Origin of the sequence: Paenibacillus dendritiformis, from assembly GCF_015845845.1 — a bacterium.
Lineage (GTDB): Bacteria > Bacillota > Bacilli > Paenibacillales > Paenibacillaceae > Paenibacillus_B > Paenibacillus_B dendritiformis_C.
Genome location: NZ_LDIG01000030.1, coordinates 1 through 45,638 on the forward strand (window position 1 = coordinate 1; position 45,638 = coordinate 45,638).

Sequence of the window (45,638 nt, forward strand, 5' to 3'; positions counted from 1 at the left end):
CGACGCGAGCAGCGCGGCGCGCTCTTCCGCGATCGCTTGCTCCTGTCCGGCCAGCCGCATATCTTCCGCCAGCTCGGCGTTCAGCTCGCCGGCCTGCGCCCGCAGCGCCTCCGCTTCCCGCTCCAGCCGGGCCCGCTGCGCAGCGAGGTACGGCTCCGCCTGAGCCAGGACGGCGCGGCGTATCAGCGATCGCGCATCGTCGGCGAGCGCGCGGCAATAATTGAGCGTATACTCCGACGGGGCCCCTGCCCCGGGCTGAACCGCTTGCGCCAGCCACGGGCCATCCAGCGCCGGCAGCGCCGCTTCCATCTCCGCGGCCGCCTTCGCCTCGTCCATTCCGGCGGCCCGGGCCGCATCGCGGATCATGCGCAGGACATGGACCTCCACATTGGCGCGGACTCCTTCCCGCCAAGCGTCCGCGAAGGCGGCAAGGCGCCGCTCGCGCTCCTGCTCCGTCTTCGCGGCGGTGAAGAACAGCCCGACACGGAAGCCGGGCATTCGCGCCTCCAAATACGACTGAGCCAGGTCGCGTGTCGCCGCCGGCGTAATATTCGCATCGCGCAGCAGCTTCTGCAGCGCCTCCTGGAAGGCCGAGGACACGGATTGCGCTTCGGCCTCCGCGGCGCGCACGGCCGCCTGCTGCGTCTCCCAGCGGTGCCGCAGCGCCTGTGCCGCTTCCGTCCCGCCCAACGCTTCCATCCACGCCTGCCGCGCCTGCTCGATCGGCCTGGTGCGCATCGCGATATGGGAGACGGCCAGTTCCCTCGCGGCACGCTCCACGCCGAACCGGACCAACGCCTCCTTGTCTTCGACGATGCGGCGCATGTAACGCTCCAATGCGGTCCATTCATTAAGCGGATGGTCCGGCTCCTTCAAGCTGACATAGAAAATGGCAGCCGGCTTGAGCTGCCAGGCATCCAACGCCCGCTTCACGTCATCCCGGTAAGTGTCGAACGCGATCTCGCGCTCGCGGTGCTTGTCTATCTGGTTCACGATCCAGATAAGCGGCTTGCCGGCATCGGCCACTTCCTTCGCGAACGCAAAATTATATTCGGATTGAACATGATTGTAATCGGTCACATAGAACACGACATCAGCCAAGTGCATGGCCGCTTCCGTCGCTTCCCGATGGGCCGGATCGGCTGAATCGACTCCGGGCGTATCGAGCAGAGCGATCCCGTCCTTCAGCCAGTCGGCTTCATTGTACAGATAGACCCGTTCCACGGTCTCCCCGTCACGGCACACCTCCGCCAGCTGTTCAATCGGCACGGAGACGACGCTCGATTGCTCGCCGTCCCTGCGCACAATATCGGCGCGCCGCTTGCCGTAGCGAACGGTCACGACGTTCGCGCTCGTCGGGATGGGACTGGACGGCAGCAGCTCCGCTCCGCACAGCCGATTGATAACCGTCGATTTGCCGGCGGAAAAATGTCCGCAGAACGCCAATATGATCGTGCCGTCCCGCCATTTGCCGAGCAAGTCAAGCATTTGCCGGCTCCGGGCAAGATCGCCTGTCTCGTGGAATCGTTCCGCCGTATGTTCGAGCCACGCTTCCATGGAGCTAATTCCTGCTGTCGTTTCTGCGGCCGTTTGCTTTGCATTCAAGTCCAGCATCTGCATGTCCTCCGGTCTAGGAAAATAAGGCCTGACATAATGAAAACCGAGCCTCGGCTCAATCGCCTTAGACTCGGTTTCTAGTTTACCATATTTTATTGTTCCGGGAGGATAATTTCAAATTGCTCGCCGTGCTGCAAAATCGTGATGCCCAAATCCTTCACCTTCATCACGACGACCCCCCGCTTCTGGCGCATGCGATCCACATATTGCGCAGGCACCTCGCCGGCTCCGTATATCGTTACGCCCTCTACTTCTTTCTCTTCATCCTCCTGCAGCGGAGTCTGAATGATGGCCTCGTAGATATCGGAAAACTGCTCAAAATCATTCGTATAGACAGAAATGCATTTCATCGCGACCGCTCCTATTCACGTTCTTTTATTTTCCAGTCTTTCTTGGTTTGGTCGCTTTCATACGTGCTTTTCCCACGCGGCAGCAATCGATGAGAGGACAGATCTCGCATCGGGGCGACTGCGCTTTGCAATGATAACGTCCAAAAAATATAAGCCGATGATGCGTAAGCGTCCATTCGTCCCGCGGAACTTTGCGCATCAGCTTCTTCTCCACTTCCAGCACGCTGTCCTGTTCATCGGCCAGCTTCAAGCGCTTGGCTACCCGCTGCACATGCGTATCCACCGCGATCGCTGGCACGCCGAACGCATTGGAGACGACGACGTTCGCCGTCTTGCGCCCGACACCGGGAAGCTCGGTCAATTGGGCATGCTCCCGAGGCACCTCGCCGTCATACTTGTCGAGCAGCATGCGGCACAGCTTCTGGATGTTGCTTGCCTTGTTGCGGTACAGCCCGATGCGCCGGATATCCTGCTGCAGCTCCTCCAGAGGCACCGCCAAATAATCCTCGGGGCGCTTATACTTCCGGAACAAGTCCGCGGTTACCTTATTGACGGTCTCGTCCGTGCATTGGGCCGACAACAGAACGGCAATCGTCAATTCGAACGGATTGGAGTGGATCAACTCGCAATGCGCATCCGGATACATGCTGGCGATCGTGTCCAATATTCGGCGTACACGTGCACTGGTTGCCAATTCGCTCCCTCCATTCCTCAGGTAAAAACCGTCTCATCCCTGTGCGGGAATGAGACGGTCTATTACAACCCTACTGTATTCTAAGACAATCTTTCGATTTCAACAACCTTGTTTTTCACGATATAGACCATAATTTCAGTGTCTTCCTTAATCGTGGACAATGAAATTTTGTCGCCTTTGGAATGAACATACACATTTGGCTCCATGTTGAAGATATAGTTGCTCTCCGCAAGCGAACGCTTGACATACAGTTGATCTCCGCTTACTCTCCAGAAGCTCCGCTTCGTGCCGGTGATCAGATTGACGGTGGTCAGACCGTCAGCGTTCTTGCGCACAAAGACCCGATCGCCGGTTTTGAGCGCATTGATACTGCTTGTGGAAGAAGAATCGTCCACTTGAATCACCGGATTTTTGCCGAGCTGATGTACTGATGCGCTGCCCTTATTATCACGAACCTGCATCACCCCGGTAGAGGCGTCAATCGATTCGATGCGTCCATAGGTCACTTGCACCTTGCTGGCTTCGACGAAGTTGCGGCCGTCCATCACCACATTGAGATACTCGTTCGGCTTGATATCGGCCAGCTTGATTCTCTTGCGGTCCAGATCATAGAAGGACGTGCTGCCGACGCTGAACTCCTCTACTTTCGAGCCGGACGTGCGCAGACGGATGCGGTTCCGCGACGTATCGACGGATTCAACCTCGAATTGTTCGATGGTGCGCAGCGCGAGGGAGTTGACGGTTGTCTGATCGTCCGTCAAGTAGGCCACGATATAATCGCCGCTGCGGAGATCGGCCACCGTCGCGCTCGACTTATCGAATCTCTCCACGTACAATGTGCTGCTTTTATAAGGGAGCGTCACGGGTACGCCGTTATCCAGCTTCACGGTAACTGTCTTGGCGGTGCTGCTTGCTGAAATGAACGTGCCTTCGAACTTGTTGACGAATTGGACCAGCAGGGCTTGATTTGCGGTATGCTGGATATTCGCTTTCTTCTTCCCCTCCCGCAGCTCGCTTACGATATCATCGATGTACACACTATCGCCATTGCGCTCGAAGCGCGTCTCGTTAGTCAATTTTAAGGCGTAAGGCACTTTGTTCGCGTCCATCACGGTTAACAGATTATTGGTTCTGTCATAGTTGATAATCGTTACCCCGATTAGCGTCTCCAGCTTCCGATCAAGCACCTTGATCTTCGTAACCAGATCATCGCTGTTCAATGTCAGCTCCACCCGATCGCCGAATTCTCCGGCAACCAGATCATCGAACGTCGGAATCTTGATGCCTTCCATAATGATTTCCACGTTCGGCGCAAGCATCTTCGCTTCCAGCTTGTCATTCTCCTTGCGGATCGTCAAGCTCGTCTTGGCGGCACCCTTCTCGTACAGACGGCCCGTCACCGTCATCTCCGTCAATTGAGTCAGTTCAATCGACTGCACGATACTGTTCTTGACGACATAGGAGATGGTCGAATCCGGCTTCAAATCTTTGATGCCGTTCATCAGTTGATCCTTGTAGCGCACAACCGCGTCCTCGGCAACGGTAAAGGTCTCCTCGCTTCCGCTCTCCGGCTTAATCGTAATGGAGCGGTTGGTCGCGTCGACGGCGACCACGGTGCCTTTATCCGTTTTGTTGACCGGGCCGGACTTCACTTGAATCTCGATTACTTTGCGATCGGAGGTGAAGGTTTCCCGCTTAATCTCCAGCACGCTGTCCTCCGTCAGCTGCGAAGCCTGGATTGTATTGCCGCTTGCGTCTTTCAATACGGTCGACGAATCATAGAAAATTTCAGTCAAATCCGCGGTGCCGTCACGCTTGACGTACAGCTTGTTCTCCGAGCTGACCGCGTATTTCAGCGTCGCTTGAGAGGTTTCCACCTGCGGCGTGTTGTCCAGCAGCTCGACGAAGACGCCGTTTCCGGCGCTGCCAAGGACGCGCACCTTCGTGTATAGCGCGAGATCGGATGCCTTGATCGCTTTCTCCGAATCGGCCTGGTAATACAGCGTTTTGTCGTCGAGACGGAACGTCGAAGCCTGGCCATTTTCCCCGTACAGGCGGATTTCCTTATCCGTCAGCCCCATAATATACCCAACCGACTCATTGTCGCGCTTGACGTCCGCTATCTTCTCCCCGCGGCTGAAAAAGGTCGCAAGCTGCGCGCGCGTTACCTTGCCCTGCGGGTCGAATTTGTTGCCGTTCAGACCCGCTGCCAGCTTCAAATCGACGGCCGTATTGACATAGCCGAGAGCGGACGGGGAGATCTTGCTGTTATCGGCGAAAGAGGTCTGCTTGTTCTTCGCCTGCTTGGCCTCCTCTTCCTTGCCGACGGCACGCACGAGGATTTTCGTAATCCATTCGCGCGTCGCCTTCTTCTCGCCCCAGTTGCTCTTTGGATCCGGATTTGCCATTTCCTCGTTCTTATCGATAAGCCCTTTCTGGAAGGCAAGCACGACATAAGGCTTGAAAATGTTGCCCACCTTGAAATCGGCTGGAAGCGCGACCGAATCGGACGAGTTCAGTTCTCCTTGCAGACCCATAAAGCGGATGGCCATCGTGATCGCTTCTTGCTGGGTTACGTCGTCATTCGGGCGGAATTTGCCGTTGTTGCCCTTCAAAATATCCAAAGCTGCAAGCTTATGTATATGCTTCTCAGCCCAGAACCCCAAATTGACATCGCTGAACATCGGACTTACTCCCGCGGACGCAGACTGATTCTGCGCCGTCTGTCCGGACTCTGCCGCCAAGACGGCCATTGGCGCGGAAGTGAGCGTCAGCGAGACGGCAAGCAGCGCGCTGCCAAGCGTTCGGAACTTGCGCTTTGGTTGTGTATGATTCGATTGCATATGTAATCCCCTTCCCATAATAGTCCATGAAAAATTGCTATAAGTAGTTCTATTTCGACAAGAACAGGGGCAATTCCTGCCCCTGTTCCCAAAAAGTTCGGTATTATTCTCGGTGGATCGGATGCTCCAGCGTGACATGCCCCATCATGCTCTCGGCCGCTTGCCCGTCTACGAGCACATCAATCGCTTTGATCTCGTCGAACTGGAACAGTGTCTTCGTCAACGCTTCGATGGCGAACGATTCGCCGCCGGCGCCGAGTCGGGCATCGTCCGGAATATGAATATCAACGGTTAATGTGCCGTCGCTCAGCTTCGCCGACTTGAATTCTATTTTTTTCCATAACGGTGTGTCTTCCGGGTTGTCAGACGTCTGGAGCGCCTTCAGCGCTTCTCTATATTTTTCTTCATCATCCGTGAATTGAATCTTGGCGGTGTACGGTTTCAACTCCATCAGATCGCTATCGGACACATAAGCCGTAATCGACTGCTCCTGCTTCTCCGGCTCTTGGTTCGCAGGCTCCTCCTTATTCGGTTCCTGCTGCTGATTCGAATCTGATGGGTCCGGCTCTTGAACCGCCCCGTTATCCGGCTGCGTCTCGGCCGGAGGCACTTCCGGCTGCCCGGCATTCGTCGTCGGCTTGGCGCCGCACGCAGTAACCAAAGAGATTGACAGGACGATCGCAGCCAATCCCCACCATTTTTGATTTTTCATCAGTAATGACCTCCTTTACACCGTTCCTAACGCAACACGAAGCAAAAAGTTGCGTTTTCATCCTCAGGACAAGCCCAAATAGTCAAGAATCCCCTTGACGATGTGGTCTGCGACGCGCTGTTGGAACTGTTCGTCAAAAAGCTGGGCTTCTTCGGCGTCATTGGTCAAAAACCCGACTTCAAGCAAAATGGCCGGCATTTTCGTCTCTCTCGTGACATGATGATTCGCCTTGCGGACACCGCGGTCTTTGAATTGGGTCCCTTCCATCAGATGCTTGTGCATCGTCTCGGCGAACGCCTTGCTCTCCGCGCGCCAGTAGTATGTCTCCGTCCCTGACACAGATGGTTTATTGTCAACGCTGTTCGCATGAATCGACACGAACAGATCGGCATTCAGACTGTTCGCCAGCTGCGCCCGTTCACTTAACTCCAGGAACGTGTCATCCTCGCGCGACAGCACCGTGTTGAACCGGTCGTCTTGACGCAAAATCTCGCCAACCTTCAGAGCGAGCGACAGATTGAAATCCTTCTCGTACCGCTTTTTCACGCTGACGGCCCCGGAATCGTGATCGCCGTGTCCGGCGTCGATAACGACGGTATACTTGCCGTCCGTCTTAATCGGAGGCTTCGGTTGAGAGGTGTCTTTGCCAGGAACAAGTTCGACCGTCGTCAGCCCCGATTCATTATAGGTGATCTTCCCGTGATACGGGCTGTCCAAGTCAATGACGAACCGGACCGTATTCGGATTGTCGCTGAACATCGCAAAGCGGATTCGCTGCACGTCAGGGTAGTCCGTAATTTCCATTTCCCCTTGACTGCCGGCGTCGAAACCGAATTTCTCAAAAAATTCATCGGAAAATAAGGCCTTCGGGAAGTCGATAACGACCCGATCCGGGGAGTCCATTGTCATGATGCTCGGGACGACGCTGCGGGAAGCAGAGATATGTAACTTGTTATCGATGAATGAAAAATCAGTGACTAGGGCATCCCCTTCTTGAGGGTTCACTACACCGTCAACGCTGCCATCGGAATTCCCGTCTTCCGAATTCGAGCCGCTTCCATTGGCGTCCTCGCCGCTCGGGGTACCCGGCGTTGGCGGGACGACTTCGGAGGACTCGTCAGCCGTGAACAGATAGACTGACTTGGTCTCCTTGTCCCAATCTACCGTCAATCCCATATTCTCGCCGATGAACCGCAGCGGCACAAGTGTGGTGCCCTTTTGAAGCATCGGCGCTACGTCCAGCTTGACTTCCTTGTCATCTACCGTTGCCGTCTTCTGATCGACGGCCATAGTCAATCGTTTGCTGTCATTATATATGGCTACCGTCTTCGCCTTCGGGTCCCAATCGACCTTATACCCTAACTGTTCCGACACGACGCGAACCGGAATCATAGTGACCGAATGAACTAACGTAATCTTTTCCGGCAATGAAATGGAATTGCCATCCAGGTACAAGGCTCCTGTCGGAGCGGCTTGTCCCAATTGAGGAAACAGCATGAACAACCACATGAGCATCAGAGCTACACCAATTTTTTTTCCTTTTTTCATCTTCACCTCTACATCCTTTCATATTGTTCCGGCCTATTTGTCTATGTGTTCAGACCGGACGATATATTAGACGGAAAACATGAACAAAAGTTGCGTGTTTTCAACATTTTTCGGTTATATTTTGCCTTTACTTATTAAGGTAATGGAACTGGAAGTCCGTGGCAAGAAAAACTTTTAAAAAAAGGTTGACGCCATCTAATCAGAGGAATATACTATGAATTGCTTTTTATTATTTTAGTTAGTAAACTAATTAACTTGTATACATTATATTTTGTATACAATATAGCAACTAAAGGAGGCTGGATAATGGCTGGAGATGAGGATCTCATTCAGTTCGAGCGGTTGTTCTGGCGAGTGTCCCGCAAGATTCAGTGCTTGCGCAAAAAGAAGTTCAACGATCGCTTGTCCGATTCACAGACTTATATCCTCGTGAAGCTGGCGACTGAAGGGCCGCAGAAGGTGTCCGGCCTGGCGGAATCGATTGGCATTACGCCCGGCGGCGTCACGAGCATTTCCGACAAGCTGATCGCGGGCGGGTATGCGCAGCGCAAGCGCGACGAGGAGGATCGCAGGGTTGTCTACCTGGAGATTACCGACAAAGGCATGGATATGATGAGGGAGCTTCATCAGGAGCGGCTGGAGATCATCCGCTATCTGTTCAATAACTTGCCGGCAGATGACCTGCAGCATCTCAATCGCACCTATGAGAAGCTGCTGGAGAACCTGGACAAATATGAAGAAGAAATGCTGGACGAGTAAGGGAGTAAGACAAGGAGTGGATTTATGGAACATTTATCGGAAAAACGAAAATTAACAATCATGATCGCGATTATGGCGGCGATGTTCTTCTCGGCCATCAATCAGACGATCATCGGGGTCGCCATGCCGCGCATTATCGCGAAGCTTGGCGGGATGGACTATTATACATGGGCCATTACGATCTATTTGCTGACCTCGACGGTCGCTACCGTGCTGGTCGGCAAATTATCCGACATATATGGCCGCAAGCCTTTTATTTTGGCGGGTATCGCTCTGTTCATGCTGGGCGCCTTCCTGAGCGGTTTTTCCGCCGATATTTTTCAATTGATCGCCTTCCGCGGCATCCAGGGGATGGGCGCCGGCATCATTATGTCTACCGCATTTACGGCGGTCGGCGACCTTTATGCGCCTCGGGAGCGGGCGAAATGGATGGGCGTCATGAGCGGCGTGTTCGGACTGTCCAGCGTGCTGGGGCCGCCGCTTGGAGGATATCTGGTCGACCATCTGGATTGGAGATGGGTATTCTGGATGTTCCTGCCGCTTGGCATTATCGCCTTCTTCATGATCATCGCCCTGTTCCCGAAAGTGGAACGTAAAGAAGGAGAATCGATCGACTATTGGGGCTCTATCTTCCTGACGACGACCATTGTGCCGCTGCTGCTCGCCTTCTCTTGGGCGGGAGACGGCGCGGGCAAATATCCTTGGGGTTCATGGCAAATCATCGGCTTGTTCTCGGCAACCCTCGTTTCTCTCATCATTTTCATTTTGGTGGAAATGAAGGTGAAATCTCCGGTGCTGCCGCTGTCGCTGTTCCGCAACGGCATCGTCACCGTGTCGAACCTGGCCGGATTCGTGTTGAATGCCGGCATGATGGGCGCCATCATTTATGTTCCGTTCTTTGTGCAAGGGGTCAAGGGCATCTCCCCAACCTATTCTGGTTATGTCACGATGCCGATGTCCGTTGTCATGATTCTGTGCACGGCATTTATCGGCCAGTTCATCTCGAAGACGGGAAAATATAAAAAGATGGCCATCGCCGGCCTGCTCATTATGACCTTCGGCATGGTGCTGCTGCACTTCATGACTCCGGAGACGGCGATTTATATTACCGTTATCTATATGTGCATCGTCGGACTCGGGCTGGGCATCAGCATGCCTGTCTTCTCTTTGACGATTCAGAATGCGGTAGAACCGAAGCAGCTCGGCGTCGCGACCGCATCGTCGCAGTTGTTCCGTTCTTTGGGCGGAACGATCGGCATCGCCGTGATGGGAACGGTCATGAGCTCGCACATGACCAGCAAAATGACCGAGCTTGGCGCGGCATCCGGCGCTTCCGGCGGCCAAATGCAGATCGACCCGAAATATGCGGAATCGATCAAGGAAGTGATGAATCCGCAGACGCTGCTCGATCAGCCGAAGCTGGAAGGCATCATGAGCCAGCTTCCGCCCGAACTTCAGACGATGGTCGACAATCTCGTTCATATGGTGCGCGAAGCGCTTAGCTACGGCGTGACCAGCACGTTCCTGACAGGCGCTATCGTCACGGCGGTTGCCGTCGTCCTGACCTTCTTCCTCAAGGAAATCCCGCTTCGCTCCGCGAAGGATGTCCAGGTGAAGCAAGATGGCCATGCAGGAGAAGTGAGACAGCAGGTCGTGGTCAATTCCAAATCTTAATATGCTCGGTACTTAGAAAGAACCGCCTTATCCCTTTCGGATTAGGCGGTTCTTTGCAATCCAAACGTTCCATTAATCGGCAATTCTATCTTACATACAACTCGGAGGAAGATGCGCGAAGGCAGACAAGCTTCCGGGCGACGCTGATCCTGCTCGGCCTGCCAAGCTTGCTGACTTCGCTCCTCCTCTACCTAATCGTATACCGGTAAACCGGTATCCCCGCTATGTTGCCGTTCAAATGTGCGCGTCTCCCGTGTGGGTCTCCGCATCGCTGACCGGAACCGCCAATCCCTGGGTCATCGTCTCCGCCATTAATGCTACCGCTTGCTGCAGCGTACAGGACGAACGCATCAGAAATTCGGGATCGAACAAGGCGGCCGAAGCTCCGATCATCATCTGCACGACGCTCGGCACATGAACAGGCCGTATTTCCCCGGCGGCAATGCCTTCTTCAATGATATTGGCTACGGTAGACCACCCGCATTCTTCCTGCAAATAATTGTTGATTTTATTCCATTCATTCGGAGCAAGCCGCTTCATCTCCGCCAGCAGCCGCTGATCGCTCAGCTTCAGCCCGCTCGGCACGATGGAGAGCACCCGCCTCAGCTTCTCCAGACTGCTCCAGTGCGGATTTTCGTAAATCCCTTTCTCAAGCTGGATCACTTCATCGATCGATTGGTCAACGATCGAGCCGATTAACTCCTCCTTTGAGGAGAAATGTTCATAAATAGTTCGCTTGCTTATCCCCATCTCCCTGGCCAGATCGCTCATCGTAAATTTGAGTCCCTGTATCGACATCAACTCCAGGGCCGCTTGCATCAGCCGCTCTCTCATGGAACTCCCCCCTCTTGAGCAACAAGGTAAGCGCTTCGATTCATGCCTATCATCATGCCGAGTATATGACCTTCCTCAAGTGCCGTCAAGGCAGACTCTATTGCGCGAGGGCTTCACATGCTTGTTCACGATAGAAAAACCGGGGCGATGCATCAATGATACGACAATGCCTGGGAACCTAGCGCATGCCATGAGTCGATGAATTGCTTCTTATTTACTTTGACTGCCTTGCGGGCCGATAGCGGATCATTGAGATATACATAGTCCGGATCGTAACCTGCCAACACGACCGCATGGAGATCGAGCGGAGTCGTAATTTGTTCATTTCCATGCTTCCACGACTCCCATCGATCAGGTAATTTATAATCGCCTGTAGTCCAGGTCACGACAGGCTTTCCAGTGCTTAGGTGCCGCAGCACATGCTCGAACGGTTGGCCGGTCAAATTGACGGTACGGCCCGGCAAATATTTTTTCATCAGATCTTCAAGCGGTTCGGCATAGATCGCGTAGCCTTTCTGTTTCCCCGTAATATCTCCGACAAAGCCTTCATTCGGGTCGCCCCAGTGCGTAATATCGCCGCCCTTGCCGGTCTGCAGGCGGTCCGGGTCCTTTTTTACTTTATCCGCGAGCTCCATTTTTCCGACCTGAATTCCGGCATATTTCAATATCATCGCTAAGCTTGTCACTTCGCAACCGTATTTTAATTCAGGATTTTGCGCGACCAGGGGAACGTCCAGCAGTATCTTCTCCTTCCGCTGAGGACGAGGCGGCTCTTGCGAGAGCGATTGGTCCCGATTGTTTCGATTGCTTTTCTTGCGTTGCGTATCATCGGGTGCTTCTATTTCTGAACTCGACGCATTGAGTCTCTCGCGGTCGAAATCACGCTGATCAGCCGCATCAGGCGCTGGCTGCTGTTGAGCTTGAGGAGCGCAGCCAGGCGCGATAGCCAACAGGACAACAACAAGGACATGGAGCCCCACACGCGTAATCATTGCCAATTCCCCCACCTTCCAAAATATTTACAGTCCTATTGTTCCGGCATGTCCCATAAATATTCTGTACAGCGCCTTTCCCTGTAGATGGCATATGTCCTCCTGCGGATGAACCGCATAAGCAAAAAATCCCTGCTCCGAAGGCTAAGCTTCGAGGCAGGGAGTCTCGTCTATTATTGGGATGCGGAAACGGCCAGACGCTCCGCATGCTTCGCTTCATAGGCGGCAATCGCATCTTCGTGCTGGAGGGTCAACCCGATATCATCCAGTCCCTGAAGCAAAAATTGGCGGCGGTGCTCATCGAGATCGAACGAGCAGTCCAAGCCGTAATCATCGGTTATCCGCTTGTTCTCCAGGTCGATATGGAGCTTGTAGCCTTCATGGCGCGCCGTCCGCTGGAACAGCTCCTCCACCTGCTCCTCCGACAGCTTGACAGGCAGAATGCCGTTCTTGAAGCAGTTGTTATAGAAAATATCCGCAAAGGAAGGTGCGATCACACAGCGGAATCCATAGTCGAGGATCGCCCACGGCGCGTGCTCGCGCGAGGAGCCGCAGCCGAAGTTGGCCCGCGAGAGCAGTACGGTCGCTCCGCTGTATAGCGGCTGATTGAGCGAGAAGGACGGAATTTCCTTCCCTTCCTCGTCAAACCGCCATTCATAAAACAGAAATTGTCCGAATCCGCTGCGCTCGATCCGCTTTAAAAATTGCTTCGGAATGATGGCGTCCGTATCTACGTTCACGCGATCCACCGGCGCCACCAATCCCGTCATCGTTGTAAATGGTTGCATCGTCCGTTCCCTCCTAGTTCAATACTTCCGACTTGAATTCCCAATTCCGCACATCGACGAAATGCCCCTTAATGGCAGCGGCCGCAGCCATCGCCGGAGAGACGAGGTGGGTGCGGCCTCCGCGGCCCTGGCGTCCTTCGAAATTCCGGTTCGAAGTCGATGCGCAGCGTTGCCCCGGCTGCAGCACGTCCGGATTCATCGCAAGGCACATGCTGCATCCGGCGTCGCGCCATTCGAAGCCCGCTTCCTTGAACACGACGTCCAGCCCTTCGCGCTCGGCCTGCAATTTGACGCGGCCCGATCCAGGCACGACGATCGCGGTGACCTTATCGCTCACTTTATGCCCTTTGGCCACTTCCGCGGCCGCGCGCAAATCTTCAATCCGTCCGTTCGTGCATGATCCGATAAACACATAATCGATGTTAATCTCCGTCATCGGCGTTCCCGGCGTAAGCCCCATATATTCAAGCGCCTTCTCAGCGGCCTTGCGCTCATTCTCGGTCTTGAAATCTGCCGGATTCGGCACCGCGGCCGTAATATCCGTTCCCATGCCCGGGCTCGTGCCCCAGGTTACCTGCGGAATGAGGCTGTCCATATCGACTTCCACGACCATGTCATAGGAGGCCCCTTCATCGGTGGCGAGCTGCCTCCAGCGCTCGATCGCCTTGTCGAAGGCTTCGCCCTGAGGAACATACTGGCGTCCCCGCAAATATTCGAAGGTCGTCTCGTCCGGCGCGATCAGTCCGGCGCGCGCCCCCGCTTCGATCGACATGTTGCATACCGTCATCCGCTCTTCCATCGTCAGTTCGCGAATCGCTTCGCCCGTATATTCGATGACATACCCGGTCGCGAAGTCCGTTCCATATTGGGCGATGAAGCCGAGTATCATGTCCTTGGCCGTTACTCCCGGCTTCCGCTTGCCGACGAACCGCACTTCCATCGTCTTCGATTTGGCTTGCTGCAGGCATTGGGTTGCCAGCACATGCTCGACCTCGCTCGTGCCGATACCGAAGGCAAGCGCTCCGAACGCCCCATGGGTGGACGTATGGCTGTCCCCGCATACAATCGTCTTGCCCGGATGGGTCAAGCCGAGCTCAGGGCCCATGACATGCACGACTCCTTGATCGATGCTGTTCAGATCGAACAGCGTTACGCCGAACTCCGCGCAGTTTTTGGACAGCGTGTCGATCTGCTGCTTCGAGATCGGATCGGTAATGTTGAAGCGATCCTTCGTCGGCACGTTGTGATCCATTGTAGCGAACGTCAATTCCGGTCTGCGCACCTTCCGGCCGCTCATGCGCAATCCTTCGAACGCCTGCGGCGATGTGACTTCATGCACCAGGTGCAGATCAATGTACAAAATCCCCGGCTTTCCTTCCTCTTGAACGATAACGTGATCATCCCAAATTTTTTCATACATCGTTTTCTTTGCAGCCATTCGTTCTTCACCTCTCCGCATAATGCGCTGTACTATTAGAATGAATATAGCATTTGATTCTTCATTGATCCAAGATATAATATCTATAACAATGATAGGTTCAACCTATAACGAAAGTTGATCATCAAGTTATCATTACTCATTCATTTGGAGGACGTACCTATGGAATTCCGGCAACTACAATATGCGGTGCAGATTGCGCAGGAACGCAATTTCTCGCGGGCAGCCGAGAAGCTGCATATCGCCCAGCCCTCGCTCAGCCAGCAGCTGTCCAAGCTGGAGAAGGAAATCGGCGTGCTGCTGTTCCGCCGCACCACGAACTCGGTCGAGCTGACGCATGCCGGCGAGATCTTCGTCGATCGCGCCCAGAAAATATGGGATGCTTTGGAGCAATTAAAAAGCGAAATGGCCGATATCAGCCAGACGAAAAAAGGCAAAGTCGTCATCGGGACGATGCCGATTACGGGCTCTCACCTGCTTCCGCACGTCCTTCCTTCGTTCCATTCCATCTACCCGGATATCGAGCTTGTGCTCGTGGAGGATACATCGACATCCAATCTGGAACGGATGACCGCTCAAGGCAAAAACGATCTGTGCTTGCTCTCGCTGCCGCTGACCGATCCGGCCCTCACCTGGGAGCCGCTTGTCGATGAGGAGATTCTGCTTGCCGTTCCAAACCATCACCCCCTCCTGCCCAAGAGCGGAGCTCCCGCCGAAGCCGTTCCGCTCGCTTCCCTGCAGGACGAGCCGTTCATCCTGCTGAAGCGGGGACAGGGCTTCCGGCAGCTGACGATGGATCTGTGCGAGCAGGCCGGCTTCCAGCCGAATGTCGTCTTCGAGAGCAGCAATATCGAGACCGTGCAATCGCTTGTGGCCGCCGGAATGGGCGTCGCGCTCGTCCCCGCTTTCATCGCCCGGGCGCCGCGCATCGAATTCGTCCCCGCCTACCTGCCGCTGGCCGGACGTCCCGCCCGCACGCTCGTCATCGCCTATCGTGAGGGCCGATATATGTCCCATGCGGCATCAGCCTTCATGGAGACCTTGAAAACGACGGTCGCCGAGCGGTTCGGCAGCCGATCCGAAGCCCCGTAAATGAAGAACAGCCCCGAGACCGCCTGTGACGGTTCGGGGCTGTATGTCTGTTTATGGCAGCGCGACCGGCAGCTTGCCTGCGGGCGGTTCGGCGGAGAACAGCGCCTCGGCGCCGGCGCGGAGATTGCTCGGCGTCGTCCCGTAGACGGCGATCCCGAGCGGGATATCCGGCAGTTCGGCCATATCGTACGGAGTTCCGACGGACAGCACGGCGGCCGCAATGCCCTGCTCCGCCGCGGCCTGGAACCAGCTTCTGGCCGTCTCCGCGCTGCCCCGATCATGATGCAGGTCCTGCGTGACCCAGACCGCGATCGCCCCGTCCGGCCATTTCCGCGGCGATGGAGCCTCCGCTGCCGTCCTTGCGTCAACCTGGATGCTGCCCCCCGCCATGGAGGAAGCGGCGGCTTCGATCTCACGCTGGACGCGCTCCATCACCGTCCCCTGATCTCCGATAAGGATGACGCGGCGACCGTCTCCGCGAAGCAGCGGCAAATTCTTCTTCACTGCGTTCCCCCACACGGTTGCCGCTTCGGAAGCGATGCGATCGGCCGTCTCCTCCGCCGAGCCTGATTGGAAAAACGCCTCGGCTCCCCGGATCGCGTCCTCCAGCGGGATTGGCGGGGAGGCGGTGTCGGGCAGGAGGCCGTATTTCCGCTTCATCCGCAATATTCGGCGGACGCTGTCGTCAATCCGGGCGGCCTCAAGCTCGCCGTCCTCCACCGCCCTGTGTATCGCGCTCACCGCCGCGGCCGGATCCGGCGGCATCAGGAGCATGTCCGCCCCCGCCTTCACGGCCATGACCGCCGCCTCCTCGCTCCCGAAGTGATCGGCGATGGCCTTCATATTGAGCGCATCCGTCACGATGACCCCCTGGAATCCAAGCTGTTCGCGCAGCACGCCGGTCAAGATACGCGGCGATAAGGTCGCCGGCAGCGCAATCGGCTTCCCGTCCAGCTTCGAGACGGCTGTCGCCGGCTCCAGCTGCGGCACTTGAATATGCGCGCTCATAATCGCATCGACGCCTTCCGCGATTGCGGCCCGGAACGGCACCCATTCGACGGATTCGAAGCGCGAGAGATCGTAATCGAGCTTCGGCAGCCCGATATGCGAATCGGTCGCCGTATCCCCATGGCCGGGGAAATGCTTGGCTACCGCAGGCAGCCCGGCGGCATGCATGCCGCCGATGAACGATGTGACGAAGTCCGCAACCTGCTCCGGATCCGATCCGAATGAGCGGAGGCCGATGACCGGATTGTCCGGATTGCTGTTGATGTCGGCGACCGGCGCGAAGTCGAGATTGATCTCCAGCTTGGCGAGCATCTCGCCAAGTGTGGCCGCCGTCTCGGCGGCCGCTTCCGCACGCCCCGTCGCGCCGATGGCCATATTGCCGTTCAGCGGAGAGGCGAAGGGCAGCCGCGTGACGATGCCGCCCTCCTGATCGGCGCTGATCCACAGCGGGATGGCGGCCGTCTGCTGCAAGCCGCGATTCAGCGTCAATACCGTGCGGATATCCGGAATATCGCCCCGGAAGAGTACGACCCCGCCGGGACGGAGCTGCCGCATCGCTTCCTCCAGTTGGACGCCGCCGCTTTCCCGCTCGACCGCCTCCAAATCCACCATAAGCATTTGACTAATCCGCTCATCGAGCGACATGCCAGACAGGGTCTGTTCAATGAACGCCTTCTCCTTCTCCTGCCGGGGGGCTGCTCCTTCGTCTCCAGCCGGCCTCCCGCCGGGAGACGAAGGGCCGCTGGCGCCTGTATCGGGCCCTCCCGCCGGCCCTCCCTGAGGCTGAAGGACGATCCAGGCTCCGATCCCGACGGCGGCGGCAAGCAGCGCCGAGGCCAGGATGATGAGCTTCCGCCGGGCAGCGCCTCTCCGCTTCCGCACGTGCCGGTTCGAGCGCGGGGGCGTGCTCATGCCCGCTCCTCGGCGGAAGCGGGCTGCCCGCTTCCGCGGTACAATGATTCGCTCCGATCGGCGAATACCGGAATGCGCCTGCGGACCTCCAAGACGGATGACAACGGGATATCCGCGTAAATATCCGTCTCTTCTTCTTCCGCCCCCGCAATGGTTTCTCCCCAAGGATCAAGCACGACCGAATGGCCGAAGAAGGCGGATGCCGTTCCGTTCGCTCCGAGGCTTGTGCCCACCCGATTGCAGGCGGCGACGAACATCTGATTCTCGATGGCCCGGGCCGTCAGGAGCGTGCGCCAGTGGTGAAGGCGCGGATGCGGCCACTGGGCCGGCACGAACAGCACCTCCGCGCCGTCGAGAGCCAGCGTGCGCGCAAGCTCCGGGAAGCGCAGATCATAGCAAATGATGGCGCCGCACGCCACGCCGTCCAGTTCAAAGCGGCCCAGTCTATCTCCCGCACTCAAATACGAATGCTCATCCATCAACCGGAACAGATGCGTCTTGTCGTATTGAGCCGCAATCCGTCCCTGGCGATCCGTTACATACAGGCGATTATAAAAGCGGCCTCCTTCACGAACCGACACCGATCCGCCGATAATATTCACTTCATGCCGTGCCGACAGCCCCGACAGCAGCTCCCGCGCCGTTTCTCCTCCCGGATCGGCCAATTGATCGAGCTTTTCCAGCGCATAGCCCGTATTCCACATTTCCGGGAGCACGATGACGTCAGGCCGGGTACCCGGACGGTCCATCACTTGCTCGATGCGGCGCTTGACTCGGTCCGCGTTGCGTTCCGGCTCTCCAATGATGACATCCATTTGAATCAGGCATATTCTCCATGCTTCCGGCTTCATTCGATTGACACGCTCCTTCGCTCTGTCTGTTTTTCCACACTTTCCTTCATGATACCTTTTCATGGAATGGAGTCAAGCCGGACACACTATAGAAGGTCTTTACGTTCGTGTTCAACGGCGGCTTTCTGAGCATCCTCTATTATGGCAACGAAAAGAAAGGAGTTTTCCTTATGATAAGACAAGCAATTCAAGCTGCGGCGGCCGCGCTTCTGATCGGGGGCTTCGCCTGGGCCGGCGCCGCCGGCGCATTTCCTGCGGAATTCCAGACCGGGAACACCGCCCCGTCAACGAAGGTTCCGCCCGTTCAACTGTTCGACATGCAGCAGGAACGCATTATTAAGACGATTCCGAACCAGGAAGAACATCAGGCAGCCGCGAGGGAATGGCTTCAATCCGTTACCGGAGTCGCCCCCCAATTGACAATCGACAGCAGCTGCGGCTATATCGTCCGCATTCCGCTCGAATCTCCCGTGGAGATCAAGCTCCCGTCTGCGGAATTGAAGACGAAGGATGTGTTCTTAATCTACTGTCCGGATAAAGACCCGCTGCTCCTCGTCTTCTCCGAGCAGCGCAAGCCGTTCCTGCTGCGCATTTCGGCGAATGTGAAGCCGTTCATGCAGAACCTGCTTGCTCCGGCATCCCCGCGGCAGGTGACGCCATCAAGCAATTGACCCTCGGGACGGCCGATTCCTTTTCATCGTATGAAAAAGAGGTATACACTTCCGGCAAAACATGCTAAATTATCGTTAATCTTTGCGCTTGGCGATATATGTGTCTGGAGTGAATTACGATGAAGCCTACTTTCCCTACAATCGTGCCGGCCGATCGGATGAACGGTCTGCCGAAGCAGTTCTTCGCCGCTCTGGTAGCGCGGGCCCAGGCGAGAGTCGCTGCCGGCCACGACGTGATTAATCTCGGGCAAGGCAACCCGGATCTGCCGACGGCTCCGCATATCGTCTCCGCCCTGCAGGAAGCGGCCGCGAATCCGTTATACCACCGCTATCCCCCGTTCCAGGGCTACCGCTTCCTCAAGGAGGCGGTCGCTGAGCGGTACTCGGCCGAGTACGGCGTCGAGCTGGATCCGGATACCGAGGTCTCCGTTCTCTTCGGCGGCAAGACCGGGCTCGTGGAAATCAGCCAAATCTTGCTGAACCCGGGCGACGTGTGTCTTGTTCCCGATCCCGGTACCCGGATTACTGGTCCGGCGTCGCATTGGCAGGCGCCGAGATGGTCATGATGCCGCTGCTTGAGGCGAGCGGGTATTTGCCGGATTATGAGCGGATTGACGCCGCATGTCTGGAACGGGCGAAGCTGATGTTCCTCAATTACCCGAACAATCCGACATCCGCCGTCGCGGCTCGCCCGTTCTACGAAGAGACGATTCGCTTCGCCGAACGGAACGGCATTATCGTGGCGAGCGATTTCGCCTACGGCGCGATCGGCTTCGATGGCCGCCGTCCGATCAGCTTCCTGGAACTCCCGGGAGCGAAGGAAGTCGGCGTTGAATTCTATACCATGTCCAAAACCTACAATATGGCCGGCTGGCGCGTCGCCTTCGCCGTGGGCAACGCCGAGATCATCCGGCTCATCAATCTGATGCAGGACCATATGTACGCCAGTCTGTTCGGCGCCGTGCAGGCCGCCGCGGCGGCCGCCCTCACGGGTCCGCAGGACTGCGTCCGGGAGCTGTGCGCAACCTATGAATCGCGGCGCAATGCGCTCTACGCGGAGCTGCACCGCATCGGCTGGAACGCTCAGCCGCCCGCCGGCTCCTTTTTCTGCTGGCTTCCGGTGCCTGCCGGATTCACGTCGGGTTCTTTCGCCGATCTGCTGCTGGAGCAGGCGAATGTAGTGACAGCGCCGGGCATTGGATTCGGGAGTCACGGCGAAGGCTATGTCCGGCTCGGTCTGCTTGCGCCGGAGGAACGGCTGATCGAGGCGGCCGAGCGCATCGGAGCGCTCGGATTGTTCGGCGGATGAGACGGCTTTCGATCTCCCGTGGTGGACATGATTCCGCCCGACGGTGACATTCCGTCGCAATCCGCCGCTTTACACGTCTCGGAATCGCATGTTATTCTTATGGTAACCGCGCCGCCGCATGGTAGGGCAGGCGCTGGATACATGGAACGCGATGACAGGACCAGTACGCAACCAAGTCATGCCCAGAGAGCGGATGCCCCGGCTGCAAGCACCGCCGTTGACCGTTGCGGAACCTATCCTTGAGCGGTCAGCGTAAGCGATGAGTCGCGAAGCTGAACGGCAGCCCCGTTATCGGCAGGAAGCAGGAAGCGGAGGAATCCCGCGGAAGGCCAATGATCATCGGCAGCGTAAGGCTGCGCTGGCCGCCAGCCGCAGGAGCCATATCCGTCTTCAACAAAGGTGGTACCGCGGAAGATCGACTTTCGTCCTTTATAGGACGGAAGTTTTTTTATTCCGCAAGAAGCATAAAAGCACGCAGTAAACGGCAGGAAGTGATTGAATTGCAACGCATCGTAATGAAAATCGGAAGCAGTTCCCTTACGTCGGACAATGGCGGTCTCGATCGCGATCGGGTCTCCTTCTATGTCCGCGAGATTATCGCTCTGCGCCAACGCGGCGCCCAGGTGGTGCTGGTCACCTCCGGAGCGGTCGCGGCCGGCTTCCGGCATATCGGCTACCGGGAGCGGCCCAAGCAGCTTCATGAGAAGCAGGCGGCCGCCGCGGTCGGGCAAGCCCTGCTCATGCAGGCGTACCAGGAGCAGCTGCAGATGCATGGAGTGCCTGCGGCCCAAATTTTGCTCACCCGTTCCGACTTCGCTAACCGGCGCCGGGGACATAATGCGTATATGACGCTCCAGGAATTGCTGGCCCGGGACGTTGTCCCGATTATTAATGAGAATGATACCGTGTCGGTCGAGGAACTGAAATTCGGCGATAACGACACGCTCTCCGCGCTCGTCGCCAATCTGGTTCACGCGGGCCGGCTCATCATCGTCACCGACACGGACGGCTTGTATACCGCCGATCCGCGGACGAATCCCGCAGCGACCCGGTTCGACCGCGTCGAGGAAATTAATGAGGATCTATACGCGTATGCGGGAGGGGCCGGCTCCTCCGTAGGCACGGGCGGCATGCGCTCCAAGCTGGACGCGGCGCGCATCGCCATGCGCGGGGGCGTCCCCGCCTTCGTCGGCAAGGTCAATGAACCGGGCGATCTTCTGCGCGCGGTGGAAGGCGACGGCAAAGGAACCTATTTCGACACCCATTTTCACGCGCTGCCGATGAAGAAGCAGTGGCTCGGCTTCCATTCGACGGCGCATGGCCGCATCGGCGTCGATGCCGGGGCGGAGGAGGCGCTCCTGGCCAAAGGCTCCAGCCTGTTGCCCGCCGGCGTCCGATCGATCGAGGGCGAATTCCATTCCGGCGACGTGGTCGAAGTCATCGGCCCCGATGAGCGGCTTATCGGCAGAGGCATCGTCAATTATGATTCGGATCAGCTTCGCACGGCGGCCGGCTGGTCCAGCGACGAAGTGATGAAGCGGATGGAAGTGCACCGGATCGAAGTCATTCACCGCGACGAATGGGTTACGTTGCGTTCCTGATATTTGGACAAAAACTGATTTTGATAAGGAGGAACTATAATGAGTGAAGTGCGTAACAAAGCCGGTCTGGCGAAGCAAGCGGCCCAGATTATGAACCGGCTGACCACGGAGGAGAAAAATGCCGCGCTGCTGCAAATGGCGGATAAGCTGCGGGAGCAAGAGCGCTCCATTATCGAAGCCAATGCGAAGGACTTGGAGAACGGCCGGCAGCAAGGCACCTCCCCTTCCCTGCTCGATCGGCTGGCGCTGAACAGCGACCGGATCGAAGCGATGGCGGAAGGTCTGCGCCAGATTGCCGCTCTGCCCGATCCTGTGGGCGACGTGCTCGAAACGTTTACCCGTCCGAATGGCCTGCGGGTCGAGAAAATCCGGGTCCCGCTCGGCGTCATCGGCATGATCTATGAAGCGCGGCCGAATGTCACGGTCGATGCGGCCGGTCTCTGTCTGAAGACCGGGAATGCGGTCGTCCTGCGGGGCGGCTCGGCCGCGATGGAATCGAACAAGCGCATCGTCGCCGTGCTGCACGAGGCGCTGGCCGCGACGGCGCTGCCGGCGGATGCGCTCCAATTGATCGAGAGTCCGGACCGCTCCTCGGTCGATGAGATGCTGAAGCTGAACGGACTGCTCGACGTCGTCATCCCGCGCGGGGGCGCTTCGCTGATTCAGAATGTCGTGCAAAATGCCACCGTGCCGGTGATTGAGACGGGTGCCGGCATCTGCCATACGTACATCGATGAATCGGCCCGTCCAGAGATGGCGGAAGCGATTGCCGTCAACGCGAAGGCTCAGCGCCCATCGGTCTGCAACGCCATGGAGACGCTGCTCGTGCATCAGGCGTATGCGGAACGCCACCTGCGCGCGCTCCTGGACCAGATGCGCGCACAGGATGTCGAGCTCCGCGGCTGCGAGCGGACGCAAGCCCTTGATCCGTCGGTGGCGCCGGCCGCCGAAGCGGATTATGCGACCGAATACAACGATTATATCCTCAATGTGCGCATCGTTGATTCGCTCGATGCCGCGCTGGAGCATATTGCCCGTTACGGCACGATGCATTCGGAATGCATTGTCACCGAGAATGGGCAGCATGCCGAGCGCTTCCTGCAGGAGGTTGACGCCGCGGCCGTCTATCACAACGCATCGACCCGCTTCACGGACGGATTCGAATTCGGCTTCGGCGCGGAGATCGGCATCAGCACCCAGAAGCTGCATGCCCGCGGCCCGATGGGATTGCCGGCTCTCACCTCGACCAAGTACCGAATCTACGGGACAGGACAAATTCGTTCTTAAAATAGAGAAACTTTACGAATCGATATGGATAGGAAGAGAGAGGAATGAAACTGATGGAAAATCGACATGCACCTGTAACCGACTCGTTCCGCTCGCTTCGCATCGGCATTTACGGAGCCGGTTCCATGGCGGAAGCGATTATTCGCGGGCTGACGGAGAAACGGCTGATCGCCCCGGACCGGATTGCGGTCGTGAACCGAAGCAATACCGAGCGGCTGGAGGAACTGCAGCGGCGCTACGGCGTCGCTGCCGATAATTCCCCGGAGGGCAAAATGCGGCTGCTGCAGGCGGCCGATATCGTCCTGCTCGCAGTCAAACCGAAAGATGCGGCGGGCGCCCTCGCCGAGCTGAAGAATTGCCTGCAGCCGGGCGCGCTCCTGCTCTCGGTCGTCGCCGGACTCTCGATCGCCGCGATGCAGCGCATCGCAGGCCCGGTTCCCGTCGTGCGCACAATGCCGAATACATCCAGCTCGATCGGCCTCGGCGCCACCGGCGTCTGCTGGTCGGACGAGACGTCCGCAGACCAGCAGGAAGCCGCCCTCCATCTGCTACAGGCCGTAGGCTATGCAGCCGTGGTGGCCGAGCATGAAATGAATATAATTACCGGACTATCCGGAAGCGGGCCTGCATATGTATACTATTTGATGGAAGCGATGATCGCGGCGGGCGTCGACGGCGGGCTCTCCGCGGAACAAGCCCGCGAGTTGACCGTGCAGACCGTACGGGGCGCGGCCGAGATGGTCCGCCTGACCGGAGAAGAGCCGGCCGAGCTTCGGCGCAAGGTGACCTCTCCCGGGGGGACGACCGCAGCCGCGATCGAGACCCTGGATAAGCATCAATTCCAGCAGGCGCTTCGTTCCGCCATACACCGCGCGGAAGCCCGCGCGCAAGAGATGGGAGAACAAATTGGGAGGGAGACATATTGAAAGCACATTGCACCGCCACGTATCGCATTTATGACGATCGCGCCGACTTCGCCAGCAAGGCGGACAGCATCGCCGTCGGCATGACGGTCGGCAGTTGGACCGAGCTGCCGGAAGCGCAAAAAGCGGATATGGCCAAGCATCTGGGACAAGTCCTCTCCGTCGTGCCTGTCGAATCCGACATCCCGGGCGAGCGGTATGCGGATATCACGATCGCCTATCCGGACGTCAACTACAGCCGGGATTTGCCTGCGCTGCTCGTGACGATGTTCGGGAAGCTGTCCATGGATGGACGCATCAAGCTGATGGATATCGAATGGTCCGATGCGTTCAAGCAGGCGTTCCCTGGACCGAAGTTCGGCCTCGACGGGGTGCGGAAGCTGGTCGATGTGCATGATCGGCCGCTGCTGATGAGTATTTTCAAATCCGTCATCGGCTATGATCTGCCGGCTCTTGCCGAGCAATTCCGGCAGCAAGCTTTGGGCGGAGTCAATATCATTAAAGACGACGAAATCTTGTTCGAGAATCCTCTCACGCCAATCGAACGCAGGGTAAAGGCCTGCATCGAGACGGCCGATGCCGTCAGCCAGCAGACCGGCCGGAAGCTGCTGTATGCGGTCAATCTGACAGGCCCGACGTTCAAGCTTCGCGATCAGGCCCTGCGCGCGATCGAAGCCGGAGCCAACGCCTTCCTGTTCAACGTGCTCGCCTATGGCTTCGATGTGCTGCACGCGCTCAGCTCGGATCCGGATATATCCGTGCCGATCGCGGCGCATCCGGCGATGGCTGGCAGCATGTATCCGTCGCCGCATCACGGCATCGCGGCCCAGCTCCTGCTCGGCAAGCTGATGCGGCTCGCCGGAGCGGATTTGGTGCTGTTCCCGTCACCGTACGGCTCCGTTACGATGCCGGCCGAGGATACTTTCGCCATCCGCGATGCGCTCACCCGGCAGGATATGGCGCTGCAGCGCAGCTTCCCGGTGCCGTCGGCAGGCATCCATCCAGGCATCGTCCCGCTTATCATTCGCGACTTCGGCACCGATGTCGTTGTCAATGCGGGCGGAGGCATCCATGGGCATCCGCTTGGGACCGCCGCCGGAGGGCGCGCATTCGTGCAGGCTATTGACGCCGTCATGCAGGGCAAAACCCTGGAAAGCTGCGCGGCAGATCAGGAAGAGCTGCGGGCCGCGATTCAAGCTTGGGGGGTGAAGCAGTGAGCCAGAGACGCCGACGGGTCATCTTCTGCGATTTCGACGGTACGATTACCGTGAACGACAATATTATCGCCATTATCCGCCACTTCAACCCGCCGGGCTGGGAACCGATTGTCCAGGACGTGCTGGAGGAACGCATTTCCATCTCCGAAGGCGTCGGGAAAATGTTCGCCCTGCTGCCATCGTCGATGCGTGATGAAGTCATCCGCTTCGCGCTTGGACAAGCCGTGATCCGGCCGGGATTCGAGGAATTCGTCCGCTTCTGCCGCGACAGCGGTATCGATCTGTACGTGACGAGCGGCGGCATCGACTTCTTCGTCTATCCGCTGCTTGAGCCTTTCGGCATTCCTTCCGATCATATTTATTGCAACGGCAGCGACTTCAGCGGAGAGTCGATTCGGATCACATGGCCTCATCCTTGCCAGGAGCCGTGCCGGAACAAGTGCGGAATGTGCAAGGCGACCATTGTGCGCCGCTTTCCGCAGGAACAATATGAGCGGATCGTTATCGGGGACAGCGTGACGGACTTCGCGGCAGCGAAGCTGGTCGAATTCGTCTATGCGCGGTCCCAGCTTATCAGCAAATGCGAAGAGCTGCACCTTCTTTATGCGCCGTTCGAGACGTTTTATGATATTATCGAGCATCTGGGGGGTTCGGCTTCATGATAGATATCCGGTTAACTATGGAGGAAAAGCAGCACGCTCTTGCCGAGCTGCGCAGCATCAAGGAACAATTCGCAGCGCGTCATTGGTTCCCCGGAACGAGCGGCAATCTGTCTGTCCGCACACGGGGTATCGAGGAGGGGCGTTTTCAATACGCGATTACGGCCAGCGGCAAAGACAAGTCCGTACATACGCCAGAGGACTTCCTGTTCGTGGATGAAGCCGGACAGCCCTGTGAGGCGACCCGTCTCCGAGATCTATGGGGATGAAGGCTATATTCCCGTCCAAGGCGTGGAGCTTATCAAAGCTTTCAACATCTGGGAGGATAATGCGCGGATCGACATCCCGGTCGTTCCGAAACTACGCTCATATTCCGAGCATCGTTCCCTGCATTACGGCCAAGCTCAATCCGGCCGTCCCGGGCATCGTGCTGCGCAACCACGGCATTTACGCCTGGGGAGCCAACTGCTTCGAGGCGAAGCGCCATCTCGAGGCGTTCGAGTTTCTGTTCGAGCATGTCTATCGAATGAAAGCGTTGGAATTATAGCGCTTCACCTGCGATCGCTTTGCAAGACCGCTCTTCAAAGCGATCGTATCTTTAACAGGATGCCCCTGCGGAAGATCTCCGCAAGAGATGCCGATCACGCCGTGGCGACCGGTTACGAGCTCCTTTGCTCCATTCTCCCCTTCAGTCAGGTCCATGAACGGAATCTCGCCATTCATCTTTCCACTCTGCTATCCCCCTCTCATAAAAGCTCACTCTCCTCTGCCCATAGTGCCATAGACCAAAATGATAAATCCGGTAAGCGTATATTACAAGTGTCTATAGCGAGTGCGTATCTAGGACACATGACGCTCTCTTCCAAGCCGTACTCTTGCGTGACGTTCCCTTGCTTGACGTTCTCTCGCATGAAGTACTTGTGTGAATCGACCGTTTTGAGGAAAACCAAACCTTCTCCCTCCATCCCCGCATGCTTCCCGCTTGCAAATCGAGCCCTATGAGCGACTGGACTCTGAACCATGGGGAGAATATGGATAAACGCCATATACACTGCATCACCCGGGGCATAAACACAGGGCGTAACACGGGACATAAGCACAGGGAATAGCACAGGATGCAACACAGGACATAGCACACAGCAGAACACAGGGCGTCACACAGACTTACATGCTTTTGCGAAGAGGAGCATAAATCATGAACCACGAACGCACCCGAAGTTGAGTCGCTATCCATTTCGGACCTCGCTTTTCCTTGCCCTCGTTTACTTTTCTTATCTCATCATGTATCATATTAACATACTCATAAGTATGTTAATGTTATATTTCGTGGAAAGGACGCGATCCCCATGAGCTCTTACGATCATATCGTGCGAACAGCGCGAAAACTGGCTGCGGAGCGATCTGCCGAGCGGCTGACGTATGCGGATATTGCCGCGGCTGCCGGTGTCCATTGGATGACGGTGCGCCGACATTTGGGCGACAAACGGAATATGATGGAGCTGCTGACGGAGGATGCGGGAACGAGAGATGCGGAGCGGACGAAGCCGGAGACGCGGCAGCGGATTCTGGACAGTGCCCGGCACATCTTTGCCGAACACGGCTATGCGGCCGCGAACCTCGACATCATTGCGGCGGAGGCAGGCTTGACGAAGGGAGCTGTCTATTGGCATTTCAACAGCAAGCAGGATCTGTTCTTCGGCCTGCTCCAATCCGAGCTGGAACGGATGCAAGCGCTTCTTCCGCGCGAAGCCCGGCAATTGACGGACACATCCTGCGATCCGGCAGATGCGGCGGCCCGGTTGCTGCGGTACCGCTTTCCCGCCCAGGAAAGCGACACCGGTTCCGCGTACCTGTTCTTTGAATTCCTGGCCGCGTCGCGAGAACCTGAGGTGAAGCGGCGGCTGCAAGCTGCATATACGCGAATCTGGGATCTGGCGCAAGCCCACATTGAGCAGCTTCAGGAGGGAGGAATCATCGCCTCCGATGTCCCGGCAGACAAGCTCGCGATTCTTCTTCAGTCACTCATCCACGGCATGATGATATCCTGGATCATCGATCCGAAGCGAATTGATTTTGACCGAGTCGTACCGGATATGGCTCGGATATTGTGGCACGGCATCGGCGGACCAGGACCGTCGCAAGGAGGAGGAAAGGCATGACGATGGCAGTGTATCGCTCAGCCCCGATTTATGACATCATGAATGTAAATGGCATGCAGGTGCACTACCGGAGAGAAGGCAGCGGCCGCCCTGTCGTCCTGCTTCACGGCGGCATATTGTCGCTCCATGACTATGACGCTGTAGTTCCGCTCCTGCGCGGGCGTTATGATGTCATCGCGCTGGATCGCCCGGGCTACGGTTATAGCCAACGGGAGCCCGGCGTGGCGATGACGCCGGCACGGCAATCGGAATGGCTTCATCAGGTGCTGACGGCGCTGCGGGCGGAGAAGCCAATCATCGTAGGCCATTCCTGGAGCGGTCTGATGACGCTTGCCTATGCCTTGAACCATCCTGGCGAAGCGGCTGGCATCGTGCTTCTCGCCCCGGCAGCCTATGGCGGGAAGGCCTATCCGGCCGGCCGGCTTGACGCGCTTCTGTATAGGGGAATCCACTCCCCCGTCATAGGCCCTATCCTTATGCGCGGGCTGCTGATGCCTCTCTCCCGTCCCCTCGCGGCCATGTCCGTGAAGGGAGCCTTCGCGCCTGACCCTGTTCCCGTCTCCTATATGGAACGAGCGTACGATCTGTGGTGCCGTCCGTCACAGATTCGCGCCAATCGCGAGGATGTCTTTTATTTTTCGCAGACGGCCGAGCAGCTTCGTGCCCGGTATCCGGCCCTGTCCGTTCCGACCGTCATCGCTGTCGGAGACAAAGAGCCGTACCGGCCGGAACTGCAGTCGCTGCGTTTGCACCGCGACATCGAACACTCGTCGCTCCTGACCGTGCGCGGCGCGCATCATATGCTGCCGGCGACACATCCCGAAGCGGTCGCAGAAGCGCTCGCGCTCCTGGAGAAGCGGATCGACTTTCAATATCGTTAAGCCGGAACTGCGGCCCCCCAACATGAAAAGCCCCCGGCACAATGAGTCTTCCTCATTCGCGCCGGGGGTTCGGGTGAAGCTATTCTTGGCTGCGGCTCATGGTCAACTGTCGGAAGGGATGCGCACCTTCCCGCTGGAACGGAACCGCTGCGTGTACGCCTTGGCATCTTCGATGGTGCGGACACGGTTGCGGCTCCATTCGAGCAATATTCGATCGATGTAGCGGAAATACACTTTGCCGGCGAATACCGCTTCCTTCAGCGCCAGTAATATCAACTCTTCCGGATAGCGGTCTTCGTCAATCCACCCGGCGATCGTCTCGCACTCCATCGGCGAGAGCGGCCGTCCGAATTCCTTCTCGAATATATTGAACAGATTCGGCGGCTCCGCGTCCGACAGCGGGGCCGCCGCCCGCAGCCGCTGCCGTTCCGCCCGTATTTCTTCCGCGGCGGCCAAGGCGAGCTTATCCCATAATCCGCTCAAATTGTATTGCTCATACTGGACATCCGTCGCCGGATCGATGTTGTCGTCTATGCTCAAAAAACCTTCTTTCATCAGCTTCTGCAGCGATTTGATAACCGCATCAGGAGCTGCTCCCATTCGTTCCTGCAGTTCGTCGATTGTCGGGAACTCCTTCATCTCCTGCTGCTTGAAGCCGATGAGGTGAATGAGCAGCATCACATCCGAATCGCTCAACTTCCATTGCTTGTAATAACGCAGCAAATGATACGGCACGCTAATGCTGCCCGATTGCAGGCCTAGCGCCAACCCTTTGGCGAAGGTCCGGAATCCGTCTACACTCACCAAGGTACCTCCTCTTCCCAACATACTCTCCTTATTGTCGCACAAACGAACGCATTTGGTAAGGCTTACATTGATAATGTTTCCAAAAAATTCATGAACTTATCTAAGAGTAATCCCGTATCACCGAAGCGATACGGGATCATGTGCTAGCTATCAGGCCGCGCATCCCGGCGCACGGGGAGCTGCGCATGGTTCAGGCCTTTATGGATACAGACGGTACAACAGGCGCGGGAACGGAATCGTCTCCCGAACGTGCTCAAGCCCGCAAATCCACGCCACCGTGCGCTCCAGTCCCAGACCGAAGCCGGAGTGAGGCACGGAACCGTATTTTCTCAAGTCAAGATACCACTGATACGCTTCATCGGACAGCTCATGCTCGCGGAAGCGCTTCTTCATCAGCTCCGGATCGTCGATCCGCTGCGAGCCGCCGATAATCTCGCCATAGCCTTCCGGCGCGATCATGTCGGCGCAGAGCACGACTTCCGGACGGTTCGGATCCGGCTTCATATAGAACGCCTTGATCGATGTCGGGTAATGAGTAATGAATACCGGCGTCTCGTATTTCTCGGCGATCGCCGTCTCATGCGGCGCACCGAAGTCTTCGCCCCACGGAATGTCGTGGCCTTGCTCCTGCAAAAACTGAATCGCTTCGTCGTACGTGATGCGCGGGAACGGAGCTTTCACCTTTTCCAGCTTCGAGACATCCCGTCCGAGCGTATCGAGCTCGGCGCGGCAGTTCTTCAGCACGGACTGCACGATATGAGCTACGAATTGCTCCTGCACCCGCAGGTTCTCTTCATGATCGACGAAGGCCATCTCCGGCTCGATCATCCAGAACTCGATCAGGTGGCGCCGGGTCTTCGATTTCTCGGCGCGGAAGGTCGGGCCGAAGGAGTACACCTTGTTCAGCGCCATCGCGGCAGCTTCCATATAGAGCTGGCCGCTCTGAGTCAGGAACGCGTCTTCTTCGAAATATTTCGTATGGAACAACTCCGTCGTGCCTTCGCAAGAGGAAGGCGTCAAGATCGGAGGATCGACCAGCGTAAAGCCATGCTCGTCGAAAAATTGCTGCACCGCGCGAATAATCTCGGCGCGAATCGTCAGGATGGCGCGCTGTCTTGGCGCCCGCAGCCATAGGTGGCGGTGATCCATCAGGAAGTCGACCCCATGCTCCTTCGGCGTAATCGGATAGTCCTGCGTCAACTGGATGATCTCGACTCCGGTTACCGTCATTTCATAGCCGGATTTGGAGCGCGGCTCTTCCCGAACGATCCCTGTAAAATATAAAGAGCTCTCCTGCGTCAAGCTCTTGGCCGCTTCCCATACCTCTTCCGGCACTTCGCTCTTCACGACGACACCTTGGATGAACCCGGTGCCGTCCCGCAGCTGCAGAAATTGAATCTTGCCGCTGGAACGTTTGTTATGCAGCCAGCCGCCGATGCGGACTTCCTCGCCCACATGGCGGTTGACTTCACGGATGACACATGTGGTCGCCATCATTCGTCTCTCCCTTACGATTGTTTGGATTGTTGAACCAATCGATACGTATCGCGGGCAATCATGAGCTCTTCATTGGTCGGAATGACGAATACATCCACCTTCGAATTCGGCGTCGAGATGCGGCGCGGTTCCTTCGAACGCACCTTGTTCAGTTCCCGATCAATCTCTACGCCGAGGAACGTCAGCTTCTCGCAGACATGCTGGCGGATAACGACCGAGTTCTCGCCTACGCCGGCGGTAAACACAATCGCATTGACGCCGTCCATCGCTGCCGCATAGGCCCCGATATACTTGCGCATGCGGTACGTGTACATCTCGAACGCCAGCGTCGAATTCGGTTCGCCAGCTTCCATTCCGTCCGTAATCTCGCGCATATCGCTGGATACCCCGGAGATCGCGAGCAGCCCGCTATGCTTGTTCAGCATCGAATTGACTTCATTGACCGTCAGGTCTTCCTTCATCATCGTGAACGGAACGACCGCAGGGTCCAGGTCGCCGCTGCGCGTACCCATCATCAGACCTTCAAGCGGCGTCATCCCCATCGACGTGTCGACCGAGATGCCTCCGTCGACCGCCGTCAGGCTGGCCCCGTTCCCGATATGGCACGTGATGATTTTCAGCTCTTCGATCGGGCGCTCCATCAGTTCGGCCGCGCGCTTGCTGACATAATCATGCGATGTGCCGTGGAAGCCGTAGCGGCGGATTTTGTGCTTTTTGTACAGCACTTTTGGAATGGCGTACATATACGCTTTCTCTGGCATCGTCTGGTGGAAAGCCGTATCGAACACAACGGATTGCGGCACGTTCGGCATATTCGCTTCCACGGCCTTGATCCCCATCATGTGGGCCGGATTATGCAGCGGCGCCAGATCGAACAAGCGGCGAATCTCGGCTTTGACCTCGGAATCGACCAATACCGAGTTTTTGAACGATTCGCCCCCGTGCACGACGCGATGGCCGACCGCATCGATCTCGCCGGTCGACTTCAGGACGCCGACTTCGGCGTCGGTCAGCTTGTCCAAGACTTTGCGGATGGCCGTCGTATGGTCCAGAATCTCGCTCACTTCCGTGATCTCTTCCGTATGGTGCGGCTCATGCACGAGGATGGAAGAATCCATCCCGATGCGCTCTACCCGGCCTGCCGCCAACACCGACTCGTCCGTCATATCGTATAGTTGGTATTTAAGCGAGGAGCTTCCCGCGTTGATTACAAGTATTTTCATAGTCGATCCCCATCCTTATCATACTTGAAAAATCCGACGCCCGTCTTCACACCAAGGTGGCCGGCTCGCACCATCTTTTTCAACAATACGGACGGACGATATTTGATATCGCCGAACTCGCGGAACATGCGTTCCAAGGCCGCCAATACCGAATCCAGACCGAAGCGGTCCGCCATTTCCAAAGGCCCATACTGGAAATTGTAGCCGATACGCATCGCGTTGTCGATATCTTCTGCCGAAGCGACCCCTTCCTGCAGCACATGAAGAGCCTCGTTGATGAGAATGCAGCTAATGCGCGTCGTCACGAATCCCGGGGATTCATAGACCATGACGCCTTTCTTCTGCACAACCTCTTCGACGAAGCGCTTCGTTTCGTTAAATGTAGCGTCCGAAGTCTTCAGCCCGCGGATAATCTCCACAAGCTCGACCTTCGCGACGGGATAAATAAAGTGCATGCCAATGACCCGATCCGGATATTTCGTCGAGCTGGCCAGTTCGGTTAAAGACAACGTGGATGTATTGCTTGCCAAAATAATATTGCTTGGGCAAACCCGATCCAGTTCCGCAAATACTTGCTTTTTCGCTTCCAAATCCTCCGAGATCGTCTCGATGACCAATTCGCATGCTCCCAGTTCCGCCAAATGCGTCACCTTATGTATGCGGGAGAGGATCAGTTTTTTCTCCGCCTGGGTGATTGCCCATTTCTCCAATTGTTTGTCCAGACTCGCTTCAATCATCGAGTAGGCATGATCCAGCTTCTCTGTCGACTTTTCCACCAACAGCACGTCCAAGCCTTTGACAGCAAGCATTTCCGCAATGCCTTGGCCCATTGTACCGCCGCCGATGACGCCGATTTTCTTGAAAAACATGGTTACTTCCACCTTTCCTCCATCTATGCTCTGTATAGTGTACCCGATAACAGGCATTCGTTATCAGTGCACAGGGATCTTAATCTATCATAACATGAATCCTGAAAATAAAAAGAAAAACCCAGCGTGTTTTCACGCTGGGAATTCCTGACTGTCACATAATAGACACCGAAATTGTTCACCGCTCAAGTTTTCCTCGCGCAGAAGCTGGTGCAACACGCGATCGAAGGCAGGCTTGCGCTCGGCCAGCAGCGCGTGCGTACGCTTGAAGAGCTGCTCCATGATGACTTGCGTCTGCCGGGTCAGCGCTTCCGGCGGCAGCTGCTTCAAGCGGACGATGCCCAGCTCCGTCAGGCCGGCATTGATCATCGTGTCGACGATGTCCAGCGCCTGATCGAAGTCGCCCTGCGAGCCGGTGCTGCGGTTGCCGTAAAAGATCTCCTCGGCCGCCGCTCCGCCCAGCGCAATCATAATCTGTTCTTCCAGGAACGGCTTCGTGTACAGATAACGCTCCTCCAGCGGCTGATGGCGGACATACCCGAGCGCCTGCCCCCTTGGGCTTAGCGCCACCTGGGATACGCTCCCGGGACGGACCACTTCCGCCATAATCGCATGCCCCAGCTCGTGGATAGCGACGCGCCGGCGTTCTTCCTGATTCGTCTCCCGGTCGATTTTCTCGCCCATCATCACTTTATCGATCGCCTGGGACAGATGATTCGTCGTAATGACATCCGACTCGTTCCGCATCGCGTAGATCGCGCCTTCGTTCAGGACGCTCTCCAGCTGCGCGCCGGAGAAGCCGAACGTCTCGTCGGCAATGCGCTCGAGATCGACGTCATCCGCCAACGGCTTATTGTTGGCGTGCAGCTTCAAAATGTGAAGCCGGCCCTTTTTATCGGGAAGATCGACCTGTATTTGACGATCGAATCGTCCCGGACGCAGGAGAGCGCTATCCAGCATCTCCTTGCGGTTCGTCGCCGCCATGACGAGAATCCGGGGACTCATGTCGGCATACAGCCCGTCCATCTCCGTCAGGAGCTGGTTCAGCGTCTGATCGTATTCCCGCTGCTGTCCGCCTTCCCGCTTGCCGCCGATAACATCGATCTCGTCGATGAAGATGACGGCGTTCTGCTTTTTCTCCTTCGCCGCGCGCTGCCGCGCCTGCTTGAACAGTTCGCGTACGCGGCCGGCGCCGACGCCGACGAACATTTCGACGAACTCGCTGCCCGCGACGCCGATGAAGACGGCATCGGCATAGTGGGCCGCCGCTTTGGCCATCAGCGTTTTCCCTGTCCCCGGAGGCCCGGTGAGCAGGATGCCCTTGAGCGGCCGGATCCCGAACTTCCGAATCGCATCCGGGCGAACGAGGAAATCGAGCGCTTCAATCAATTCATTCTTCGCCCGTTCCTGCCCGCCAATCTGCTCGAAGCTTAACGGAGCGACGGACGCCTTGCGCGAATCGCTGCGCGCGCCTCCGCTCGTCACCCCGGCGCCCCCGCGCCGCTTGACGGCATAGGAGAGCGCGGCCAACACGACGGCAGCCAACACAATCGGAAGGATATTCACGCCGCGAAACGCGAGAAAGACCATAATCGCGATCGCGGCTCCGATAGCCGCCTCAGGCCAGCGGATGGACAGTCTGTTCTTCATGCGGCCACACCCCCATTGCGGTTCCGTCCAGCGGCAAGAGCATCGTCTTGCTGCCTTGCTTGTCCTTCAGTTGAATATAGACATACTGGTTATCCATCTCCGTCACGACTTCCAGACCGGGCTGGTTCGTCCGAAGCTCCTGCAGCTTCTTCGGAATATCGCTGTAATTCCGGTGAACCATCGCTTCGGCTACATCGAACATGGCCTGCGACCACCATTGATCAATCGTTGGCGTACTGTTCTCATTGATATATTCGATCAGCACTTTTTTGCCTTTGGCATACTGTGCAATCTCGGTATTCAGCTTCTGCACCACTTCACGAATATCGGCGCCCGGATCGGCCTGAATTTGAATTTTCAGCGTGTCCGAATGCCAATCGACCTGATACTTCGTAATCTCGGCATGCTGCCGCATAACGCTCTCTACGGGCTGTTCCACATACTTCGTCTGATATACGGCCCACCCCCCGAATAAAATACCGCCGGTCAGCAGCATAATAAGCAGGGTCGGCGCAATGCGAATCTTCTTCGTCATGCCACAAAAACCCCCTTCTATTCCTGTGTATCGCTTAATGCAAATGTGGACATGTTGCTGGCGTGCAGATATGTCATCCGCTTCGCTGACATACGGTGCTAAATTTGCGCAAGTCATACGTTGTTTATCTATCAGAACACGATATACAAAAGTATATCATATTTGATATACGATTACGGAATGTAAAGTGTTCCATGACTGCCAAGACAGCAAAAAGCACCGCTCCCCTCAGCGGCCATATGACGCTGAAGCGAAGCGGTGCGGTAATGACAGGGCAGGCCAAGCTGCCCCAGGCTATTCTATTGGTTGGGAAGACCGTAGATCTCGCCCACCGGAGAACCGTCGTAGAAGGAATAAAACTGATAAAAATAGCGGCGCGTTCCTTTCTCGTCCTTACGCTGGACGAAGGCTTCCCACACATATTGATTATCCTTATATCCAGGCAGCAGGCGGACAATGCGGGCATCGGGGTGCGCCTGCTGAATCGCGGCCTTCACTACGGCCTTATCCACGCTATCGGCTGCCGGGATCGAGGCGACCCGATCGGGGAATACCCATACCCAGACGGCCTTTCCCTCCTGGTTAACCCCATTAATGACATAGACGACTTCATCCCATACGCTCTTCTCGATGCCGTTCACTTCGGTCAACGGCACCTCTTGCTGGGCACGCTGCAAAATGTCTGCTTCCTTCATCCGCTCATCGGAATAAATGTAGTTGACGTACATAACCAAGGCGACAATGAACAGGATAAGCACGACAAACGCCAGCATGGCGATGAACCACCGGTTGCGGCGGCGGCGACTGCGTCTTCTGGCCATGCGCTCCTCCCGTCAGCGCTCAAGCAGGCGCGCGAAGCACCGCCCGGCTTCATAGAGAATGCGCTCTTCGTCCAAGGTGAGGCACTGGCCGTCCTTCACCACTTCGCGGCCGTCGACCCATACATGGGCGACGTCTTTGGCGGAAGCGGAATAGATCATATGCGAGACGAAGTCGGTATGCGGAACGAAATGCGGCTGGTTCACGTTCACCGCCACGATATCCGCCTTCATGCCGGCTTCCAGCAGCCCCAGCTTCTCGGCCCGGATCGTCTGCGCTCCGTACAGCGTGCCCATGCGCATCGCTTCCGCCGCCGGCACTGCCGTCGGATCGCCGGATACGCCCTTATGAATCAGCGCCGCCAGGCGCATCTCTTCGAACATATCCAGATTGTTGTTGCTTGCCGGCCCATCCGTTCCGAGCGATACGGTTACGCCCGCGCGCAGCAGCTCAGGAACCCGCGCCACCCCGGAAGCCAGCTTCAGATTGCTGCCCGGATTATGAGAGACAGCGACGTCATGGCGAGCCAATACTTCGATCTCCTCATCGGTCAGATGAACGCCGTGCGCCACGAAGGATGGACGCGAGAAGAAGCCGAGCTTCTCCAAATGAGCGACAGGACGAAGCCCGTAGTCCGCGACATTCTGGGCGACTTCCGCCGCGGTCTCCGACATATGCGTATGCAGCGGGAGATCGAGATCATGCGCCGCCTCCACGAACTTCTCGATGAAGCCCGGAGGACATGTATACGGTGCGTGCGGAGCCAGCATCGCCGTAATGCGCCCGTCCGCCTTGCCGTGCCAGTCGCGGGCGAATTGAACGGCTTCCCGGAGCTTCGCTTCCTGCACGTCTTCCGGGCATAAGCCGATGGCGCCGCGCATCAGGCAGGCGCGGATGCCGGACTCCTCGACGACCTTGGCCACCTCATCCATATGGTCGTACATATCGACGAACGTCGTCGTCCCGCCTTTCAGCATTTCCAGAACCGAGAGTGCGGTTCCACAACGGACATCCTCCGCGGTGAACTTCGCTTCCATCGGCCACATCTTCTCCTGCAGCCACGTCTGGAGCACCATGTCATCGCCGTACCCGCGCAGCAGCGACATCGCCGCATGGCCGTGCGTGTTGATGAGCCCCGGCATGAAGAACAGCCCTTTGCCGTCGATTCGCGCCGCCTCGGGCGTATCATGCTCCTGCGGAAGCTGTTCCCCCACATATACAATCATGTCATCTTCAATGACCATCGTGCCTGTAACGGCCGTGCGCTCCGCGCCTGGGCGCAGCGACGCAAACGTCCCGTTCTCAATAATAAGTTTCGTCGTCATTCTACCGGAGCTTCCTTTCTATCATCGGATAAATAATAGGCCAGACTGAACATATCCGTCGTAAAATCGGCCGTATGCACCCGCACATGAGCCGGAACGCGGAGGATAACCGGCGCGAAGTTCAAGATCGCCTCGACACCCGCCTCGACGAACTGTTCCGCGACATGCTGCGCCTCCGAAGCGGGCACGGTAATGATGCCGATGCGAATTTTCTGTTCGCGCACGGTGTCCGCCAGTTCGCTCATCGGCTGCACGCGCAAATTGTTGATCTCGGTGCCGACCTTCGACTCCAGCGCGTCGAATACGGCCACAATCCGCATATTGTCCTTCATATATGCCGTATAGTTGCACAAGGCATGGCCCAGCTTCCCCGCGCCGACAAGACCGACATGAATAATCTGATCCAGCTTCAGTATATGGCGGATTTGTTGAATCAGGTAAGAGACGTCATACCCGATTCCTTTTCGTCCAAAATCGCCGAAATATGCCAAGTCTTTGCGAATCTGGGCGGGATTGAGGTCCAGCTTCTGCCCCAAATCCTGTGAAGAAACCGTCAGAACCTCTCGCTGCTTCAGTTCCATCAGATGACGTAAATAAACCGGCAGTCTGCGAACGACAGCTTCTGATATTTTCAACGTTTTCATATTTATTTCGTTGCCCCCTCATCGCTCTTACACGCCTATTTTTCGTGCTCGTTTAACCACGCTTCGATTCTGGGCACCAGCTGCACATTGGCCATGTGCTCCATCTTCGGCCCAGGAAGCGAATATAAGAAATGTTTGCCGTAGCTCGTCTCAATCACCCGCGTATCGTACACGATGACGATGCCTTTGTCCTGAGCGGTCCTCACAAGGCGTCCGAAGCCTTGCTTGAAGCGGATAACCGCCTGCGGAACCGAATATTTGCGGAACGGGTTCTGCTTCTGGCGCTTCAGCCGATCGCATTTGGCTTCGACGAGCGGATGGTTCGGCGGCTGGAATGGCAGCCGGACAATGGCGAGACAGGTGAGCGCGTCGCCGGGAATGTCGACGCCTTCCCAGAAGCTGCTCGTACCGAGAAGCACGGAAGCCGGCTGCTCCCGGAAGCGGCGCGTCAGCTTGCTGCGGTTCCCGCTGTCGATGCCTTGGCCCAGCACCTGAATGCCGCTTGCGCTCAGCGCTTCCTTCAGCGGCTCGTACACGTCCCGGAGCATGCGGTACGAGGTGAACAGGACGAGCATCCTGCCGCGCGTGACGAGCGCCACATCCCCGATCGATTTCGCGAGCGTCTGATTGAAGACCGCGTCGGACGAGCCTTTGACGCTGGGAAAATCACGCGGGATAACGACCAGCGCCTGCTCCCGGTAATTGAACGGGGAAGGCAGAATAACCGTATGCAGCCTGCCGTCATTGGCGGCTTCCGCAAGGCCGATCTGTTCCTGCACGAACTGGAAGGACTTGTCGACGGACAGCGTCGCTGAAGTGAGGATGACGCTCTTTTTCGGTTCGAAGAAATATCGGTTCAGCGCGTCGCTCACATCGACCGGCACGGCATACATTTGCAGCGACTTGAACTTGAACTGCGTATTCCCCTCCATCCAATACACCGTCTCCGGATCCGAGCCTTGCATGAACAGGCGGAAATCGTCGCGCACTTGGCCTACATCCTTCAGCAGCCCGCTAATATCGACGATAACGCCCTCAAGTTCTTCGTCATCGGCCTCTTTCCACTCATTGACCAGCTTTTCGCCCGAGCGCACGATGTCGCTGAGACGGGTGTGGATCGATTTCTCCAGCTCCACCGCTTCGGGCCACTCTTCCGGGCGCTCGCCGGCCGGAAGACGAAGCACCGTCTGTCCGCCCTCGAATTGACCGGCTTCCCCGGAAGGAAGCAGCTGATACAGCATATCATGCAGCCGATCCCATTGCTCCTTGACGTCGACGATCTGCTGCAGCAGCTTATCGATCCCTTCGGCCCAGATAAGCGCTTTCTCGTGGCCTGATAACCGGAGACGCTGTTGAAGCACGACAAGAGCGCCGCTCTTGCTGTCTTTGAACAGCCGGGTCAGCGGGTGAATGAGTGAAAAATATTGCAAATTCGTCCCCAAGTGCTTGCCGGCCGTCTCCTCGAAATGATGCGCCTCGTCAACGACGAGATGCTCATAGCCCGGCAGCAGACGATGGTCGGCCATCACGTCGGTAAACAATAACGAGTGGTTCGTAATGACGATATCGGAGAGATTCGCGTTATTTTTGGCCCGGTGATAGAAGCAGCGGCGGAACCAAGGACAGGAACGGTTCAGGCAGGAATCGCTGTCGCTCGAGACCGAATCCCAGAACTCGGGCCCTTTATGCACGAGATGCAGCTCCTCGTCATCTCCATGCTCCGTCCGGCTGAGCCATACGAGCAGCTGCGCCGCTGTAATGCTGTCATCTCTTGCGTGAACGAACTCTCTGTTACTTATTTTATGTTCAAATTTACGCAAACACAAATAGTGACTGCGTCCTTTTAATATCGATACCTTGAAGGAAAAAGGAACAATCTGCTCCAGAAGCGGCACATCGCGCTGTCTCAGCTGCTCCTGCAGGTTGATCGTATGGGTGCTGACCACGACCTTCTTCTCGTGAAGAACGCTGTGATACAGGGCCGGCAGCAAATAACCGAGCGATTTGCCCGTTCCCGTTCCGGCTTCGATCAGCAGATGCTTGTTCTCATCGAGGCATTCCATCACCTCATTGAACATCTGCTCCTGCGAGGCCCGCGGCTCGTAATGTTCCAGCATCGCTTCCATCCGCTGCTTCACTTCATCGAGAAATTGCCGGAACGACTTGCCGGCCAGCGGATTGTCCGCGGACGCGTCGCGAGGCGGCGGCGTGTCAGTCCAATCGTCCTGCTTGAGCATCAATTGGCGGTAAGGGAAGTAGCCTTCCTCCTCCCAGCTTGCCATATTCCGCTCCCGTTCGCTTAGCTTCTCCGCCAGCAGCCACTTCAAATCGCGTTCTTCATGATCCCCGAATACTTCCACGATGCCTTGCAGCGTAAGCAAAGGCAAGTCATCAATGGCTTCCATGCAGCGGCGGAAGATGTCCGCCGTCGCAAGGGCATCGCTGTCCGCCTGATGAGGTCTGTCATGGGCAATGCCGAAATCATGAGCTACGGAACCTAGCTGATAGGAAGGAAGCGAAGGGAACAAAATGCGAAGCAGCTCGATCGTGTCCAATATCCGGCCGGTGAACGGCAAATAACCGGTCTGCTCCAGCGCCTGGCGCAAATATTGGTAATCGAAGCCGACATTGTGGCCGACCAGGACCACGTCGCTCAGCAGCGGCACCATCCCGGTCATGGCCTCGTCCAGTTCTGGCGCATCCTGAACATCCTCGTCGGAGATGCCCGTAAGATTCGTGATGAATTCGGGTATGCTTGCCGTCGGACGGACCAGGGTGTGGTATTGTTGTTCTACGTTCAGATCATGCCCCAGAACGACAAGGCCAATCTGTATAATTTCATCGCTGGGCTGATTGCCCGTCGTCTCAAAATCCAACACAGCAAATCTCATTATCTGTTAATTCCTCTCACCGATTTCTGTTCTTAGCATAACAGATGATCGGCCATTTGGAAATGCACAGAGGGAAACATCTGTGCGTATTTTTTACGAACAGGTTTCCCTCTCTGGTTACGGCATGTGAATCCACTCACCGCCATATTGCAAATGATCGCCATCCGACAGACACGCTTTCAAGTTCAAAACAGGCTCTGGCAGTGAAGGATCAAGCAGATGCGCTTTGCTGAAGTATTCCTTCGCTTTGGAAAGATCCCGCTGCTCGGCGCTGATGCACCCCAAGGCATTGTAAGCGATCGCTTTGAGGCATTTGCTCTCGGTCAGAGGAATGATGAGTTGAAAATGATGTCCCGCTTCCTGATTCCGGCCCAGATGCAAATAACTCATGGCCAAATAAATGCGGCTGTCGATATGGTCCGGCCTTATCGAGGCCGCCGCTTCCAAATGCTTGACGGCTTCATCATACATCATCAGCATGTAGTATCCCTGACCTCGCTGGAACGGATCCGTAAAATCGGGCAATGTCGGCTGCGGCTGCGCCTCGATCACGTCGTTTTGACTGTGCGGACGCAGCGAGGCAAGCTTCTCCTCGAACCGAAGCCACTCCTCCACGATGTAGTCGCTCATTGTGGACAGCACCTTCAATTGCCGGTCCAGTTCCTGCTTGCGCTCTCCCGCCGCTTGGGGATACTGGCGAATTAATTCATCCAGCACTTCATTCATCGTCGCGAATACTTGTTGCAGCACGATTCCATCCCACCTTTACGAGTGATGCGTATCGTCGATAACGGATCTACGTTCATTGTGTGTTAAGGGGGTGGATTTCATTCCGCGCTCCAACGTTTACCCAACGGAGCCTGGCGCTGTCAAGGGCTTGGCCTGAGCCGGAACGAAGCGTGCCGGTGCTCGCTGTGATGGCGGCCGTTGACGCGGATTATTTGATCGTCGCGTGAGCTTCCGTTCCGGCCATCAATTCCACCGGCTTGTTCTCCCCGTCGACGAACACGATTTTGGGCTGATAAGAACGCGCTTCTTCGTCGGTCATCGCCGCATACGAAATAATAATGACATTGTCTCCGGGCTGGACAAGGCGCGCCGCCGCCCCGTTCAGGCAGATGACCCCGGAATGGCGCGGACCCGGAATGACGTAAGTTTCCAGCCGGGCGCCGTTGTAATTGTTGACAATCTGCACTTTCTCATTGGCCCAAATGTCGGCGCATTCCATCAGATGCTCATCGATCGTAATGCTGCCGACATAATTCAAGTTGGCCTCCGTCACCGTCGCGCGGTGGATTTTCGATTTCATCATTTCACGGAACATAAGCGTCCTCCTTGGCGGCTGAACAGCCGGTTGTCGATTAAGCGCGTTCGCCCGAAACGGACCGCCAGCGCGATAAGCACGTCGCTCCCGGCATTGCCGACCGGTTCTTCGGAAGGCAGCGTCTGCAGCGCCGGGAACGTCAGGATGTCAACGTAATCAATGTCCGCCAGCGGCGCTTCGCCGATAACCTGACGGATACGGGACTTTATTTCTTCCGCCGTAAGCCCGGGCTCCTCCCCCAGCCATTCCTCCGCCATGCGGAGCGAGCGGGATAAGCCGAGCGCCTGCTCCCGTTCCTCCCCGCTCAGGTACACATTGCGCGAGCTGAGCGCGAGCCCGTCCGCTTCCCGCACGATCGGGCAAGGCACGATCGTGACGTCGAAATTCAGGTCCTCCACCATTTGTTGAATGACGGCGACCTGCTGCGCATCCTTCATTCCGAAGTATGCCCGATCGGGCTTGACGATATGGAACAGCTTCGCGACCACGGTCGTGACGCCGTCGAAATGGCCCGGACGGGACGCGCCGCACAGCGGCTCGGTCACTTCGCGCACATGAATCGTCGTCTTCGTCGGCTGCGGATACATCTCTTCCGGCGACGGGAGAAAGACGATATCGATGCCAACCGAAGCCGCGAGCTTCAAATCCCGCTCCTCATCGCGCGGATATTGGGCCAGATCCTCGTTCGGCCCGAATTGAATCGGATTGACGAAGATGCTCAGCACCGAGACCGCGCACTGCTCCTTCGCCTGCCGCATCAGACTGGCATGGCCTTCATGAAGATAGCCCATCGTCGGGACGAATCCGACCTCCGCCCGCCCCGATTGCCGCTCCGCTTCCTGCCGCAGCCTGCGGACCTCGGCCCGCAGCTCGGCGATAGTGCGTACGGTGATCATCGGACATCCCCCTCTTCCTTGGCGGCATGTCCGTACAATTGGCCCTGCACTTCTTCGCCGGCCGCGAATGAATGGCCTTCTTCCGGGAAGGTCCCCGCTTTCACCTCTTGCACATAGGCGCCGATTCCCTCTTGTATCATGGCGCCGATATCGGCATAGGTTTTGACGAACCGCTTCTCGCGGTAATCCGCCGTATAGCGCAGCAGATCGTGGAATACAAGCACCTGCCCGTCGCAGCCCGCGCCCGCCCCGATGCCGATCGTCGGAATCGAGAGCCGTTCCGTAATATAAGCCGCCACCTGCGCCGTCACCAGCTCCAGCACAATCGCGAAGGCGCCGGCCTTCTCCAGCGCCAGGGCATCCTCCAGCAGGCGGTTCGCATCCTCCGCCGTCTTGCCTTGAATGCGGTAGCCGCCGATCTGATGCACGGACTGCGGCGTCAGGCCGATATGGCCCAGGACGGGCACCCCTGCCTGCACGCACGCTTCTACTGTAGCCGCGATTTCCTTGCCGCCCTCCATTTTGACTGCATGGGCATGGCCTTCCTGCATAATGCGGCGGACGCCGGCCAGCGTGTCCGAAATGCTGCCGTGGTATGTCATGAACGGCATATCTGTCACGATGAAGGTGCGGGGCGCTCCCCGCCGTACGGCGCGCGAATGATATACCATGTCGTCGAGCGTAACCGGCAGCGTCGAGTCATAGCCGAGCACGACATTGCCGAGGGAATCGCCGACGAGAATCAAATCGACGCCGGCCGCTTCCGCCAATTGGGCCGACGGGTAATCATACGCCGTAACCATGGCCAGCTTTTCCCCGCGCCCCTTCATCGCCTTCATTTTCACAATGCTTAACGGTTGTGTTGCCATCTCGTACATCCATCTCCTTTTGTAGAGGCCGTTCAAAAAGCCCGCTTTCTTTCGCGGAACATCTTTTTCAAACACAAGACCCTTCGCGGTCGGCCCCTATTAATTGTTCGGCCTCGTTCCTTCGCTTTAGTGTGCGCAAAACAAAAAAACCTTTCAGCATATCCTGCTAAAAAGGTCACCAAAGAGAAAAAGAGGTCGCATGCGGACGTCCTTCTGTCTCGGTCCCTTCGGCTCAGAGCAGATACGTGCATCACGTTCGTCAAGGAATATGTACTTGTCGGCACGATTTTCCTTGCTTACTCGGGTGAGTGCGATTCTCTTCGGAGATACCGCCTCACCGACTACAGTATAGCAGATCCATGGATCGGTTTCACCCGGAAAAATGCACATCTCCGGAAAAAACTTTTTGTACCGCTCCCGTCTTGTCCCTCAGCAGCAGGGCGCCTGATTCATCCAGCCCAACCGCGACGCCCTGCAGCGGCCCCTGCGGGGTCTCGACGGTCATCTGGCGGCCCAGCGTGATGCTCTGCGCCTCCCACAGCGTACGGATGGGCCCGAACCCTTCCTCTTCATACAGGCGGTACAGCTGCTCCAGCTCCTGCAGGCATGCCGCCACCAGCGTGGCCCGGTCCACTACATGGCCCGTCACGATTTTCAAGGACGTCGCCCGGTCTTGCAGCTCTTCCGGGAAGTCGGCGGCATCCAGGTTGACACTGATGCCGATGCCGGCAATGACATAGAGCAGCCGCTCGTCTTCGGCGGCCGACTCGAGCAGGATGCCCGCCACCTTTTTGCCGTCGGCCAGGATATCGTTCGGCCATTTGATGCCAAGCGGGGCCGACGTCAGCTTCTTCATCGCCCGGAACATCGCCACCGCCGAGAGCAAGGTCAGATGCGGCGTATACGGCAGCGGAATGCGGGGGCGCAGGACGATGCTCATCCAGATGCCCTTGCCTGCCGGCGAATGCCAGACATGCCCTTGGCGGCCCCGGCCGCCCGTCTGCTCCTCCGCCAGCACGACCGCGCCCTCGGGCACGCCTTCCTTCGCCCAGGCGGCCGCTTCATTCTGCGTCGACTCCGTCTTTTCGAGGATGCGCAGCCGGTTCCCGAAGGTGCCCGGCGCCAGCTTGGCGAGCAGCGTCGCCTCATCGAGCCGGGTCGGCTGGGTCACGAGCCGGTACCCGAGCTTCGGCACGGCGTCGAAGGCGTAGCCTTTGGCGCGGAGGACGTTGATCTGCTTCCATACGGCCGTCCGCGTAATCTGGAGCCGGCGGCTCAATTCCTCGCCGGAAATATATTGATCCGGGTGTTCCCGGAACCAGTCCAGTAATTTTTGATTCATTCTCGGTTCCACTCTTTCTCCACGTATTTCCTGAGCGCGTCGCGCTCGTTCGGCACGTCGCCGAGCGCGACGGCGAGCCAGGCGGCTTCGAGCGCCTCGCGAAGCCACGGCCCGGCCGGCCGGTCCGC

Annotated in this window: 40 protein-coding genes and 2 pseudogenes; 14 read left to right on the top strand and 28 right to left on the bottom strand. The window is 57.2% G+C overall.

The window, feature by feature from the left end:
* From ABD76_RS00235 to ABD76_RS00260, 6 genes are all read right to left on the bottom strand, one after another.
* The coding region (locus ABD76_RS00235) for a dynamin family protein (RefSeq protein WP_242069272.1) at positions 1 to 1,614 on the bottom strand (1,614 nt) is incomplete at its 3' end.
* Between the two features lie 95 nt (positions 1,615 to 1,709).
* Entirely contained in the window at positions 1,710 to 1,967 is a 258-nt protein-coding gene (locus ABD76_RS00240) for a hypothetical protein (protein ID WP_006679882.1), read from the bottom strand.
* 25 nt (positions 1,968 to 1,992) lie between these two features.
* Complete coding sequence (gene nth / locus ABD76_RS00245) at positions 1,993 to 2,661, bottom strand: endonuclease III (protein WP_197253256.1); 669 nt, start codon at positions 2,659 to 2,661, stop codon at positions 1,993 to 1,995.
* An 80-nt stretch (positions 2,662 to 2,741) separates the two neighbouring features.
* Positions 2,742 to 5,504: an S-layer homology domain-containing protein gene (locus ABD76_RS00250; RefSeq protein ID WP_197253258.1), complete on the bottom strand. Its 2,763-nt coding sequence runs from the start codon at positions 5,502 to 5,504 to the stop codon at positions 2,742 to 2,744.
* Positions 5,505 to 5,607: 103 nt separating this feature from the next.
* A complete protein-coding gene (locus tag ABD76_RS00255; RefSeq protein ID WP_197253260.1) occupies positions 5,608 to 6,216 on the bottom strand; it encodes a GerMN domain-containing protein in 609 nt (202 codons plus the stop codon).
* Positions 6,217 to 6,279: 63 nt separating this feature from the next.
* Positions 6,280 to 7,764, bottom strand: coding sequence for an N-acetylmuramoyl-L-alanine amidase (locus ABD76_RS00260; protein WP_197253262.1), 1,485 nt, complete (start codon positions 7,762 to 7,764; stop codon positions 6,280 to 6,282).
* A 306-nt stretch (positions 7,765 to 8,070) separates the two neighbouring features.
* Between ABD76_RS00260 and ABD76_RS00265 the strand changes: the two genes are divergently transcribed.
* From ABD76_RS00265 to ABD76_RS00275, 3 genes are read left to right on the top strand one after another with little or no spacing between them, the layout of a single operon-like run.
* Positions 8,071 to 8,523 carry a MarR family winged helix-turn-helix transcriptional regulator gene (locus ABD76_RS00265; protein ID WP_197253264.1) on the top strand — a complete coding sequence of 151 codons (453 nt, stop codon included), beginning with the start codon at positions 8,071 to 8,073 and terminating at the stop codon, positions 8,521 to 8,523.
* A 24-nt stretch (positions 8,524 to 8,547) separates the two neighbouring features.
* Positions 8,548 to 10,197 carry an MDR family MFS transporter gene (locus ABD76_RS00270; RefSeq protein ID WP_197253266.1) on the top strand — a complete coding sequence of 550 codons (1,650 nt, stop codon included), beginning with the start codon at positions 8,548 to 8,550 and terminating at the stop codon, positions 10,195 to 10,197.
* Between the two features lie 53 nt (positions 10,198 to 10,250).
* Positions 10,251 to 10,406, top strand: coding sequence for a DUF5316 family protein (locus ABD76_RS00275; protein ID WP_206765468.1), 156 nt, complete (start codon positions 10,251 to 10,253; stop codon positions 10,404 to 10,406).
* A gap of 25 nt (positions 10,407 to 10,431) precedes the next feature.
* Here the strand turns inward: ABD76_RS00275 and ABD76_RS00280 are convergent, their stop codons facing one another.
* The 4 genes from ABD76_RS00280 to leuC form a co-directional block, all read right to left on the bottom strand.
* Positions 10,432 to 11,031 (bottom strand): TetR/AcrR family transcriptional regulator, encoded by a 600-nt coding sequence (locus ABD76_RS00280; RefSeq protein WP_197253268.1) that lies wholly within the window; start codon positions 11,029 to 11,031, stop codon positions 10,432 to 10,434.
* 152 nt (positions 11,032 to 11,183) lie between these two features.
* Positions 11,184 to 12,023 (bottom strand): C39 family peptidase, encoded by an 840-nt coding sequence (locus ABD76_RS00285; RefSeq protein ID WP_197253270.1) that lies wholly within the window; start codon positions 12,021 to 12,023, stop codon positions 11,184 to 11,186.
* A 173-nt stretch (positions 12,024 to 12,196) separates the two neighbouring features.
* Complete coding sequence (leuD, locus tag ABD76_RS00290) at positions 12,197 to 12,811, bottom strand: 3-isopropylmalate dehydratase small subunit (RefSeq protein WP_197253272.1); 615 nt, start codon at positions 12,809 to 12,811, stop codon at positions 12,197 to 12,199.
* Between the two features lie 13 nt (positions 12,812 to 12,824).
* Positions 12,825 to 14,249 (bottom strand): 3-isopropylmalate dehydratase large subunit, encoded by a 1,425-nt coding sequence (leuC, locus tag ABD76_RS00295; RefSeq protein WP_197253274.1) that lies wholly within the window; start codon positions 14,247 to 14,249, stop codon positions 12,825 to 12,827.
* A gap of 162 nt (positions 14,250 to 14,411) precedes the next feature.
* Between leuC and ABD76_RS00300 the strand changes: the two genes are divergently transcribed.
* Positions 14,412 to 15,341, top strand: a complete 930-nt coding sequence (locus ABD76_RS00300) for a LysR family transcriptional regulator (RefSeq protein ID WP_197253276.1) — start codon at positions 14,412 to 14,414, stop codon at positions 15,339 to 15,341.
* A gap of 51 nt (positions 15,342 to 15,392) precedes the next feature.
* Here the strand turns inward: ABD76_RS00300 and ABD76_RS00305 are convergent, their stop codons facing one another.
* Both ABD76_RS00305 and ABD76_RS00310 read right to left on the bottom strand, forming a co-directional pair.
* Complete coding sequence (locus tag ABD76_RS00305; RefSeq protein ID WP_197253278.1) at positions 15,393 to 17,261, bottom strand: glycoside hydrolase family 3 protein; 1,869 nt, start codon at positions 17,259 to 17,261, stop codon at positions 15,393 to 15,395.
* The gene (locus ABD76_RS00310; protein ID WP_197253280.1) at positions 17,258 to 18,112 is read right to left on the bottom strand and encodes a carbon-nitrogen family hydrolase; all 855 of its coding nucleotides are present in this window, start codon (positions 18,110 to 18,112) and stop codon (positions 17,258 to 17,260) included. Before ABD76_RS00310 ends, ABD76_RS00305 begins: the two co-directional genes overlap by 4 nt.
* 170 nt (positions 18,113 to 18,282) lie before the next feature.
* Between ABD76_RS00310 and ABD76_RS00315 the strand changes: the two genes are divergently transcribed.
* The 8 genes and pseudogenes from ABD76_RS00315 to ABD76_RS00350 all read left to right on the top strand — a co-directional run bounded on the left by ABD76_RS00315 (position 18,283) and on the right by ABD76_RS00350 (position 26,326).
* Positions 18,283 to 18,783: a type IV secretion system protein VirB6 gene (locus tag ABD76_RS00315; RefSeq protein WP_197253282.1), complete on the top strand. Its 501-nt coding sequence runs from the start codon at positions 18,283 to 18,285 to the stop codon at positions 18,781 to 18,783.
* 158 nt (positions 18,784 to 18,941) lie between these two features.
* Positions 18,942 to 20,092: pseudogene (locus ABD76_RS00320) on the top strand (aminotransferase class I/II-fold pyridoxal phosphate-dependent enzyme).
* Between the two features lie 515 nt (positions 20,093 to 20,607).
* A complete protein-coding gene (gene proB / locus ABD76_RS00325) occupies positions 20,608 to 21,693 on the top strand; it encodes a glutamate 5-kinase (protein ID WP_206765471.1) in 1,086 nt (361 codons plus the stop codon).
* A gap of 39 nt (positions 21,694 to 21,732) precedes the next feature.
* Positions 21,733 to 22,980, top strand: coding sequence for a glutamate-5-semialdehyde dehydrogenase (locus ABD76_RS00330; RefSeq protein ID WP_197253284.1), 1,248 nt, complete (start codon positions 21,733 to 21,735; stop codon positions 22,978 to 22,980).
* 44 nt (positions 22,981 to 23,024) lie between these two features.
* Positions 23,025 to 23,906, top strand: coding sequence for a pyrroline-5-carboxylate reductase (gene proC, locus ABD76_RS00335; protein WP_197253286.1), 882 nt, complete (start codon positions 23,025 to 23,027; stop codon positions 23,904 to 23,906).
* Positions 23,903 to 25,120, top strand: coding sequence for a 2,3-diketo-5-methylthiopentyl-1-phosphate enolase (locus ABD76_RS00340; RefSeq protein ID WP_197253295.1), 1,218 nt, complete (start codon positions 23,903 to 23,905; stop codon positions 25,118 to 25,120). The genes proC and ABD76_RS00340 overlap by 4 nt, the downstream gene beginning before the upstream one ends.
* Positions 25,117 to 25,782 carry a 2-hydroxy-3-keto-5-methylthiopentenyl-1-phosphate phosphatase gene (locus ABD76_RS00345; RefSeq protein ID WP_197253303.1) on the top strand — a complete coding sequence of 222 codons (666 nt, stop codon included), beginning with the start codon at positions 25,117 to 25,119 and terminating at the stop codon, positions 25,780 to 25,782. The genes ABD76_RS00340 and ABD76_RS00345 overlap by 4 nt, the downstream gene beginning before the upstream one ends.
* Positions 25,779 to 26,326, top strand: a pseudogene (locus ABD76_RS00350) (class II aldolase/adducin family protein). Before ABD76_RS00345 ends, ABD76_RS00350 begins: the two are co-directional and overlap by 4 nt.
* Here the strand turns inward: ABD76_RS00350 and ABD76_RS00355 are convergent.
* Positions 26,299 to 26,502 (bottom strand): hypothetical protein, encoded by a 204-nt coding sequence (locus ABD76_RS00355; protein WP_197253305.1) that lies wholly within the window; start codon positions 26,500 to 26,502, stop codon positions 26,299 to 26,301. The pseudogene ABD76_RS00350 and the gene ABD76_RS00355 sit on opposite strands and share 28 nt — an antisense overlap.
* Before the next feature lie 623 nt (positions 26,503 to 27,125).
* Here ABD76_RS00355 and ABD76_RS00360 point away from each other — a divergent pair.
* Both ABD76_RS00360 and ABD76_RS00365 read left to right on the top strand, forming a co-directional pair.
* Positions 27,126 to 27,938, top strand: a complete 813-nt coding sequence (locus tag ABD76_RS00360; protein WP_197253307.1) for a TetR family transcriptional regulator — start codon at positions 27,126 to 27,128, stop codon at positions 27,936 to 27,938.
* The gene (locus ABD76_RS00365) at positions 27,935 to 28,819 is read left to right on the top strand and encodes an alpha/beta fold hydrolase (RefSeq protein ID WP_197253309.1); all 885 of its coding nucleotides are present in this window, start codon (positions 27,935 to 27,937) and stop codon (positions 28,817 to 28,819) included. The genes ABD76_RS00360 and ABD76_RS00365 overlap by 4 nt, the downstream gene beginning before the upstream one ends.
* Positions 28,820 to 28,921: 102 nt before the next feature.
* Here the strand turns inward: ABD76_RS00365 and ABD76_RS00370 are convergent, their stop codons facing one another.
* The 15 genes from ABD76_RS00370 to ABD76_RS00440 all read right to left on the bottom strand — a co-directional run bounded on the left by ABD76_RS00370 (position 28,922) and on the right by ABD76_RS00440 (position 45,510).
* A complete protein-coding gene (locus ABD76_RS00370; protein ID WP_197253311.1) occupies positions 28,922 to 29,623 on the bottom strand; it encodes a DnaD domain protein in 702 nt (233 codons plus the stop codon).
* Between the two features lie 201 nt (positions 29,624 to 29,824).
* The gene (gene asnS, locus ABD76_RS00375; protein ID WP_197253313.1) at positions 29,825 to 31,120 is read right to left on the bottom strand and encodes an asparagine--tRNA ligase; all 1,296 of its coding nucleotides are present in this window, start codon (positions 31,118 to 31,120) and stop codon (positions 29,825 to 29,827) included.
* Positions 31,121 to 31,134: 14 nt separating this feature from the next.
* Complete coding sequence (locus ABD76_RS00380) at positions 31,135 to 32,346, bottom strand: acetate kinase (protein ID WP_197253315.1); 1,212 nt, start codon at positions 32,344 to 32,346, stop codon at positions 31,135 to 31,137.
* The gene (locus ABD76_RS00385) at positions 32,343 to 33,215 is read right to left on the bottom strand and encodes a 3-hydroxyacyl-CoA dehydrogenase family protein (protein ID WP_006679910.1); all 873 of its coding nucleotides are present in this window, start codon (positions 33,213 to 33,215) and stop codon (positions 32,343 to 32,345) included. The genes ABD76_RS00380 and ABD76_RS00385 overlap by 4 nt, the downstream gene beginning before the upstream one ends.
* 132 nt (positions 33,216 to 33,347) lie before the next feature.
* On the bottom strand, positions 33,348 to 34,865 hold the full coding sequence (locus ABD76_RS00390; RefSeq protein ID WP_197253317.1) for an AAA family ATPase: 1,518 nt from the start codon (positions 34,863 to 34,865) through the stop codon (positions 33,348 to 33,350).
* Positions 34,834 to 35,400 carry a quinolinate synthase gene (locus ABD76_RS00395; protein ID WP_197253319.1) on the bottom strand — a complete coding sequence of 189 codons (567 nt, stop codon included), beginning with the start codon at positions 35,398 to 35,400 and terminating at the stop codon, positions 34,834 to 34,836. The genes ABD76_RS00390 and ABD76_RS00395 overlap by 32 nt, the downstream gene beginning before the upstream one ends.
* A 299-nt stretch (positions 35,401 to 35,699) precedes the next feature.
* Entirely contained in the window at positions 35,700 to 36,221 is a 522-nt protein-coding gene (locus ABD76_RS00400) for a cell wall elongation regulator TseB-like domain-containing protein (RefSeq protein WP_197253321.1), read from the bottom strand.
* Positions 36,222 to 36,233: 12 nt separating this feature from the next.
* Positions 36,234 to 37,544: an amidohydrolase gene (locus tag ABD76_RS00405; protein WP_197253322.1), complete on the bottom strand. Its 1,311-nt coding sequence runs from the start codon at positions 37,542 to 37,544 to the stop codon at positions 36,234 to 36,236.
* Complete coding sequence (locus tag ABD76_RS00410) at positions 37,541 to 38,188, bottom strand: redox-sensing transcriptional repressor Rex (protein WP_168181343.1); 648 nt, start codon at positions 38,186 to 38,188, stop codon at positions 37,541 to 37,543. Before ABD76_RS00410 ends, ABD76_RS00405 begins: the two co-directional genes overlap by 4 nt.
* A 35-nt stretch (positions 38,189 to 38,223) precedes the next feature.
* Positions 38,224 to 41,079 carry an ATP-dependent DNA helicase DinG gene (gene dinG, locus ABD76_RS00415; protein ID WP_197253324.1) on the bottom strand — a complete coding sequence of 952 codons (2,856 nt, stop codon included), beginning with the start codon at positions 41,077 to 41,079 and terminating at the stop codon, positions 38,224 to 38,226.
* 117 nt (positions 41,080 to 41,196) lie between these two features.
* A complete protein-coding gene (locus tag ABD76_RS00420) occupies positions 41,197 to 41,829 on the bottom strand; it encodes a tetratricopeptide repeat protein (RefSeq protein ID WP_197253326.1) in 633 nt (210 codons plus the stop codon).
* Between the two features lie 187 nt (positions 41,830 to 42,016).
* On the bottom strand, positions 42,017 to 42,403 hold the full coding sequence (gene panD, locus ABD76_RS00425; RefSeq protein ID WP_197253328.1) for an aspartate 1-decarboxylase: 387 nt from the start codon (positions 42,401 to 42,403) through the stop codon (positions 42,017 to 42,019).
* On the bottom strand, positions 42,388 to 43,299 hold the full coding sequence (gene panC, locus ABD76_RS00430) for a pantoate--beta-alanine ligase (protein WP_197253331.1): 912 nt from the start codon (positions 43,297 to 43,299) through the stop codon (positions 42,388 to 42,390). Before panC ends, panD begins: the two co-directional genes overlap by 16 nt.
* Positions 43,296 to 44,177 (bottom strand): 3-methyl-2-oxobutanoate hydroxymethyltransferase, encoded by an 882-nt coding sequence (gene panB / locus ABD76_RS00435; protein ID WP_420901900.1) that lies wholly within the window; start codon positions 44,175 to 44,177, stop codon positions 43,296 to 43,298. The genes panC and panB overlap by 4 nt, the downstream gene beginning before the upstream one ends.
* 361 nt (positions 44,178 to 44,538) lie before the next feature.
* Positions 44,539 to 45,510 (bottom strand): biotin--[acetyl-CoA-carboxylase] ligase, encoded by a 972-nt coding sequence (locus ABD76_RS00440; RefSeq protein WP_197253335.1) that lies wholly within the window; start codon positions 45,508 to 45,510, stop codon positions 44,539 to 44,541.
* Positions 45,511 to 45,638: the final 128 nt, after the last annotated feature.

Excerpts from the sequence above, each read along its gene's own strand:
- ABD76_RS00285 (WP_197253270.1), bottom strand. The coding sequence starts at position 12,023 with ATGATTACGCGTGTGGGGCTCCATGTCCTTGTTGTTGTCCTGTTGGCT.
- proC (WP_197253286.1), top strand. The coding sequence starts at position 23,025 with ATGAAACTGATGGAAAATCGACATGCACCTGTAACCGACTCGTTCCGC.
- ABD76_RS00395 (WP_197253319.1), bottom strand. The coding sequence starts at position 35,400 with ATGACGAAGAAGATTCGCATTGCGCCGACCCTGCTTATTATGCTGCTG.
- ABD76_RS00380 (WP_197253315.1), bottom strand. The coding sequence starts at position 32,346 with ATGAAAATACTTGTAATCAACGCGGGAAGCTCCTCGCTTAAATACCAA.
- ABD76_RS00440 (WP_197253335.1), bottom strand. The coding sequence starts at position 45,510 with ATGAATCAAAAATTACTGGACTGGTTCCGGGAACACCCGGATCAATAT.
- ABD76_RS00300 (WP_197253276.1), top strand. The coding sequence starts at position 14,412 with ATGGAATTCCGGCAACTACAATATGCGGTGCAGATTGCGCAGGAACGC.
- ABD76_RS00305 (WP_197253278.1), bottom strand. The coding sequence starts at position 17,261 with ATGAGCACGCCCCCGCGCTCGAACCGGCACGTGCGGAAGCGGAGAGGC.
- ABD76_RS00405 (WP_197253322.1), bottom strand. The coding sequence starts at position 37,544 with ATGACGACGAAACTTATTATTGAGAACGGGACGTTTGCGTCGCTGCGC.
- panC (WP_197253331.1), bottom strand. The coding sequence starts at position 43,299 with ATGATCACCGTACGCACTATCGCCGAGCTGCGGGCCGAGGTCCGCAGG.
- ABD76_RS00255 (WP_197253260.1), bottom strand. The coding sequence starts at position 6,216 with ATGAAAAATCAAAAATGGTGGGGATTGGCTGCGATCGTCCTGTCAATC.
- panD (WP_197253328.1), bottom strand. The coding sequence starts at position 42,403 with ATGTTCCGTGAAATGATGAAATCGAAAATCCACCGCGCGACGGTGACG.
- ABD76_RS00330 (WP_197253284.1), top strand. The coding sequence starts at position 21,733 with ATGAGTGAAGTGCGTAACAAAGCCGGTCTGGCGAAGCAAGCGGCCCAG.
- ABD76_RS00400 (WP_197253321.1), bottom strand. The coding sequence starts at position 36,221 with ATGGCCAGAAGACGCAGTCGCCGCCGCCGCAACCGGTGGTTCATCGCC.
- asnS (WP_197253313.1), bottom strand. The coding sequence starts at position 31,120 with ATGGCGACCACATGTGTCATCCGTGAAGTCAACCGCCATGTGGGCGAG.
- ABD76_RS00410 (WP_168181343.1), bottom strand. The coding sequence starts at position 38,188 with ATGAAAACGTTGAAAATATCAGAAGCTGTCGTTCGCAGACTGCCGGTT.
- ABD76_RS00365 (WP_197253309.1), top strand. The coding sequence starts at position 27,935 with ATGACGATGGCAGTGTATCGCTCAGCCCCGATTTATGACATCATGAAT.
- leuC (WP_197253274.1), bottom strand. The coding sequence starts at position 14,249 with ATGGCTGCAAAGAAAACGATGTATGAAAAAATTTGGGATGATCACGTT.
- ABD76_RS00270 (WP_197253266.1), top strand. The coding sequence starts at position 8,548 with ATGGAACATTTATCGGAAAAACGAAAATTAACAATCATGATCGCGATT.
- ABD76_RS00260 (WP_197253262.1), bottom strand. The coding sequence starts at position 7,764 with ATGAAAAAAGGAAAAAAAATTGGTGTAGCTCTGATGCTCATGTGGTTG.
- ABD76_RS00355 (WP_197253305.1), bottom strand. The coding sequence starts at position 26,502 with ATGAATGGCGAGATTCCGTTCATGGACCTGACTGAAGGGGAGAATGGA.
- panB (WP_420901900.1), bottom strand. The coding sequence starts at position 44,177 with ATGTACGAGATGGCAACACAACCGTTAAGCATTGTGAAAATGAAGGCG.
- ABD76_RS00250 (WP_197253258.1), bottom strand. The coding sequence starts at position 5,504 with ATGCAATCGAATCATACACAACCAAAGCGCAAGTTCCGAACGCTTGGC.
- proB (WP_206765471.1), top strand. The coding sequence starts at position 20,608 with ATGAAAATCGGAAGCAGTTCCCTTACGTCGGACAATGGCGGTCTCGAT.
- ABD76_RS00240 (WP_006679882.1), bottom strand. The coding sequence starts at position 1,967 with ATGAAATGCATTTCTGTCTATACGAATGATTTTGAGCAGTTTTCCGAT.
- ABD76_RS00390 (WP_197253317.1), bottom strand. The coding sequence starts at position 34,865 with ATGAAGAACAGACTGTCCATCCGCTGGCCTGAGGCGGCTATCGGAGCC.
- ABD76_RS00310 (WP_197253280.1), bottom strand. The coding sequence starts at position 18,112 with ATGAAGCCGGAAGCATGGAGAATATGCCTGATTCAAATGGATGTCATC.
- ABD76_RS00315 (WP_197253282.1), top strand. The coding sequence starts at position 18,283 with ATGATAAGACAAGCAATTCAAGCTGCGGCGGCCGCGCTTCTGATCGGG.
- leuD (WP_197253272.1), bottom strand. The coding sequence starts at position 12,811 with ATGCAACCATTTACAACGATGACGGGATTGGTGGCGCCGGTGGATCGC.
- dinG (WP_197253324.1), bottom strand. The coding sequence starts at position 41,079 with ATGAGATTTGCTGTGTTGGATTTTGAGACGACGGGCAATCAGCCCAGC.
- ABD76_RS00385 (WP_006679910.1), bottom strand. The coding sequence starts at position 33,215 with ATGTTTTTCAAGAAAATCGGCGTCATCGGCGGCGGTACAATGGGCCAA.
- ABD76_RS00280 (WP_197253268.1), bottom strand. The coding sequence starts at position 11,031 with ATGAGAGAGCGGCTGATGCAAGCGGCCCTGGAGTTGATGTCGATACAG.
- ABD76_RS00360 (WP_197253307.1), top strand. The coding sequence starts at position 27,126 with ATGAGCTCTTACGATCATATCGTGCGAACAGCGCGAAAACTGGCTGCG.
- ABD76_RS00265 (WP_197253264.1), top strand. The coding sequence starts at position 8,071 with ATGGCTGGAGATGAGGATCTCATTCAGTTCGAGCGGTTGTTCTGGCGA.